Genomic DNA, 57,671 nt, shown 5'->3' with positions numbered 1-57,671 from the left:
GCTGATCACCCAACGACCACCGGGGAAGAAACATGCCGGTTATTGGGAGTTCCCCGGCGGTAAGCTGGAAAAAGATGAATCACCAGTTAACGCACTCGTACGAGAATTGTGTGAGGAGATTGATCTGGAAGTCACCCAATGCGAAATTTTCGATGTGGTCTATCACCGCTATGACGAGCAACCGGTTTTGCTGATGGTCTATCGCTGCCAGAGTGACACCAGTCGTGTGCGCCATCTTGAGGTCAGCGACCATGCCTGGATCGACGTGGAGGAACTACACAATTATTCCATGCTGCCCGCCGACGATGAACTCATCGAGCAGGTGATCAAAAAAAACGCGCCGCAATGATTTTACACTGCGGCGCACCTTTAACATCTGTTGTTCACACCAGCGTTTATTCCAAAAACTCTCCGCCCCATCCTGAAGGTGAAACCTGCTGTGTCTGTTGTGACGGTTGAGCGGCAATGCGTGGTGCGGCGGCGTGCCCTTTCAATTGGAAACGACTGAGAACGCCCTGTAACTGAACCGCTTGGCTGGCCAATTCCTCAGCACTTGCGGCACTCTCTTCAGCACTGGCGGTATTCTGTTGCGTTACATCATCAATCTGGGTGAGCCCCTGATTAATCTGGGTAATACCATCCGCCTGCTCATTACTGGCAACAGCAATTTCCGCAACCAGATCCGTGACTTTGCCGACGCCGGTGACAATATCTTCCAGAGCTTCAGCGGTTTGCGAGGCGATCTCGACCCCGTTTTGGGCACGCTGTACTGAGGTTTCAATCAAATCGGCGGTCTCACTGGCTGCCTTGGCGCTACGTGCCGCCAGGTTACGCACCTCTTCTGCAACCACGGCAAACCCCTTGCCATGCTGACCGGCCCGCGCCGCTTCAACGGCCGCATTAAGTGCCAGCAAATTGGTCTGGAAGGCAATTTCGTCTATGACTTTAATGATGTTGGAGATATTGCGCCCTGAAGCGTTGATCTCCTCCATGGCTGTCACCATCTGATCCATACATTGGTTGCCGCGCCCTGCAGCACTGCTGGCCTGACCGGAAAGATCACGTGCCTGACCGGCATTTTCAGCATTGAGAGTGGTCTGAGAGGCCAACTCACCCATGGACGCCGAGATTTCCTCCAAGGAACTGGCTGAGGTGGTTGCCCCATGAGACAAGGCCTGGCTGGCTTCTGAAACCTGATTGGCTCCGGAAGAGATCTGCTCACCGGCCTGCTTGACCTGAAGCATAATATCATTGAGATCCGTTTCCAACTGTTTGAGTGAGCCGCGAATAACGTCCTGGTCATCCACCGGCACTACGTCAAACGCCAGATTACCCTGCGCGAGCTTCTGCAACGCATCGATCATCTCATGTTGCAGACTGTCTGCCAGCATGTCCATGGTTTTAGCCATCCGGCCAATTTCATCATCACGATCCATATTGAGGCGCAGATCTAAATGGCCCTTGGAAATTTCTTCGATCATGGTCACAGTACGGCCGATCGGCCGTGACAAGCTCCGTGCAAACAACAAGACAGCAATGCCGCTGGCAATGATGGTAAAACCAACCACACCAATGGCTCCATAAAGCATGATTGAGGTCTGCTCCTTCACATCATCAAGATACAACCCACTGCCGACAATCCATCCCCATTGCGGGATACGTTTGACATATGAAACCTTATCAACCGGCTCTTCATGGCCAGGCTTTGCCCAGCGGTAATGAACAAACCCACCTTCTGCCGCAACGGTAACCTTGACCATTTCAACGAATAATTTTACTCCGTCAGGATCTGCAAACGAGGAAAGATCTTTACCATCCAAAGCCGGTTTGATGGGATGCATGACCATTTTCGGCACCACATCATTAATCCAGAAGTATTCCTGACCACTATAACGCAACGCCTTAACCGCTTGTTTGGCCATCATCTGCGCCTGAGCTTCGTCCATCTGGCCATTTTCAACCTCATCAACAAAATGGTTGATAAGTCCCCAGGCAGTATCCACCTGACCACGAACCTGGGCATAGCGTTCCTGGTAGAGGTTCTCACTTGTTTTCCAATACAGCATTCCAAAAACAAAACACATCACAGGAACCGCCAAGGCAAACAGGATGTAAATTTTGTTAGCAATTTTCAAATCTTTGAAGCGCATACCCCCTCCTTAAAACATCAAATCAATCACCATCACTCACCAACGAGCTGCAGGTAAATTATAAAACACCATTATATTAAAACAAGGATTAAATAGACAGTGGAAGAAAAAATTACACAGAGAGCAGAGAGAGCCTGTAGGGTTAATATATTAACGCTGTTCTTTGTGGCTCTTATTAACGCGATACACGTAGGCGAGAATTTCAGCGACAGCCTGATAAAGCTCAGAAGGGATTTCTGAGCCGACAGGGATCTTGGCCAGCAATTCGACAAGATCAGGATCATGCGAAATTTCCAGACCGGCCTTTTCGGCCGCCTGGATAATATTTTCAGCCAATTGCCCTTTGCCACTAGCGACAATCAGAGGGGCGTCAGCAACCTCCTTATCGTATTTGACAGCAACGGCTTTTTTAACAGGATCATCACTCATGATTCATCTACATAATCCACGATCTGGTTAAACCCGGGCATCAAAAACATTGTCATGATGGGGTTGCAAACGGTTGATTAATTCCACCGCCGGGTCTTCTACACCTTGGGCAACCTGTATTGAACGCACGGCAAAAGGTGCAAGAGCCTCTTCAAGTTCAGCTAAACTCTTTTCCAATGCCGCCTGGCTCTCATCATCTTCGCAGAGAATTCGAACAAACAGCGCCTGCTGCTCAAACAACAGGTTGGCCTGCACAGCCCCCAGCCCTTCGAGCGACATGTTCAGGGTCACAACATGGCTGACTTCTTCACCATCGGATCCGCCCTGGCGTTGTTCGACCAAGGCATAGCCCTGCTCCATAAATTCAAACGGCAGCGGTAGGAACAAAATGCCCTCCTGGGCAAACCGCACCCGCGTCAATTGCAGCACATCCAACTGTTGAACCATCTGCCGGCTGCTGTCACGCACGATATCGGGAAGATCATCATGCTCTGCCAATGTCATCAGCGCACCCTTAAGCGTCTGGGCCGCCTGATCCGATTTCTGTTGCGACAACAACTGTTCATAATCCAGCCCTAAATTGTGGGAGAGATTAAACAGAATCCTCGCTCCGGCGGACTTAAAGTCACTCCCGAGGTCTTTTGTCAGAGTCTCAAGATGAGTCCACTGCTCAGGCGTGAGAGCCCCTTCAACCGCTCTTTTTTGCTGAGCACTCAACGGGACCAGATTAATTGCGGTAAAAAGCGCATTCGCTACATTTGACGAACTGTCAAGACGATGAAGTAACGTTGTCATCCCGGCGACCTGTTGCGCACTCGGTGGGGCCAAAGCAGGAGCTAACGACTCATTAGCCGGTCGCATTTCCCCAGTTGTCGTAGCAGATGCGGGTGACGATTGGCTTGTGACGACACTGCGGACCGTGGCTTTTTCTCCAACGACGGGTTGCGGTATCTCAGCTTGAGGCGTTTGAGACGTTTTAGTTGCGGCACCAGTTTCAGACGACACCTGACTCTGACCAGCAGACGATGCTGTGGTTGACGACGGTGGCACAATCCCCTTAGCATCTGCTCCGGCACCGGGCAATTCACCACCGGCAGTGGGCAGAGTTTGTCCTGTCTGAGAAACTACGGGCTTGGTTGCCAACGGAGTTTGAACCGCTTCACTTCCAGCACCCGGATTTGGTATTGGCGATGCCGCCGATCCCGGTGGCGCAGCAGGAAGCTGTGTCGTTACCGGGCTGGGTGGTGGTGCATTCTGCGCAAGCACAGTTGTCCCGTTTGCCGCAGTCGCCACCGGGCCCTGTTGAGGCACGGGCGTTTGCCCTCCCCCTCGCTGAGCAACTGAAAATCGTTGCCCAAGGAGAGTTTTCAGTGTCGAGCCAATCTCTGTTTTATGGTCATAAAGATGAATCAGACGAAGTAATTGATTATCTGTGGATGGAGAAACGACTTGCAGCTTCAAGCGTGGTTCAGTGGCCACAACCTCAAGATTCAGCTTCTGGCCGTTGTGCATTTCCACATCGCTCTGCGCCTTAAGCTGTTGCTGTCCCATCTCAAGAAGAATCTGACGGCCTGAGCTTTCAACAACGGTCGCCTGAATCATCTGATGAAGGAGCAAATTATGCTGAACGGCATCCTGAACACCCTGGGTCGGGGTGGTCGGATGAACGTTATACAGTTGCACAGGTGTCGGTCCGATAATATCCATATGATTGTATCGGTCGGAAAAAGCGCTGAATTTAGAATTCTTTTAGAACACTGAAGAAAAGTGCGTTAGAAAAATGTGAAGAATAGAAGAAAAAGAAAGACCGTATGATTTTGATGTCGTTCTCAAACAGTCTGCAGTTGTCCGCCTTTGTCTGTGGCTGAAAAATCAGAACCCGACAATTTGGACTTTGGTCCGCAGCAGACGCCGCTGTTCTGCCAGGCAAAATGAGATGATCCGGTCACGGTCTTCCGGTTCAATACTGTGGTAGGTCATGGCAACTTCATAGCCGCCACGCAATTTTTCATCAACACGGACAACCAACCCTTTACAAAACAACAGACAATTGGCGTCAGGCAGGTGAAATTCCAGTTCATAGGTGTCACCAGCAGTAAACTGCTCTTCAGCCGAAATCAGCACACCATTACCACTGAGATTTACCGTTGCGGTAGGCACTTTAGGCGAAGGATTGGAAGAAAGGGTTTCCTTGCTGTACACCACCTTGATCGCCGTATTTACCCGAAAGTATTCACGCTGTTGTGAATAAGCAAAGGATTCCAGCCCCATCACACGCAACACGCGTGAGTTGACCACTTCATCAATGTGCGCATACATGGAGACAGTGCCAACACGTGTATCCAATGACAAAAGCAACTTGCCACCGATACGCACCTTGTCCATAGGCAATTCGTCTGGGCGGAATTTAATTTCGAGGTAGGGTTCAGCGATAATACGCGCAACCGCTTCAAGCCGAACTTTTACATCATCAGCAAGCAGGATATAAACGCGTAATAAACTAGGTTTTTCCAGATATTTAAATAGCGCAAAGTCCGCCACGAACATCTCCAGGCTTAGCGAACACAATCTGATTCACTTGAGTCTTACCAACCGGCTAGAAACCACTATACCGTGGAACGAACAATCCGTCCCTGATTGTGGGTGGTCTGCTTGTAACCTCCCAACACAGAACGTCCTTTTTTCAGTCCTGTTAACTCGTGGGAAATGAGCGCCATCATGCCATTAATTTTAGGTAAAAGCAAATGATTCAACGTCAGAACCTCGCCAATAAGATCAAGACGTTGTTTAAAAAGAGGATGTCCGGCAGCCACATGTCCGGCTTGACGCAAAGCATTGAGCAACTTGGCATCATGATCACGTGCCTGTTGCTGAAGAGTACCCAGTTTAAGCACTTCGTCTCTTAAATCAGCCTCCGATGATGAGATCGCCCGGGTAATCTGCTTCATAAGATCCAATATCATTTGATATTGCTCTATCGACCGTTGAAGCGACTCTTCAAGGTGAAGCGACAAGACGGATTCAGACATCATTAGCCCTTTTCATAAGCAACATTGCAGGAGCGAATTTATTCGCGAAACTCTTCTCATGCAAACCGCAAGACGTTACCTTCTTTCGCGGCTCAAGCCGCTCCTACAATTTACGAATTAGCCAGCAGCACTCAACGGCTTGTAATTTTCAGGCATCTCAGACTGCTGTGGTTGCTGGGCCGCAGCCGTGCGCCCAGCCGCTTCTTTGCGGGCGATAGAGATCGCCTCAGACCAGGTCTGACGCAGATCCGTCAACAGATGCTCAACGACTTTGAGCTTTTCAATATCTTCATCAAGGTTCGCCTCACTGAGCTGACGATTCATAAACGCGTAAAGCCCATCAAGGTTTTCGGCAATTTCGCCGCCAACACTGTGATCCAAGGTATTAGCAAACTCCGAAACAATCGCCATCGCTCGACTGATGCCTTCACGACGCTGCTGCTTGTTGCCAGCCTCAATTCCGGCCATGGCCTGGCGGGTAAAGCGAATCGCCCCATCATACAGCATAATCAGGATCTGCTCCGGTGACGCCGTAAGAATCTGATTCTGTTGATATTGCTGGGTATAGGTATTCATTTATTTATTCCCCGTCATCATTTTTGTTAACATATCCATCTGCTGGGTCAGAAAACTGCTTTGCGAATTCATATCGCTGACCAGGAGTTCTAATGCCGAAAATTTCGCACGCAGTGTCGCTTCCTTTTTGTCAATCAAAGGCTCGGTGCGGGCAATTTGGTTATCCAGACGCTTAATGGCGCTATCGTAACGCTCCTGCTTCTCCGCATACATGCCCGATGTCGCGCCGGTCATTTCCAACAACTTGGTGTTGAATTTTTTCATGACACCTTCGGTGTCGTTTTCACCGGCAAGCAGGCTGACCACACCGTCGAAATCTTTTTCCAGAGCCTCATTAAACGCTGAATCATTGAGATTGATCGAACCATCGCGCTGGGTGGAGATTCCCAACTGCGACAGCACACTCATGGAACCAGTGGTATCAATCTGTGACGACAGAATATTCTGCAACTGACGCTTAATACCGTTGACGGTACTGTCGCCGCGAACCACGTCACTGAGGATATCTTCTGCACCAGCTTCAATATCTTCAGCCGAAGGCGCGGCAGCACCGAACTCATCATAGCCCGCAGAGATCCAATCCATCACGGCATTGTAGCTGCTGACAAAAGTGCTAACCTTTTCCTTGAGCGCCTCAGTGTCCGGCTCAACCGTCATCAACGTTGAGTCATACTGGGGGGGATCGGCCCACTCCCAGGGATCAACGCCAGCTTCATAAGTCCCAGAATAGCTTGTATCGCTGACAGAGCTGAGATGCATGGTGACACCGGGAATAACACCGCTGACCGTATTGGTATCACTGACCACCTGGATACCATCAACATACGCAACCGCCTGTTGGGCACTGCGCGTTTCCGTCAAGTTAAAGGGGAGTACGGCGCCTTCGCTGTCAACCAGATTACTTGATGCGGTAAAACTGGTCTGCGCATCCTGCCCGGTCAGGACAAGATGATAAGCATTGGCACCACTGCCATCATTGATGATACTGGCTTCAACACCGGTTTTCTCAGACAGGGCGTTGATAGAATCCGCAAGGCCTTGCAGCGAATTATTGCTCTCATCAACGGTAATGGTCTTTCCCGCTACCGTGAACGTCCCGGTACCCAGACCGGCAACGGTGTCTGAACTTACCCCGACACTGACAGATTTCTGCATCTGGGCCAACTGAACCACGGTGATATCATAACTGCCACTGGCGGCACCATTACTACTGGCGGTCAAAGCATCTTCAGAACTTAAACTGATACGGCTGGTCCGCACTTCGCTGGTGATATTCAGATCACCAACAGCGGCACGCAGATCTTCCAGGCGGCTATCAAGCTGTTTAAATGCAGCAAGACGAGTTGCCTCAGCCTCTTTTTGGGCCTCAAGGCGGTCCAGTGGCGCACGCTCCAGAGTCATCAACTCCGTAATAATATCATCGGTTTCCAAGCCTGTTGCCAAACCGCTGAATGTGATGCCAGCCATAATAGCCTCCTGAATCCATAAGGGAGGACGCCGTTGTCATCCCGCTCGTCTTCTGCTGTTAAAGTCGTACCGGACCGTCCGAAACGCTTTCGTAAAAAGAGTGACTACCCTTCGGTATTAACAATATTACCGCGTAATTCTTCCAGTCGCACGGACAGGGATAAAACTTCCTCTGCCGGCACCTGGCGGATTACTTCATCCGTCTTTGAATCGACAACCTTGACCACCAGTTGATTGGCATCATCATCATTTTCAAAACGGACACTGTAAACGCCATCTTCTGTCAGAGATTTAATCTGATTCAGAAGCTCTTCAGGCTGAACCTTGTTTGCTTCAGCCGCCGAAGCCTGCTCAGAAGCGGCCTCATAATCTTTGGCCTTACGGCTCATTTCAATGTCTTCACTCGACTTATTCGGTACAGACTGCTGAGCAACACTGGTTAAACCAACTGCTTGAATTTCCATGATTTCCTCCGTATGCACATCTCACGAGTGAGAAAAAAAAGGGCCGGCCAGGGCCGGCCCTTTTTCAGTTGTGCATCCTTAGCAATTAACCCAGCAGACTCAGAGCCAACTGAGGTGCCTGGTTTGCCTGAGCAAGGATCGAAACACCAGCTTGTTGCAAGATGTTCTGCTTGGTCATATTAGACGTCTCTTCCGCGATATCCGCGTCGAGGATCCGTGAACGAGCAGCCGAGAGGTTCTCGGAAACGTTCTGCAGGTTAGCAATGGTGGATTCGAAACGGTTCTGAACCGCACCGAGGTCACCACGGATGGTGTCGATCTGTGCCAGAGCGGCGTCAACGGAACTGATGGCGGTTGTTGCACCTTCACGAGTCGAAATGTCAACCTGATCGATCGTGGTGGTTGCATTACCAGCAGTGTCCAGACCGGCTGAAGCCAAAGCGCCAGAGGTCACTTCTTCGACGGAAATGTCATTGGTACTGTCCAGGGAAACCTGACCATTGTAAGTCGTGCCACCATCGTCAATACCGTCAAGACCAACAGAAGCGGCATCGAGAGTGGTATCACCATCAATATCGACACTTTCAGCCAGCGTGAAGCTGCTGCCATCATCTTTAGTGATCTGCACTTGGCCATCATCATTAAGTGCAGCGGTGAAGCCCGTTGTATTGTCGTTGATTGCATCAACAACTTCTTGAGCTGTTACTTCACCACCCGCAGCGGCTGCGATATCAACAGAAGTACCATCTACGTCCATGGTGTAGGTACCGGAGACACTCGCGTCTTCCTGAACTAAGGCACCGGAAGTCGCATCACCAACAACCGTACCGGCTGCCAGCGTACCAGCAGTACCAGCAGTCGCCGAAGAAATGGTGATGGTACCATCGCCATTATCAGCAGCGCTGATCTCAGACAGACCATCCAACGCAGAGACCAAACCAGCGACATCAGAGATGCTGCTGTAATCGATGGAGCTGTCATCTACTGCAACACCTTCAACAGTCAGGTCGAGAGCTGTAACAGTCGCTGCACCAGCATCATCAATGGTGATATCCATAGTTGATGCAACAGCAGGTGTACCATTAGCGTCAGTCAAACCAGAGCCCGAAGCAACGGAGAAATCCTGACCTGTTACCGTAGCAGCGGAAGTCAAGGTAAGCGTATCACCAGCCCAGGATGCAGAAGCGATGTCAGAAGAATTCTGCAAAGCTGCAGCCAGAGTAGCACCATCAGTTACCGTACCAAAGTCAACACCTGTCAGGTCAATGGCGGCACCATTAAACTCCAGTGTAGTCCCGTCAACATTGGCAGCGTCAGCGTCAGTCACTGTGATAGTCGCTACTGAAGCTTGAGCAGCAGTACCGTCAGTAGCAGCTGCAATTGATTCACTACCATCAGTACCCGTCACAGATGCCAAAGAAACAGTCGAAGTCGCACCCGTTGTCGCGGATGTAATGGTAACATCTTGTCCAGAAACAGTTGCTGAGATTTCTGCCAAGCCATCCAACTCAGAAGCCAATGTAGCCGCTGTAGTAATACCGGCATAGTTGAGTCCAGTAGTATCAACTGCGCTACCATCAACGGTCAGGTCCATAGCTGTAATATTTGCGGCTTGCGCATCACTGATAGTAATAACTTGGCTACCAGAAGTTGCATCAGCTGCATTGGTATCAACAGAGAAAGCCGAACCTACAGCAGCAACAGCAGCATCAGTACCGTCAGTGTAGGCTTCACCGGCACCAACAGCAACATCAGTGCTGTCCAGATTTACAGTTGAGAAATCCAGAGTCTGAACGTTTGTAGCAGTCGCAATGGTTTCACCAGCAGCCGTATTGATTGCGTCTGCCAGACTGGAGTTGGTTCCGTCAGTCGCACCAACATCCGTACCGTTAACAACCAGGTCACCAGCGGCCAGAGCAGTACCGTCAACGTCGCTACCAACAACGGCATCGCCATTAGGAGCTTCGATCATAGTACCTACAGCACTCAGCTTGCTGGTTTCAGCACTATCAATGCTGAAGGAGATGGTTTGGCTGACACCGGCGTTGGCACCAACTTGGAAAGTAGCGTCAGTCATGGTGCCGTCGAGCAGATTCTTACCGTTGAACTGAGTCGTATCAGCGATACGGTCCAACTCTTCGATCAGCTGATCAACCTCAGCTTGCAGAGACTCGCGGTCAGAAGCGCTGTTGGTATCGTTGGCGGACTGAACAGCCAGCTCACGAATACGCTGCAGGATGTTCGTGCTCTCTTGCAGTGCACCTTCAGCAGTTTGCGACAGGGAGATACCGTCGTTGGCGTTACGTACCGCTTGGTTCAGACCAGTGATCTGAGCAGTCATACGGTCAGAGATCGCCAGACCGGCAGCATCATCTTTCGCGCTGTTGATACGCAGACCTGAAGACAGGCGCTGCATGGATTGGTTGAGATCGTTTTGAGATTTGCCCAGGTTACGTTGAGCGTTAAGGGATGCAACGTTAGTGTTAATTGTTAATGCCATGATTTTCCTCCATGAAGTTTGTGTGGTCGGGCTTCCGTGCCCTGGTTAAATTGTGTTGCTACAATTTTTTTACGTTTCTTCTGTTTGGGGGATGGTCTTGAAATAGGCTTCGTCTCACCTCCTTCTTCCGTAAATTCCCCGCATACAAACCTTCTTCGGCATCCTGCTTAAGAAAGTTTAGAAAAAAAATTACTTTTTTTACTTTTTTTTCAAAAATACGAGAACAAATTGTCTTCCCGACATTTTTCATCGTATTTGTCTAACAGACCCTATCTTTAGATAGTACCCCTGTTTCACCAGGTTTCAAGAAAAATCCACCTAGCCGAGCAGACTTAAAGCCAATTGCGGTGCCTGGTTGGCTTGAGCCAGAATCGAAACACCCGCCTGCTGCAGAATATTGCTTTTGGTCATGATCGAAGTTTCCTGAGCAATATCCGCATCCAAAATCCGCGAACGTGCCGCAGAAAGATTTTCGGTGACGTTCTGCAGGTTGGCAATCGAGCTTTCCAAACGATTCATCACCGCGCCCATATTGCCGCGCATCTGATCAATATATTCCAGAGCACTGTCAAAGCGGGAGATCGCCAGAGTGGCATCACTGCTGATATCGACATCATCGATATTCAGCACGGTTGAATCGGCACTGCCCAAAGTCACACTGATCATCTGACCGGCGTTGGCCCCAGCCTGGAACTGAAAAGCACGACTGGCAATCTCTTCGGTGCCCAGTTCGTCAGCACTCGGCCAGGTTTCAACAAAGCCCTCAAGCGGGTCATCATCATAAACCCACGGCTTGTCGGCAACCACGGAGGTATTGGTGAACACCTCACCACCATCGGCATCCAAGCCACCGATTGCGCCGACATCGTCGTTGGTCAAATCCATAGCGCTGATAAAGGTTGAAAAGTCGCCGCCCTGCGTGGTGATGGCGGTTTCAAAATCTGCCAGATTCGCATAGGCAAACGTATCATGACGACTGGCAAGATCCTGAATGGCATTATCCAGGGCGTTGCCACTGACACCATCTTCGGGATGATCCTGCAGATAGGTCATGACCTCATCAATTCCGCTTCCTCCGGCATCTTTGATCGCGTCATGCAGAAAGCGGGTCGCCGCATAACTGGCCGCATATTGTGACGAACTGTCGATATTATCCGGATCGAATGCGGCAATGAGGTTGTCAGCCGAGCCAGCGTTCCCCAGGTCGATGGCAAGACGTTCATCACCGCCCATCATGAATTCTGCCGTGCCTTCAACAAACCAGAAGCCCTCATTGCGAATGGAATCAAGGCTGGTGTTGGCACCCATGATGGCATGGGTCATTTCATGCACCACGACCCGGTCGTATTCCCACATACTGCTGGGATCTTCGGGGTCATACTTGGCCATATTGACAGTCAACGGAATCGCTGTGTAGCGGCCGTAGCTGTCAACTTCGGTTCCGCTACCGCCCACATAAGCCACCGCATCGCTGTCCGGATCATCAATGAACTGCACATTGAAATCGACATTTTCAGCGGTGAGGCCGTAATACTCTTCAACCCGATCTTCTGAATAACGCAACCAGGCCGACTTGAGGCTTTCAACGACTTCAGCCCGATCCGGGTCACCACCAATGGTGCCGCCTGGACCATGGGACAAAACTTTCGTCCCGTTAAAAGTGGTTGTTTGACCGATACGGTCAATTTCCAGTTTGATCTGTTCCACTTCAGCTTGCAATGAAGCTTTGTCGGAATCACTTAACGTCGCTTCGTTGGCAGCCTGAACCGCCAGCTCACGACCACGCTGGATGAGATTGGTCACCTCCTGCAACGCCCCCTCGGCCGTCTGCAAGAGGGAGATCCCATCATTGAGATTACGAACCGCCTGGTTCATCCCTTTGACTTGCGAGGTCATGCGATCACTGATCGCAAGACCGGCGGCGTCATCCTTGGCGCTATTGATCCGCAATCCTGACGATAGCCGTTGCATCGCCGTACCCAGGTCGGTCTGAGCCGATCCAAGATTACGCTGCGCATTGAGCGCTGCAACATTTGTGTTGATCGTCATTCCCATGACATGTTCCTCCATGAATTACGAGGTTCGGGCTTCCATGCCCTTCATTCTTCTTTTCTCTATGGGTGAAGCAGCCAGCGGCAAAAAGGCTTTGCAGCTAACCCAGCAAACTTAAGGCCAGTTGAGGGGCCTGGTTTGCTTGTGCCAGAATTGAAACTCCAGCTTGCTGCAAAATGTTTTGCTTGGTCATATTGGATGTCTCTTCCGCAACATCCGCGTCGAGAATCCGCGACCGCGCCGCTGAGAGGTTCTCAGCAACATTTTGCAAATTGGCAATGGTGGATTCAAAACGGTTCTGAACCGCACCGAGATCACCACGAATCGTGTCGATTTGAGCCAAAGCAGCATCAACGGAACTGATCGCTGTCGTAGCACCTTCACGCGTTGATACATCAACTTGATCAATGGTGGTCGTGGCGTTACCGGCACTGTCAAGGCCAGCAGCAGCCAAAGCGCCCGTGGTTCCTTCTTCAATGGAGATATCCGTTGTGCTGTCCAGAGAGATCTGACCATTGTACTCTGAGGCGGTCGTTCCAACTTCGGCAAGACCGGCAGAGGTTGCCAGTGGGGTTGAACCATCGGTATCAATGGTTTCCGCCAGAGTAAAGGCAGTGCCATCGGTCTTGGTGATTTCAACCTGACCACTATCTGTCAATGCCGCACTGTACGAAGCACCAACCGCCACATCGTCATTAATGGCATCAACAACATCCTGTGCCGTGATGTCATTGCTGGACACTGCTGCAACATCGAGAACAGTCCCCCCATCAAAATCGAGGGTGTAGGTTCCACTGACCGCACCTTGGGTGGTTGCAGAGATCGCACCGATGTTAGACTCATTACCGGCATCCTGAGTAAAGGTCAGAGTGCCACCACCTGCATCGCTCAAGGTGTAATTGGTCACAGACAGCGCAGTCGAGCCACTCGTTCCGTTAACAATTTCATCCACCAATGAGGCGGCAGTCAAGTCACCACCAGAGCTGTTGGTGAACGTGTAATCGGTACCATCAACGCTGAAGGTCATATCCTGACCGGCGTAAACGGTCACCGCACTTAAATTCAAGTTCTGGATTTCAGCCTGGGCGGGTGCGGCAGCAATTCCGGCAACCGTTTCCGAACCGGTGGGTCCGGCAGATGCGGCTTCGTCGAGAGCCGTGTCAATCGGATCAATATTGGATGCGGTTCCTGAATTCTGCGCAAACTGTAAAACAGCACTGCCCTCATCCGTGAGCGTGTAATTGGCAATGGACAGAACGGTTGAACCACCTGTGCCATTGACGATCTCATCCACTAGACCAGCACCCGTCAGATCTCCAGCAGTGCTGTTGGTAAAGGTATAATCCGAACCACCAACCGTAAATGTCAGTGAGTCGCCGGAACCAACTGTCACAGCACTCAAGTCGAGCTGTTGCACTTCTGGCGTATCAGGGCCATAGGATGTTGTTACGGTGGAGACTTGATCATCTGGAGGTGTTCCTGATGGTGCATTTATCGTCGCATTTCCACCAGTATCACGAAAGGTGCCGCCCGTCTGGGTCAACGTATAAGTCGTACCTGTGACGGAAAGAGTCCAGATCGTGCTACCTCCGCTATCGGGACCAGCACTGACACCATCCAATTCTCCTTCAATATCGCCATCATTGTTAATCGTAAGTCCGTTAAAATCAACGAAAGTACTATCTGCAAAATTGAAAGTTAAGGTGCCACCTGTAACCAATCCAGACAAATCACCGCTCTGAACCTCAGCGGTTGGAGACAAGCTACCTTCAGTAATGACATTGGGCACAACACTACCGGAGATATCCACCGCAGCCGGATCAACCGATGTCGTAATGTCAGCGATAGGCGCTTCATTTCCAGCAGTTTGCGTAATGGATACAACTCCGGCACCTTCATCAGCAACAGTATAGTTGGTCACAGACAAAGCCGTCGAGCCACTGGTGCCATTGACGATTTCATCGGCCAAAGCAGCACCCGTCAGAGAACCACCTGAACTGTTGGTAAAGGTAAAATCGGAACCATCGACCGTGAAGGTCATGGTATCGCCATCAGCAAGAGTCGTTGCGGTCAAATCGATGGTTTGAGATTCTGCCTGGGCCGGGATAGCCGCAGCTCCGGGGGTCGCTTCAGTCGCAGTCACATTGGTCGTTGAATTCGCCAGTGAAACGGCGGAGAAGTCAAAACTTTGAACGTTGACCGCTTCGGCAATATCTACTCCCGCAGCAGTGTTGATGGCCGCAGCCAGACTGGTATTTGTTCCATCTGTCGCACCAACATCCGTGCCGTTAACAACCAGATCACCTGCAGCCAGAGCGGAACCATCCATTTCTCCGCCGACAACAGCATCACCGTTCGGTGCTTCAATGGTCGCACCGACATAGCTGAGCTGACTGGTTTCAGCGCTGGCAATACTGAAAGAGATGGTTTGGCTGACACCAGCATTGGCGCCAACTTGGAAGGTGGCATCATTCATGGTGCCATCAAGCAGATTTTTACCGTTAAATTGAGTGGTGTCGGCAATACGATCCAGCTCTTCGATCAGCTGATCAACCTCAGCCTGCAAAGATTCACGATCGGATGCACTATTGGTGTCATTGGCAGACTGGACACCCAGCTCACGAATGCGCTGAAGAATATTGGTGCTTTCCTGCAGGGCACCTTCGGCAGTTTGGGAAAGAGATATACCATCGTTGGCATTCCGTGTCGCCTGGTTCAGACCGGTGATCTGAGCCGTCATGCGGTCGGAGATGGCCAAACCGGCAGCATCATCTTTAGCACTGTTGATACGGAGTCCTGAAGACAGCCGTTGCATGGACTGGTTCAGATCCGTTTGGGATCGGCCCAGATTACGCTGGGCGTTCAAAGACGCGACATTGGTATTGATCGTCAATGCCATAAAATCCTCCATGAGTTGGTAATAACGGGCTTCCGTGCCCTGAAATTAGTGATGTGGCTTTAAAACCACAGATAAATGACCAAGGGTTGATCGATGTCTAACCTCACCTCGCTTTCCGCCAAGTCCCTTTTAGTACGATACTTTTTTTACACTCTACAAACAAAAGTATACAAAAAAAATACTTTCATCTAGAGAAAAATTTTAATTTTCTTAAATCAGTGCATAAAAAAGCCCCGCAATGAGAGAAAAAAACCTCATTGCGGGGCATGGTATGCGTTGATTAACCTTGGAGCAAACTCAAGGCCAGCTGCGGTGCCTGATTCGCTTGGGCCAGAATCGAAACACCTGCTTGTTGCAGAATATTCTGCTTGGTCATATTGGATGTCTCTTCAGCGATATCCGCATCGAGTATCCGTGACCGTGCTGCCGAGAGGTTCTCGGAAACGTTCTGCAGGTTGGCAATCGTTGATTCGAAACGGTTTTGCACCGCACCAAGGTCACCACGGATGGTATCAATCTGCATCAGAGCCGCGTCAACGGAGCTGATGGCCATGGTGGCCCCTTCTTGTGTCGAAATATCCACCTGATCAATGGTGGTTGTCGGGTTACCAACCTCATCCAGACCGGCCAGAGCCAACGCACCAGCCGTGCCCTCTTCGAGGGTGATATCGGCATTGCTATCGAGTGAGATCTGGCCGCCATGAGTCACCGGCGCACCTGCGGTGGCTGCGGTGTCAGCAAAACCGACACCTGTATTCGTACCACCGAGGTCTTCCTGCAGGGTGATGTCAGCGCCATCACTGTTGGCCAGCGTGATGTTGTTATCAGCGTCAACAGACGCGGTATAACCTGCGGTGGTGAGTGCATCAACAACATCCTGCGCATTGATCACGCCGTCACCGCCATCGGCCACGCCAATGTCTGCACCATCGACAGTCAGAACATAGGTGCCGGTTACGGCATCATCGGTACCGGGTGTGGTTTCTGTCACACCCGGAGCCACATCGCCTGAAACAGAGATATTGGCAACATCACCGCTGGTTGCAGCAGAGGTATAAACCAGATCTGCGCCGGTCGCACCGGCTGCGGCAGTGAACAGGGAATCGTCATTACTCCCACCGAATGTCACCACACCACCACTGGCGCCGGTAACCGTCGGATTGGCGACAGGATCAGCAATATAGGCCGCGAAGCCAGCAGCAAGTTCATCTGCAGTGATCGCGTTGCCTGTACCATCACCGGTAGCAGTCACACCGTTGACAATGGCCGTGGCATCACCAACACCGGTATTGGCCAATGCACCAAAGGTGACGGTATTGACTTCCTGATCACCAGGTGTCACTTCCAGGGTAACATCTTCAAAGCCAAAAGTTAGTGAGTTGACCACAGTGGCAATATCTTCACCGGCAGCGGTATTGATCGCATCACCCAGGCTGGTTGCAGTGCCGTCGGTAGCTCCAATAGCCTGATCGTTGACAATGATATCGCCTTCGGCAAGAGCAGTTGTGGAAACGCTGGTTCCAGCAACAGGATCACCGTTGGGAGCTTCGACGAAGCTACCGACATAACCGAGCGTATCGGTTTCAGCACTGGCGATACTGAAGGATATGGTCTGATTGACACCGGCGTTAGGGCCGACCTGGAAGGTGGCATCGGTCATGCTACCGTCAAGCAGGTTCTTACCGTTGAACTGAGTGGTGTCGGCAATGCGGTCGAGTTCAGCAATCAACTGATCAACCTCCGCCTGCAAAGACTCACGGTCCGTTGCACTGTTGGTATCGTTGGCAGACTGAACACCCAGCTCACGAATACGCTGGAGAATATTGGTGCTCTCCTGCAGCGCCCCTTCAGCGGTTTGCGCCAGAGAGATACCATCATTGGCATTGCGTGCTGCCTGATTGAGACCGGTAATTTGAGCAGTCATACGGTCGGAGATGGCCAGACCGGCGGCATCATCCTTCGCACTGTTGATCCGCAGCCCCGAAGACAGGCGCTGCATGGACTGATTAAGGTCCGTTTGAGATTTACCGAGATTACGTTGGGCGTTCAGAGACGCAACATTAGTATTTATTGTCAGTGACATAACAATACTCCGTATAAATTGTTATTTTTAAAACTCGCGGAAAAGCGCGAAGCCCGTCTTAGCCGTGAGCACTTTCTTTTTGCGCTTCGTCCTGTTTCTTTTCAACAGCCTCAACAACCGGCAGCGGGGTCTGAATGTCATAGCCGCTCTTCTCAAGGATCACCTGAATCGCCCGGTTGGTCTGCGGGGCAAACAGGATTGGAGCCGCGAGGTTGAGGGTAATTTTTCTATCGGGCGGTACCGTAACCACAACCAATGCATAGCAGTTGTCACCCTCGTCAATACCGAGCTTTTCACACTCGTTCGTTTCGGGAACAACTTTATAGGTCAGGAAAAAGTTGGTCGGATCGGTGAGTACCAAAGCGATATCAGGATCTTCAATACTTTGAATCCAGAACAGCGGACCTTCCTTTTCATTGGGCATGACGACAAAGTCACGCAGGGATTCGAAACCGATCAGTCCTTCAGGAAACGTCAATACAGAAGCCGGATCGTACTCAATCTCACCAAAACGACTGTTTATCTTGTTCATTTTTCCTCCTTTGTCGGACGGTAGCCTGTTGCCAATGTGTCCAGGTCGTCCAATGTCCAACTTGTTGCGGCACGATTCTGCTCCAGAATCTTGTCGTACACTTCCTGACGATATATTTTTTTGTTGCGCGGTGCCTCAATACCCAGACGGATGGTTCCGCCTTTGATTTCGACAATCTGCAATTTTATGTCATCGCCGATGACAATTCCTTCACCGACTTTTCTGGTTAATACCAGCATAGCAAGCCTTTCAAAAATTCAATCCAAACTACAAATAATTAAGGATAGATAATTGCCCGACCCTTCCAGTCACACTGAGTGCAGCTTCAAGAGCGGTCTCGGTCTGGGTGATCTCGGTGATCACATCGATCAGATCCACATCTTCATAGCGCGAAAGAATCTGCTGCAGGTCTATCAGCACCCCTTCCATATGATCCTTGGAGGTTTCAATCCGTGCGGCGTTGTTGCCCATCAAACTGCGCGAGCTACGCACGCCGTCGGCGGAGGTCTCAAGACGCGCCAGAAGATCCTGGAGGTCCGGAACTTCACGCAGCTGCAACGGGGCACCGTCGGGCAACAGTGAAACCGAGGGATTGGCACCACCAATGGTGAAATCAGCGCCGCTGGTGATGGTGACTTCCCCGTAATAGGTGTCGCCGGAGCCGTCATTGCTGATATCGGTAAAACCAACGGCGGCTCCGCCGGCATCCTGGACGATGTCCAGATTATCCCCGTCAACACGTGAGAAAGCGAGGTCACCACCGGTAGCGGAACCGCTAACGGTCACACCGGCCGCAGCAAAAGCAGCGGCATTGGCGGCAACAGCGGCATCAACATCAGCGGCAGTAACCCCGTCGGCATCGGCCGCGAACAGACTGATGCCTTCAACGGTCAATGAATAGGGAGGATCCGTAGCCGTTACATCAGTCCAGGCAAACAAGTCGCTTCCACTGGTGCTGTCGGCGGCGGTGGCCGTGACGGTCAAGCCAGCCGCGGTTGCGGCGGTTTCAAGATTGGTTGCCAGATCAATGGCGCTGTTCGACGCGGCGACATCAATCTGAGTTGTGCCGTCACCGATGGTCAGGTCGCCACCACCCGTGGTCGGTCCGCTCATGGCCGTACCGTTCAGGGTGGTATAGCTCCCGGCCGTCAAACCGGAAACCGCAACGCCGACACCGACGTCGTAAAGCAGGACCGGCTGGCCCGCAGCATCAAAATCCACCGGGGTCGTGCCGTCGTTATACACATACATCGGCTGTTCCAAAGCAGTGGCCGATAGCGCGGCACCGCTGCTATCCGTGGTTACTCCGGGAGGAAACTGCGCATTGTAATCGGCAATACTCAGAGGCTCACCATCCACTCCCATCAGAGGCTGCAGGGCAATGGGTTCGCCACCAAACGTTAATGGAACCGCATTTCCTGAAGCGTCTAACACCGGGCTGGCCGGGTCGCCGCCGTCGAGAGCGATGGGGGTGAAGTCACCGTTGGCCGCATCGAGATAACCGATATCGGCAGTGGGCAGCGCAGTCGCGCCGTTGTAGACTTGACCGGCCTCACCGCGAATGGCGCGTTCAAGATCGGTCAACTGAGCAAAAAGATTGGTTCCGGTCTGTTCCAGGACACCGTCGCCATCCAGATCGGTCAAGCCCATGAACAGGCTGGCTCCGTCCAGGCTGGTCTCCACATATTCACCGGGAGCGGTTTCCAACTTTTTGATGTTGGAATCCCCATTATAGACCACCACACCATTTTCCTCGGTGAAAGGCGGCGTGTCTTCGAGATAGCCGGCAAAAATATACTGCCCACCCACTTGGGCGTTGGCGACACTCATCAGTGATGTTTTTACATAGTTGATTGAGTCAGCCAGCGTTTCCATGTCGGCATCGCTCATCGACGCATTGATGGCGTTGATGGTCGTTTCCTTGGCATTGACCAGAAGATTCTCCGCCTGATCCAGATAGCTGTCGAGGTTGTCGAGACGGTCAAGTGAGGTTTCCATGGAACTGATGAAACGCTCGGAAGCACGAATCTGGGTCCGAGCCGACAACACGGGGCGGATCGCAGCCGGATCATCGGACGGGCGGTTGAGTTTTTTGCCGGTCGCTTCCTGAGTGCGCAGATTTTCAAGCTGATTATTGATACTGTTCAGCTCTGAATTTAGCGTGCGAAAGGTTGTTGCCTGTGTTGATTTCATAACGTTACCCTCTACCGACTACGGCCAGGAGGCTGATCCCGGCACAAGCTCTCCAACGTTCACGGACAGCCCCTGCAATTTCGCCGTATTAATTCTTGATGTTGATTACCGTCACCATCAATTCGTCGACCGTCGACAGCAACTTGGCTGACGCTTCAAAGCCGCGCTGGAACTTAATCAGGCTGATCATCTCTTCTTCAATAGAGACCCCAACGGAACCATCACGAAGATTTTTCAATTGGGTCAGAGAATCCTCAGCACCACTTTGCGCCAAACGGTTCTGTCCGGCTTCAATACCGACACTGGCAGCCATTTTGCCGTAAAAGCTGACAAAGGTATCTTCACCGTTAATGGTGTCTTCGTCTTTAAGGGCGGAAATGGCCAGGGCATTGGTGTTATCGCCGGGGGCACTGCTGTTACCGGCCGCTACCTTACTGGTATCGCGAATGGACACAGCAATCAGGTCACTGATATTCGGCATACTGAACTCCGGGGCTTCATAGCTGCCCCCCACCGCCGACGTATCGAGTTGGACGCTGTCACCGGCGTTGTCCGGTCTCAACACCATGACAAAGGTGCCGTCATCCTGTTCATTGACGGTTGCCGTCACGCCGAGAGCGGCGGTGTTGATGGTGTCCGCCAAATCGTTCAATGAACCACCGGCAAACGCCACGGTATTGGCAACGCCATCCACTTCGATCGAAAGATCACCCGCCGAAAAGGCTGTGGCCTGGTCTGGATCGACATAACTCTGGGTCGTATGGTTCCCGGGATTATTAAAGAATGCCACGCCCGTCGAACCGTCGAGCCCGACCCCCTGAGCATGAAGACTGTTGACCGTTTGCACCATTTCATAGGCCGTCAGGTCGAGATTTTGCTTCAGCTCGGGGATAAATTCATCGCGCAATTCAAACAAGCCATTAAACTTGCCACCCAGATTGTCGCCTTTGACTTCAAAGGAACTCTCGCCAATATTCAGCGTCAGGGTCAGGTCTTCACCTCTGGGGGTAGCTTCAAGCTGAAGCGCCGTACCGTTCTGAACCAAAGGCAAACCACCGGGCAATTGGATATTGATGGCGCCGTTCGGCTCCTCGTAAGACTGCACGCCTAACGTGTAGGTCAGCTCCTGTAACAACAGGTCACGCTGATCGCGAAACGAGTTGGCTGATTTGCCGTTGGCTTCGATATTTTGAATTTGAGTATTAAGTTCAGCGATCTGATTCAACTTAAGATTGACATCATCGATTTCAGACGCCACGGTATCGTTGATATTGCTGCGTACGTTATCGAGATCGCGAGCAAGGCTGTTGAACGATGACGCTAACAGTTCACCACGCTGAATAACGATGTCGCGCTCAACTTCACCACTGGGATTCGTGGACAGCTCCTGCCAGGCATCAAAGAAGCGGTCGATCTCCGTCGCCAGATTCTCGTCACCAACACTAAAGACGCGCTCTAACTCAGCCAGCGGAGTTGATTTGGCATCCTCGGTACCGAGTTCCTGGCTTTTATCCAGTAACTGTTGGTTGATAAAAACATCGTACTCACGTTCGATATTGTTAACCCGAACACCGGTTCCGACAAAAAAACCGCCAAACTCAAGCGACGGGATATCGCCAAGAACAACGTTTTGCCGTGAATACCCCTCGGTGTTGACGTTGGCAATATTATTGCCTGCAACCTCGATGGATTTCTGACTGGCAAAAAGGCTGGTTTTTCCTGTATTGAGTGCAGCAGCTAAACCCATTACACCCTCCCGGACAGAAGTCGGCCCCCCATCCCTTTACTCACCATGCCACCGGCCGGGGTATAGGCATCGGGTACCGTTTTGCGTCCAAAAAACTCCATCGATTCACGAATCCAGTTGAGCGCGGACCACAGCAGATAGGCATTGCGACGATTTTCAAAACGGATCGTGTCAGCCAACTGGCGATCTTCCGGGGACAAGTCCCCTTCAAGTTCGAGCTGCGCAAGTAACGCATCTTTACGTTGCGTTACGGCCTGCAGAGCGACGACATCCAAAGCTTTGGCGCACTCACGCTCTTCGATGATCACATCGTGTAAGGCTTGCAGCTGTTCGTGAATCGTGCGTGTCATACCTGACGTCCTTCAGCAATAAACTTAAGCAGACTTCCGGCCACTTTTTTCAAATCCGGCTGGTAGGAACCATCCGCAATCTGAGCTTTGAGCTCTTCAACTTTAGCTGCCCGTGCTGTTTCCTGGGTTTCATTGACATCCTGGACATACGCCGGGGCATTGAGAAGCGGTGCATTCAGCCCTTCGAGAGGCTGCGCTTTCAACGGAGCTGCGGTTTCCTGGGTCTGCCCTGCCTGTTGCAAGACAGAGGAGAAGCTCACCTTGTCACTGGCCGCACCTTTCTCCGCGTCTTTGGCTCCCTGCTGCTGTTGGGTTTTTTTCACCGAATTTTGCGGGATCAACCCTTTGTCGCCATCAATTCTCATCGTCATAACATCACCTGTTTTCTGCTGTAATTATCCGTTTTGAGGTAACTCAATCCATCGCTGGGTTATTTTTTCATAAATCCGTTGAAACGTTTCTTCACTGAGTCGGGAAAGCTCATGACCATTGCCGTATTGAAAACGGCGGCAGCAGTCGATCACTTCGTTGGCGATCAGGGAAGAGAACTCCAGGTCGCGTTGCATCAGTTGTGTCAACTGCTCAACCATACGCTGGGCACAGGATTCCGGGCCGAAATAGCCCTCTTCGCCGACCAGTGTTTCAATGGTCTCTTCAGAGATTTCACCATGACCACACAACATGTTCAACACTGAACGTTGCTGTTGAACAATCCCAACGACGGCATTTTTAATCATGCCTCGCTCGGAACGGCTCAATCCGTGCCGTCCTGAAGCTGTCGGCCTCGGCGACGCGGACAACAGCGGCACGGTCGTAAACTCTGATGTAAACTGGATCGGCAGTGCTGTTGTCATGATGAACCCCTTTGTAACATAGTGGAAAAAAGAACTATCTTCTTTTTTACTTGGCTATTTTATCGTCGGGTTTGGCGCAGAACTTTAGCGAAAACAATCGCTTTTATAAAAAACATGCGCTTTTTCAGCCCACAGGTGCAGCAACAGCACCAACCGCAGAATCACCACACATAATCGCATTAACAAAGAGAGCCGAAGTGCTCAGGAAGAACACCTTTTAAATCATATTTTTGCGCGGAAATCGAAATTTTGACATCGCAACAGAAACGTCACACTACTCTTTTGAAAGCTGCTCATAAAGCTTGCTGCCAATTCCCATGCTCTGGTTGTGAGCCATCTCCCGAGCAACTTCACCATCGAAAAGATCCTGATAGATCTCGCTGGCGTTATCTTTTTCGACCAGACCGCCCTCGGGCTGGGCGCCACGCATAGCTTTGAACATCATCTGAACCATCACGGCTTCAAACTCCTCACAGGTTTTTTCCAACTGATGGCCCTGCTGGGAGGAAGAGGTATTGGTCAGGTTGTTGGTTTGATCGGTGTACATGCGTGGGTCGACATGGAGATTCATAATAGCCTCTCGTGTGAAATCGTTTACTGTCATTGCTCTTATCGGGTGTGACAGCCAAGTCTTTAGAAAAAAAGACCATTTCAACCGTCCAAAACACCTCCAGAGTTACGACGATGAGTATTCCCATCGCTCGAAAAACCAATATTCACGCTGATTTTATCAGGCGAAAAAATCAGAGTATGCTAACCTCTACAAAAAAATAACACCCTAGCAGGCTGTTGAAAAACAGCCTATGGAGCCCATGGACGGGCGACCAAAATCAAGGACATGTTTTCAAGTGCTTGATTTTGTAAGCAAGACGGAAATCGCATTTTCGACTTGCGTCGCTGAAAAGGCCCCGGATGGGACTTTTTCAACACCCTGCTAGGCAATGCACCCCTTTGAGCAAGGACGATAAAGGACCTTTTTATGATTATCCCCGTACTTCTGTCGGGCGGCTCCGGAACCCGGTTGTGGCCCCTGTCCCGCTCCGTTCACCCCAAACAGCTGTTACCGTTAACGGACCAGAAAACCATGTTGCAACAGACCGCTCTACGCTTATCAGGTCTTGATGGGGTTGCGGCGCCCATTGTCGTCTGCAATGAAGAGCATCGCTTCATGGTCGCTGAACAACTGCGCCAGATCGATCAACAACCGTCGGCAATTCTGCTGGAGCCTGTTGGCAGAAACACAGCACCGGCAGTGGCTCTGGCAGCCCTGCAGGCTTTGAAGGTGGACACAAAGGCGACGCTGCTGGTCTTGCCGGCCGATCACAGCATTGCCCATCCCGAAGCACTGTGCGATGCAATCAAAGCCCTGAGTGATCATGTTGAGCAAGGGATGCTGGCCACATTCGGCATTGTTCCGACCTGCCCGGAGACCGGCTATGGCTACATCCAAAAGGGCACATCGATCCAAACATCCCCGCTGCCTGTTTTCACCATCAACTCTTTTGTTGAAAAACCCGACTTGCCCACGGCCCAAGACTACGTGGATAGCGGCGATTACTATTGGAACAGTGGCATGTTTATGTTTCAAGCAGCCCGCTATCTTGAAGAACTTGAGCGTTTCGAGCCAGAGATTGTGACCTGCTGCCACAAGGCGCTGCGCGCGGCACAGAAAGATTTGGACTTCGTCCGTGTTGGCGCGGAAGCCTTTGCTGATTGCACCAGTATCTCCATTGACTATGCGGTGATGGAAAAGGTCTCGGATGCCATTGTCGTGCCGTTGGATGCCGGATGGAACGACGTCGGCTCCTGGTCCAGCTTGTGGGAGATCGGTGACAAAGATCACCACAACAATGTCATTCGAGGTGATGTGCTGACCCACGATGTCAGCAACAGCTACCTGCACGGCACCAGCCGCCTGCTCAGTGCTGTGGGCGTGGATAACCTGATCATCGTCGAAACCTCGGATGCCATCCTGGTCGCCCATCGCGACAGAGCACAGGAGATCAAGCAGATCGTCCAGCAACTGACCAGCCTGGGCCGCGCGGAAGCCGACACACCGCAAAAAGTGGCCAGACCGTGGGGGTGGTACGAAAGTATCGACCATGCTGACAGGTTTCAGGTCAAGCACATTACGGTGAAGCCCGGCGCCAGTCTGTCATTGCAAATGCACCATCATCGTGCCGAACACTGGGTGATCGTCAAGGGCACGGCAAAAATCACCCGCGGCGATGAGGTTCTGACTTTGACGGAAAACCAGTCAACCTACATCCCTCTGGGAACCAGGCACCGCCTGGAAAATCCCGGCAAAATTCCTCTGGAATTGATCGAAATTCAATCGGGAAGTTACTTGGGGGAAGATGACATCGTTCGTTTCGAAGACAATTACGGCCGATAACAACAAAGGGAGCTTGTCTGCAACAGACAAGCCCCCCTCTTTTCGTTTAGTCCACCGTGGTGAGAACCGTTTAAAGAATCTCCAACTCGGCATGCAAGGCCCCGGCAGCTTTGATCGCCTGGAAAATTGCAATCAGGTCACGAGGTGTCGCGCCAATGGCATTGAGGGCACGGGCCACATCGCCGATACTAACCCCCATCGGCAAGACGACTAGGTTGCCGCGATCTTCGGACACGCTGATATCGGTTTGCGGCACTTCAACAGTGTTCCCAGTTTCAGAAAGAGGCGACGGTTGGGAAACCAGTGCCGAGTCATTGATGACCAAGTTGAGGTTACCGTGGGACACGGCAACCGTCGACAGACGGACATGTTCCCCCATAACAATGGTGCCACTGCGTTCATTAACAATGATCTTGGCAATCATATCCGGCTGAACTTCCAGATGCTCGACCCGGGCAATAAATTCAACCAGTGAGTCGGCATACTCATCGGCCACGATCACCTGCAGAGAACCACTATCAAGGGCATGTGCCAGAGGTTGGCCGAAATAGCCATTCACAACATCGGCCATACGGCTCACTGTGGTAAAATCAGCGGTGCGCAGGCGGTAATTAAGGGCACGATTTTCAGGTAACCGGAAAGGAACTTCCCGTTCTACGATCGCACCGGAAGGGATACGCCCCACCGTCGGATGATTCTTCTGCACCTTGGCGGCTTTACCGCCAAAAGAGAGTGCACCAACAGCAAGAGCCCCCTGAGCAACCGCATAGACATTACCGTCCGGAGCTTTGAGCGGCGTCATCAATAACGTGCCGCCCACCAGGCTGTCAGCATCACCGATGGAGGAGACCAGCACATCAATGGCACTACCGGCTTTGGCAAATGCCGGCAGTTCGGCGGTCACCATGACAGCGGCAACGTTATCAACTTTGACCTTATCGCGTTCTACACGCATGCCAAGCCGTTCCATCATATTGACGAGAGATTGGATGGTAAATTCGGTACTGGAACTGTCACCGGTACCATTCAGACCCACGACCAAACCATAACCAACCAGTTGATTGGTCCGCACCCCTTCAATATCGGCCAGATCCTTAATGCGACTGGCCAGCCCTGTCGAGCAGGACAGGCTGAAGAGGACCAGAGCTATAATCACGATGTGAACACGTTTTGTCATTCTCAACTCCTGCGGGCTATCAACCCGAGGCAACACACTTAAAATGGTGTTACCGTATCCAGTAACCGCAGCAACCAACCCGGCTTCTGTTTATCGTCAATCACACCTTTACCGGTATAGACAATATTGGCATCAAGAACATACTTTGAGTCAATAAGGTTTTCCGGGGTGATATCTTCCTGGCGGACAATACCGGACAGGTGAATCAACTGTCGTTCATGGTTGACGGTAACACTTTTACTCCCGGAAATACGCAGAGTGCCGTTCGGCAACACTTCAACCACTCGGGTTGTCAATGTCGCGACCAGATCTTCTTTCCGGGTGGTACTGCCACTACCCTGAAAATCGTTGGTATATCCGGCACTGACCAGATTGGCCGGATCAATGTTACTGTTCAAGTTGGCGAGATTGGATTCCAGGCCAAACAAGCTGGTAATATCGGCACTGGCGGAGGTAGTTCGGCCCGTGGATGTGGTCGCTTGCTTGCTGGCTTCGGCCTGCTCGTAGATGGCCACGGTGAGAATATCGCCGACACGACTGGCCCGGTTATCAACAAACAGACTGCCGTTACCCGTCGTCCACAAGGAGCCGGGTGTCTTGGGCTGCGGTGCCTCAATCTCGGGAGTTTCCATGGTGACCGGCTTGGAGATTTCAGCATCTCTCGGTTGCACCGGTGCACAGGCGACAACACCCGCTACAAGCATCAAAAGGTATGGAATCCGTTGCCACATCTGTTTCATGTTAAAACTCCACTTCGACCAGATCCGGCCCAACGACCTGAGCCATAACCACTTTTTTCGATCTGTTGTTTTGCACCCGAATCACTTCGCCCTTGCTGCCGTCTTCCAGGGCAATGCCGATCGCCGTCAACATCATGCCGCTGCGGCGGGCGACCAATTTGACAAAGCTGCCTTTGTGGACCAGTGGCGGTGTTTCCACACTCTTGAACTCCACCGGCTGACCGGCACGTACATTGCGGGCAACGAGTTTTCCCACCACATTTTTCAGGTCAAAAATAGGTTCACGGATCCGCGAAACATCCAGGTGAACCAAACTGACATCTTCGGCGGAAATAATCGTCCCACGTTTAAGCGACTGTTGCGCCACCACCACATCGGCCTTGACGAGCAACTTGCCGCGAACCGTGACCGATTTGACAGTGCGCCCATCGACCCGATAGACCACGGTGAAATGGCGGCTGCCAATGATCTTTTTAACGGCTGGCAACACATCTATTCGCAATTTACCTGCCGGAAGAGTAAAAGAATCCTCCTTGGAATACGGCTCAAACGTGTAATCAACATGGTTAATGCGCTGTTGGGCCTTGTTCAGATAAGTCTTGATGGTGCGCTGGATATCCTGATTGGTAATTGTGGTTCCACCGGCAACCGCCAGGGAGCTCCACAGCAAGCCAATCACCATGCTGACTAGGAGCAGCCAGAAAAATCTGTTTTTGTCCGAGAGAATCCGCACCATGCAACCTTAGATCAGATTATTGGTCATTTGCAGCATTTCATCGGCAGTCTGAATGGCCTTGGAATTGACCTCATAAGCCCGTTGACCGGCGATCATATTAACCATCTCTTCCATGACGCTGACGTTGGACCCTTCAAGATAGCCCTGCGATAATGTCCCAAGACCATTTTCGCCGGGGATTCCGGTGTTCGCAACACCCGAGGAGAGCGTTTCAGCAAACAGGTTGCGACCAAGACTACGCAAACCCGATTCATTACTGAAAATCGCCATCTCAATCACACCGATTTCCGTGGAGGTGGACTCACCATCGAGGAAAACATCCACGGTACCATCCTGACCGATGGAGATGCTGGTGGTATTTTCAGGAATGACAATCTGCGGTGTCAACAGGTACCCTTCCGAGGTGGTCAGACGTCCGTCGCCATCTTTTTTCAGCGCACCGGAACGGGTATAAGCGGTGGTTCCGTCAGGCATTTCGACCTGAAAGAAACCACGACCTTCAATGGCCAGATCCAGCTCATTTTCCGTCTGCATCATATCGCCGGTGCTAAACACTTTTTGCACGGCAGCGGTTCGCGAACCAAGACCAACCTGAATACCGGTCGGCGACACGGTATCGGCCGAGGTGGAACTGCCGGGAGTTTTGCTGACCTGATAGAGCAACTCCTGAAAATCCGCACGGCTTTTTTTGAAACCGCTGGTGTTGACGTTGGCCAGGTTGTTGGCAATCACATCAATATTCGTCTGTTGCGAATCCATGCCGGTGGCGGCGGTCCATAATGCTCTGATCATACCCCTGTCTCCTGTTGCTGAATAAACTCTTTATTGTGAAACTGAATAACTCTGATAATTAAAGAGAGCCGATTTCGTTCACTTTGCTCTCGAGAGTGAAATAGTTTTTCATCGCTTTCTGATAATTTTCAAAGGCGCGCAGGCTGGTCATCATCAAAGTCGTTTCCTCAATCGCCTTGACATTGGACTGTTCAAGATGGCCCTGCATCACCTGGCTGTCGGTACTGTTGGGAACGACCCGCATATCGCCATCATAGCTGTAGCGGCCATTACCTTGTTTAATCAACAAGTCCGGATCCGGATCAACCAACGCCAGCTCATCCACCACACCCTCGTTGCCGAGAATACGGCCACGCTCATCAATGACAAAGTCCCCTTCAGGGAGCACAATGGTTTCATTGGCCGGGCTCAACACAAATTCGCCGGTACGGGTGATCAACGTACCGTCCGGTTCCCGATCAAGGGCTCCGAGGCGGGTAAAATAGATCTCACCGTCATCAGGATTGCGAACTTTGAAAAAGCCATTGCCGTTAATGGCCACATCATACTCATTGCGGGTATCGATCAACACGCCTTGCGAATAATCCGTTTTAGCTACTTCGACGTATGAATAGTTCACGCCACCGGCCTGCTGGTTCTGCTTGGCGCTGTCCAAAACCGCACTGAATTGAACTCGGTCTTTTTTATAGCCGAGCGTGTTGGCATTGGAGAGGTTGTTGGTCACGACATCGACAGTCTGCATTCTGGCAACGGCACCACTGAGGGTCGCGTAAATCCCGGAACTCATAAGTTACTCCTGGTTGATTGATCGTTAACTGACATGTCGACCTGTTGGCAGGAAAACTTTAGGGGAGGCATCAATTTAGCGGATGAATATGGGGCGAAATTGTGTCGACTCTTATTCTCAAGGCCGCAAACGTCTCGACGGAGCCAAATCAGCCGTCGCAATTATGCGTGGCAACCAGGGAACAATCAGATAAATTTCTTCAGGCCACAGACGAAATAGATCCCGTGCTGGTCGGAGAGAGACCCAGGGGAAAGACCTTGGAAACGACATGTTCGGGCAGGATTATTCGCTGCAGGCAATGCGTGAGAGGGAGATGAGTTGCGAAGCTTCCGCAATGGAGATGTGCAACACGTCGGCTATCTGCTTTTCGTCCATCCCCTGCTCAGCCAACGCTGCAACATGACGGTATTTATTCGGTGGATTACCCGATGTTGCCGGAGGGGTCTGCAAACGGTTTTTCAGCTCGGCATGATCGAGACTGCGTTCAAAATTGCGTTCTTTGCCGGAGCCACCTTGTTCGATCTGATCTTCGAGCCGGGTCAGACGTTGCAGGGCGTTGAGCAACTGGCGATCGGCTTCTTCACGACGACGGGTTTCATCATGGACCCGCCGTTGCAGACGCCATACTGCCAGGCCAAACACCAACATCATAAAGCTGACGAAGATCAATTGCAGGTGGGGCAGGTTAAACAGCATATCAATGATGTTATGGAGAGTCTGTTGCACCGTAATCACCTCGGCCGTGACAGTTTGACTTTGAGTTTAACCAACGCCTGACTGTGCAATTGGGAAATCCGCCCTTCGGTCAGGTCGAGAACTTCAGCGATCTCCTTTTGCGTCAGTTCTTCATAGTAATACAACGAAATGACCAATCGCTCTTTTTCTGAGAGTTTATCCAGTTGCCCGGCCAGTTCGGAAGCGAGTTCACTCTCCTCTATCCGTTGCTGTACCGACGGTGAATCATCGGTAAGCAGATCGAGAAAATTGCGGCCATCGTCGCGGTCGTCCAAGGTTTCGTTGAGGCTGACACAACCGAGATGACACACCTGGCCAAGCATGTGGCGGTATTCATCCAGGGTCATGTCCATGGCTTCGGCGACTTCTTCCTCTTCGGGAGTGCGGCCGAGACGATGCTCCATCTGGGTAATGGTCTTGCCGATCCGCCCCTGCTTTTCGCGCAATGAACGGGAGAACCAGTCCATCTTGCGGATCTCATCGTAGATGGCTCCACGAATACGCCGCTCGGCAAAGGTTTTGAACATGATCCCCCGCGACGGATCAAAACGGGTGGCGGCATCCATCAACCCCATCATCGCCGCACTGGTCATATCGTCTTTGGTCACGAACCCAGGCACCTGAGCGCGCATGCGATCAACCACCAGATGCACCAGCGACATATGAGACTTGACCAGCTCGTTTTTATCCTGACCGGAAGACGGTCCATAGCCGTAAGGCGAACTCATCACTAAGTGCCACTCCCCAATGACAACAATCGTTTCCAGAAAAATTGCAACGACCCTTTAGGTTCATTGCGGTGCTGATCCGCAATCAGCGTCGTCGCCAGCTTTTCAAATGCCACGCTGACTTTGTGTCCCGGATACATCTCCACCATCACTTTCTGGCGTCGGACCGACTCGTACATTTTACGGTCGAACGGAATGCCGCCCATGAAATCAATGGAGATATCCAGATAACGATTGGACACCATGGTCAGTTTACGATACACATCCAGCGCTTCATCCGAATGGCGCACCGAGTTGACAATCAGGTTGAAGCGCTTTTCGTGATACTGCGACGACAACAATTTCATCAGCGCGTAGGCATCGGTGATCGCGGTCGGCTCCGGCGTGGTCACCACCAAGATATCCTGCGCGGCCTGGTTGAAATAAGTGACATTTTCGGAAATACCGGCCTCGGTATCAATCAATACCACATCGTAATCGCCAGGCAAGTTTTCCAGGTCATCGAGAAAGCGCATCTTATGGCTGGCTTCGAGGCGGGTAAACTGCTGGACCCCGGATCCGGCCGGAAGAATCTGTACCCCGGGGGGGCCATCAACAAGGATCGACTCCAGGCTCTGCTGGCCGGAAAAGAAATGGTTAAGGTTATAACGTGGGGCCAGACCGAAGACCACATCGATATTGGCCAGACCGAGGTCGGCATCGATAATCAAAACCCTCTTCCCCATTCGGCCCAGAGCAACGGCAACATTGGAGACAACTGCAGTTTTACCAACGCCCCCCTTACCACTGGTGACCGACAGAACGCGTGCCGTCTTATTGTTGCCGGCATTCATCTGGGGTGCCTCTCCCATTCGGTCACTCAACGAGCGTAATGTATCCGCCTGATCGGCGTGTTCTTGATGTCCATCCATCGATTTATCCTTCACTGCTTTCCAGAATCATTGAGCTAACCAACTCAGAGGTAGCTTGAACAAGGTCTTCCGGAACTTTCTGACCGTTGGCCAGATATGATATGGGACAGTTGTTGCGCAAATGAATATTCAACAAAACCCCGAGGCTGTTGCATTCGTCGAGCTTGGTCAACAACATGCTTTGCGGGGACAGGGCACTGAACCGCCCATAAATCTCGTAGAGGTCGCGCTCGCGCGTGGTTGCCGACATAACCAGATGCGCCTCAATGTTCGGATCAACATGGAGAAACTCTTCAAGTTCCTGCAGGCTCACCGAATCTTTTGGGCTGCGTCCGGCCGTATCGATCAACACCAGATCTTTATCGCTGTGGCGCTCCAACACTTCATGCAACTGATCAGCGTTCATCACCACCTCAACCGGCAGGTTCATGATCTCGCCGTACACCTTGAGTTGCTCAACAGCGGCAATGCGGTAGGTGTCAATCGTGACCAGAGCCACCCGCTTGCCACCGGCGAGCAGATGGGACGCCGCCAACTTGGCAATGGTGGTGGTCTTGCCGACGCCGGTCGGACCAATCAGGGCAATCCGTTTCGATTCGCCGGGCTGGGGCAAAATACTGCCGGTGGTCTGTACCAGTTCGGCAATGGTTTTGGCAAAGAACGCATTAAGAACAGCCGGATCAGCAATCTGTTTGGTCGTCAGCTGACTCGATGCGTAATGGGCAATCGTGGACGCGGCTTCCGCTTCGATTCCAAGACGCGTCAAACCATCATGGATCTGCTGATCGGCCGTTGACATGGTGGAAAAGCGCTGAACTGCGGGAGCGATAACAGGCTGGGGTTTCTGACGACTAAGCTTATCCAGTTGCTCAGGCAGGTCTTTAACCAGTGAGCTGACCAGATTTTTTAACTCGCCGACCTCATTGCGCAACCCATCCAGAGAACGGGGCGAGGTCTCGGCAGAGGCCGAAGAGGTGATGTGCCGATACGGATTGGGCAACGCCTCTTCAAAACGATGTGGCGTGACCTTTTTTGGTTTTTTTTCAATCTCTCTGGACGCCCACAAGTCCTGATAGTTCAGATCATCACCATCGCCACTACGCACATCGAGTATGGCTTGATCAGCCTCCGGCGTAGCAGCATCATCGGCATTCGCATCAACAGCGGCGGTCACTTCGAGCATTGGTTTTCCGAACAAACCCATGCCGCCCTTGCGTACTGTCCGTGATGACAGAATCAAGGCATCCGGTCCCAGCGCTTCCTTAATCATGCGCAACGCCGAATCCATATCCTCTGATTCGAAAACCCTAACCTGCATTGATTTTCACCATTCCGATAGAGCGTACTTTTAAATGCGAAGCAATCTCGTTGTGGGAGATCACCACCAGGCTGGGAAGGTATCGTTCAGTCGTTTTTTTGACATGAGGACGAATCGTTGGCGAACAAAGCAGCACCGGAGTCATCCCGCCACTGAACTGTTGAAGCTGCTCAGCCAGTGCATCCAGGACCGCTTGAGCCTGTCTTGGCTCCATGGCCAGATAACCGATTCCGCTGTCTGTCTTCTGCAACGATTGCTGAATCCCTTCCTCGATCTTGCGATCCAGAGTCATCACCGCCAGAACATCGTCTGCCTGGGCATACTTACCACTGATAGAACGGGCCAGCGCGCTGCGCACGTGCTCGGTCAGATAGTCAGGATCCGATCCCGGAGCGGCATAATCAGCCAGAGTTTCGAGAATGGTGCGCAAATCGCGAATCGACACATCTTCACGCAGCAGATTCTGCAGAACCCGCATGATCAGACCAAGGTTCAACGGCTCGGGAACCAACTCCTCCACCAGCTTGGGATAACTCTTCTTAAGATTATCAAGCAAGTTCTGTACCTCTTGGCGGCCTAAAAGTTCATAGGCATAGCGTTTGATAATCTCGCTGATGTGTGTCGCCATCACAGTGGTACAGTCGACCACCGTATAACCGGCAATCTGGGCTCGCTCTTTTTTATCTTCCGAGATCCAGGTGGCAGGGAGACCAAATGCAGGCTCTTCAGTGGCAACCCCTTTGATGGTCTCAGTAGCCATGCCCGGATTCATAGCCATGAAATGGCCGGGGAGCATCTCGGCTCCGGCAACCTTGACCCCTTTGAGCATAAAGTTATATTCGTTGGGTTTGAGCTGCAGGTTATCTTTGATATGCACCGGCGGCACGATAAAACCGGAATCCAAAGCAAACTGTTTGCGAATCGAACGAATCCGTTCGAGCAACTCGCCATCCTGGGCGGCATCAACAAACGGGATCAACCCATAGCCGACCTCGAGTTCGAGCAGGTCGACATTGAGCATCTCATCGTAATCATCTTCTTTTTCCCGCGCTTCAGGACGGGCCTGTTCCATCGAAATAGCTTCAGCAGCCTCCTGCTCCTGGGCCTGGGTCTTCTGCAACTGAAACGCGATAAACGCCAGCAATGCCGACAGGATGAGAAAGGGAGCAAACGGCAAACCGGGAATCAGGGCAAAGGCCAGCAGGATCACTGAGACCACCCAAACCGCCTGGGGATGAACACTGAACTGCGCTTTGAGGTCGGTACCAAAATCGCCGGTACCCGCAGTCCGGGTAACGAGAATACCTGCAGCAGTGGAGATGATCAGTGCCGGGACTTGGCCGACCAGACCATCACCAACCGTGAGAATCGTGTAGTTTTGTGCCGCCTCAATGGCTGGCATCCCCTTCTGGACAACGCCGATGATAAAACCTGCGCCGATATTGATCAGGGTGATAATAATCCCGGCAATGGCATCGCCGCGCACGAACTTACTGGCACCATCCATGGCCCCGTAGAAGTCGGCTTCGTTGGCGATTTCGGCCCGTCGCACCTTGGCCTCCTGATCATTGATCAGGCCGGCGTTCAAATCGGCATCAATGGCCATCTGTTTACCGGGCATGGCATCCAGGGTAAAACGGGCGGCAACTTCGGCAACACGCCCGGCACCCTTGGTAATAACCATAAAGTTGATCAACACCAGGATAACGAAAATAACCAGGCCAACCACGTAGTTACCACCAACCACAAACTGGCCGAACGACATGATCACCGAACCGGCGGCACTGGGCCCCTCTTCGCCATGCAGCAAAATCAGGCGGGTTGACGCCACATTGAGAGACAATCGGAACAACGTGGTGGCCAGCAGAACCGCAGGGAACACGGCAAACTCAACGGATTTCGCCGTGTACAGGCTAATGATCAGGATCAGCAGAGCCAGGGTGATGTTGAGCGACAGGAAAATATCAAGCAAAACCGGCGGCAGCGGAATGATCATCAGCATCAGCACCATCACCAGGCCGAGCGAGACCATGATGTCACTACGGACAATCAGACGAACCCATTTATTTTCCGCTAACGCTTCAAGCATGAATTACACAATCACAAATTATTTCACTAAACAGCCTAAGACTGGCCGCCAAAATGATGGGGTATTTTTACCCCGACGAATCTGTCACGATTTGCGTTTGAGGCTGTAGACATAAGCTAAAATTTCGGCCACGGCCTGGAACATTTGCTCGGGAACAACTTCCCCAACTTCAACTTTATACAAAGCTCGTGCCACATCGACATTTTCTACAAGCGGAACAGAATTTTCCCGTGCGATCTCACGAATTTTCATGGCGAGATTATCCGCACCTTTGGCAATAATCACCGGAGCATCCATTTCACCCTGCTCATATTTTATCGCAACGGAAAGGTGGGTCGGGTTGGTGATAACCACATCGGCTTTGGGGACTTCAGCCATCATACGTCGTCGAGCCATCTGCTGTTGGATAGAACGAACTTTGGCCTTAAGGTGCGGATCCCCTTCGCTCTCCTTGAACTCCTCTTTCTGTTCCTGTTTGGTCATTTTCATCTTCTCTTCCATCTCCCAGCGCACAAACATAAAATCCAGCAGGGCGAGAAGAATCATGATGCCGCAGCTTTTCATCAGAACAGCCATGGCCACGCGTCCGACATAATAGAGCGTTTCAATGACATCCATATCGACCAGATACAGCGCATTGTCAAATTCACTGTACACGGTCTTGTAGGCGACATAACCGACCAGGGCAACCTTGGCCAGGGATTTAACCAATTCGACAAGGGAGCGCTTGGAGACAAACCGACCCGCCCCTTTGATGGGGTCGAGCTTGGTGAGATCCGGCATCAACGGCTTGCCGGTAAACAGCCAGCCAATCTGGAGAAAGCTGGCAAAAAAGCCGACCACCAGCACCATGAGAAACAACGGAGACAACAACACGGCGGTTTTCTGCAGGACAAACAGCAGAATCTGCACGACGGACTGAGGCGTTACGGCCAGTGAGCCGGACTGCTCCCAAAAATGGGACACCAGCCACGACAACTGACTCCAGAATGATCCGCCGTAGAAGTACCACAGCAGCAGAGACAGGCTCAGCAATGCGGCCGTGTTGACCTCTTTACTCTGGGCCACCTGACCTTTTTTGCGAAAATCCTCTCGCCGCTTACTGGTGGCTTCTTCAGTCCGTTCCTGTCCAGACTCCTCAGCCATCCAAGCTCCTGCAATCGATGATCATACGACCATCCTTTGCTTTAATTCTTCAGGTAATACAACAATTGAGCGAATGTTTCCGGAAGCGCAAAGAACTCCCGGTTCAGCATAGCCACGACCATGTTCATGGTCAGACCGATAATAATAAACGCCATGCCGATATTGATGGGGAACGACAACAAAAAGACATTCAGCTGCGGAAACACCCGCGCCAGAATGCCCAGCACCAGCCCTGACAACAACAGCACAGCAAGGATCGGGGCGCTGAAGCGGATAGCCAGGACAAACATGTGCCCGGTCAACTCCATAATAAACGGCACCGCCTCGGAAGAGAAATCAAGCAAACCGGGCGGCAACTGGCGATAGGAATCGACCATGGCTTCGATGAACAGATGATGCACATCCAGAGCCAGAAACACCAGGATGGCAAAAACATTCTGAAACTGCGAGATCAGTGAGACCTGACGCTGGTTTTGCGGGTCATAGACATTGGCGGCTGCAAACCCCATCTGATAGCCGACAATGGTGCCGCCAAATTCGACTGCGGTAAAAATCAGTCGGGCAATAAAACCCATCATAATACCCAGCAACGCTTCATTGGCGATCAGCAGCATCAACGGCAGCGGTTCAAAGGAGTACGAGGGCAGCAGGGGTTCGACACCGGGAAAGATCAGAAACGTCATGAACAGAGCCAGAATGACCTTGGCCCGCGCCGGCACCTGACCGCTGCCAAAAACCGGCATACTGCCAAGAATCGCCGCAACACGCGCCAGGCAGATCAACGCCAGCTGCAATTTATCAACGGGGAATAACAGCAGCTCCACTGCGTTCTATCCCCCGAGCAAAGTGATGCCGTTAAAAACGTTTTCGGTAAAGGATAACATCAGCCGGATAATCCACGGCGCAAACAGAATCAACGACACCAGGACGGCGACAATTTTCGGAATAAAGGTCATGGTCTGTTCATTGATCTGGGTGGCGGCCTGAAAAATACTTACCAGCAGACCGATGATCAAACCGGACAACAGCATCGGAGACGAAATCAACAACACGGTTTTTACCGCATTGCGGCCCAAATCAATGACGAATTCAGGTGTCATGTCGACCTCCTTTGCTCAAAGACAACTCACAGCCGGGTACGACCAATCAGGAAAAACTTTTGACCAACGAGCCAACAACCAGCCCCCAGCCGTCAACAAGAACAAACAGCAACAGCTTGAACGGCAACGAAATGATCGGCGGCGGCAACATCATCATGCCCATGGACATCAACACCGAAGCAACCACCATATCGATGACCAGAAACGGCACATAAACCATAAAACCGATCTGAAAGGCCCGATTGAGCTCCGACAGCATAAATGCCGGAATCAGAGTTGTCGTCGGCACATCATCGATGGTGTCCGGTCGATCGTTGCCGGCAATATCCACCAGTAGGGCCAGATCTTTTTCGCGTGTCTGTGAATACATAAAATCACGCACCGGATTGACGGCCTCCGTCAACGCCTGGGCCTGATCAATCTCCCCGGACAGATAGGGCTGCACGGCCCGTTCATTGACCACGCTATAGACCGGAGCCATGATAAAAAAGGTCAAAAACAGCGACAAGCCAACAATGACCTGATTGGGAGGCATCTGCTGGGTGCCCATGGCCTGACGGATAAACGACAGTACCACGACCACGCGGACAAACGCCGTGGTCATCAGCAAAATCGCCGGTGCCACCGACAGAATGGTCAGAACCAAAAGAATCTGCACCGCCATCGACACTTCGTTGGGCGTCGCGGCATTTTCCACACCGAGGGTGATGGTCGGCAGGTCAATTGCCCAGCCGGTGGCTGGCAAAAGAATCAGGCCGAGGGCAAACAGCAGACGCAGCATCTTCATACGTCTTCTCCGGCCTTATCCTGTTCTGTTTCGGCGAGCACTTCAGCGAAATCTTCAGCGGGTTGCGATGGCCATTGTGCCAGTGTTTCCATATGCTCTGTCGTCGTTCCAATCAACAGGGTACGGTCTTTGACCGTAACCAGGTAGAGCGTTTTCTTCGGGGCCAGATGACGAATCTCAACCACCTTGATCTCGCCGCCTTTGGCTCCGGGAACCAAGTTGCCCCGCTTCAGAACCGCGTATAGAAACAGGACCAACCCCAAAACAATTGCCAGTGAAGCCAAGACCTTAAGTCCCATCGGTACAAGTTCCAGATCCTGGCCGGTAGCAGCCCAGACGGGGACAGCCCAGGCAACAGTCAGTAACGTGGCAACAAACGCTCTCACAATCATCAAGCCAGTTTTTCGATCCGCTCAGCCGGACTGATCACATCGGTCAGCCGCAGTCCCAGCTTATCATCGACCAGCACCACTTCGCCGCGGGCAATAAGGCGAGAATTAACATACACATCAAGGGGTTCATTGGCATTTTTACCCAGCTCAATGACATAGCCCTCATCCATCTGCAGCAATTCGCGGACCAGAATTTTAGTCCGCCCAACTTCGACCGACACATCCAGAGGGATATCCAGCAACAGTTCCAGGTTTTTCAAATCTTCGTCGTGACTCTCTGCCGCGTCCGGAGCCGGAGCAGGTGTCGCTTCGGTTTCTTCCATCAGATTATCTCCTCCTATGTAAACGTTCTAAAACGCGTACTGCTTTCTTACCATCACGAAGTCCCGCCAAGCCGGAAAACTTCCCTTTCCCTTCAACCATCACCGACACAGGCTGATCCACGGAACAGTCAAGTTGCAGAATATCACCAACACGTAAATCAAGAATTTCGCGCACATTCAGGGTGATTTGCGCCAACTGAGCAGACACGGCAACGTCCATGTCCTCAACCTCATGTGCCAGATGACTGCGCCACTGCCCTCCCGGACCACTGGCACCCAATTCACTCTTGAGTTTCTCGCGAATTGGATCAAGGGAGGAATAGGGGATCACCAGCCGCAACAGGCCGCTGATCTCGTTAATCTTGACCCGAAATGCCGCCACCATCATTTCAGTGTCAGCCGGGACAATCGTGACCAGACGCGGATTGCTCTCCACCCGCACGAGATCAGATTCAAGGCCTTCAATGGGAGAAAATGCCTTATTAAGTTCCAGACAACTTTCGCGAATAACCTCTTTGAGAATGTTGGTCTCGATCGTCGTCATACCCCGTTGCGGCAAATCGCCGGAATGCTCGGCAACACCGCCAAGCATAATTTCAACCTGGGCAAACGAAATACTGGAATCAAAAATCAGAAGACCGTTTTTCTTCAACGGATCAAGGCTGAGAATGCCGTAAAGCTCATGATTACTGCATTCATGGATCAGGGTCTCATACTCCATCGAGGAGATACTCTCCCTGAGAACACTGACGGCACGCTGCAGGCGATTGGACAGAGAAAAGGATAGATTGCGGGCAAAACCATCCAGCAAAATATCGAAGTTGGCCAGACGCATGGTCGCCTGGCCCTTGCTCTGCACCAGGCTGAAACTGGAAACGGCGCGCGGTTCCGGAGAATAATCCTCGTCACTGCTCTCCAGCTCCGCATCAAGCGTCCCGTCCTTAACCGCCGATAACAGCTCGGCAATTTCATCTTTGGAGAGAATCCGCTCCAAGCACGCCCCCTATTGGACAACAAATTCAGTGAAATAGATCCCTTTGACTTTCCCTTTTTTCAACAATTTATTCAGGCGAACGATAATCTCCGCCCGTAATTGCAGTTTCCCCTGCAAATCATTGAGTTCCGCAAAGGTTTTGTTACCGATCAACAGCAGGATGGAATCACGAATCTGCGGCATGCGCTCATTGACCTCGACAACCGTTTCTTCGTTTTCCAGCTCCAGGGTAATGGCTGCCTTGAGGTAACGGGTCTCGTTTTTATCCAGAATATTGATGATGAAATCGGTAATATCCACCATCGGGCCAACGCCTTCAGCCTTTGAAGTATCTTCCACCTCGGCGGATTCACCGGCCGGAGCCTGCTGCGCAGAACGTGAGCCAAGCAGATAAGCGGCAATCCCCACAGCAATCAGCAAAAACCACGACGCCGATGCCGACGAATAACATCATCTTGCTTTTACCGCCTTTTTCCTGCTTCTCTTCATCAGCCATAATCTATTTTGCCTTTCTTTGGTGCTCGAAGGTGTCGGTCTTAACAGGGTGCTTCATTCTCAAAACGTGTCTCGCTTTTGTCGCAACAGAGCTGTTTGCAGTTAAAAGGGCAACTGTTCATTGGCATCAATCAGGTAGGGCAATTCTTCACGATAGTCCCCCAAACTCTCCAGCACAAACTCAACCCGCCGGTTTTTCGCCCGGTTTTCCGGCGAGTCGTTGGGCACCAGAGGCTTCTCCGCACCATAACCGACAGCGGACATGCGATTAAGCGGCAGCAAATCGTTTTTCTGAAAATACTTCAACACCGAAACGGAACGGGCCACGGACAGATCCCAATTACTCATATCCGCACGGCCAAACGGGATATCGTCGGTATGCCCTTCAATGCGTGCCGACAACGGCAGCGGTCGAATCAGCTCAGCAACCTTGGCAAGAACCGGGAATGCCGCCGGTTTCAAGGTCGATGATCCCGGTGCAAACAAAATGGAATCATTGATCTGCAGAATGACCGCGCCACGATCTTTGACCACCTTGATCGACGGATCCATGCGCAAGCGATTCATCTGGGTCATGATCCGGGTATAGAGTCGTTGGACCAGATCATCATGGACCGGTGCGATTTCGACCAGCGATGGTGGCGAGATTTCTTTGCGGTCTTTACCGCCAAAAACACCAAACGCCCCCTTAAGCGAACCGGCAGCCTGACTGAATTTGATCTGATCCATATTGGCCATAGACAATAACAGAACGAAAAAAGTCAGCAGTAAGGTGACCATATCGCTGTAGGTGACCATCCATTCCGGGGCACCACCTGATTGTTTTTTTGGTTTCTTGGCCAACAGAAGTCTCCGTTTACGGCATTCGCTCCCACTAAGTGGTACAGCTTTATTTGTGCCAAAAACTTATTTCTTAAAATTACTCTCGCGCAGATTCGGTGCCACAAATGCGTGCAGGCGCTGCTCCATCACTCGAGGGTTTTCACCGGCAAGAATGGAGTTCATGCCCTCTGAAATCAGCGTTTTGCATAACATCTCAGACGATGAGCGATGCTTCAATTTTCCCGACATCGGAGTAAAAATAACATTGGCGGCTACCGCACCATAGAACGTGGTCAGCAAGGCGACAGCCATAGCCGGCCCAATGGAGGAGGGATCATCCATGGTCTGCAGCATCTGCACCAGACCGATCAGTGTACCGATCATCCCCATGGCCGGGGCATAGGCAGCCATGGTGGTAAAAATATCCGCGCCGGTTTCGTGGCGTTCCTGGACATATTCCAGCTCGCGCTCCATCATGTCGCGCAAAGCTTCCGGCTCCTGACCGTCAACCGCCATCTGCAACCCTTTGAGAAAGAACGGGTCCTCAACTTGGGACATCACCGACTGCAGAGAGAGAATCCCCTCTTTACGTGCTTTCCCGGCATATTCAATCAGCTGGGAGATAATTTCTCCCGGAGCCTGGTCTTTATGAAACAAGGTCTTCTTTGCCACGGAAACGGCTCGAAAGACTTCTTTAAACGGATAATGGATCAGAGTTGATCCAAGGGTTCCCCCGGCAACGATCATAATTGACGCCGGATCGACAAACAGCAGAATGGAACCGCCGTTCATCATCGCCGCAATCATCAGGCCGAAAGCGGCCACAGCACCTATAATTGTTGAAATATCCATAAAACGTTCAACCCTCGTGTGGTCTACACTTTAATGGCAAGTGGGACGTCCCTGTCCAATCTTCGACTCTCTTGCTTATTAAACGATCATTTTACACCGTTATGAAAGGATATGAAATAGATAAGTTCCTTTTTATTCTTGACAATACAGGAAGTTCCCACAAAGAGCTGTCTGCAACTTTTTACACCGACACGGTTATAAATCGTGACTCGTCGACGCGCCAGACGGCCTGCCTCAGGCTCGTCAATCCTTTCCCCTCCTGCTCTGGCAGCTCCAACAGAAAAAGCCGAAAGAACACAGTGCGTGTTTTTCGGCTTTTTCACATCAAACGATACGACGAGAACCGGAAGATTACCGCTTCAAGTTAATCAACTCACCGAGCAACTCGTCCGTCGTCGTAATAATTTTGGAATTGGCCTGAAAACCACGCTGAGTGGTAATCATTTTAACAAATTCCTGCGCCAAGTCGACATTGGACATCTCAAGCGAGTTGGTAAAAATTTTACCGACACCTGAACCGACTGTACCGACGATGGCCGTTCCGGAATCGTCCGTCGCTTCATAAAGATTATTGCCGGCCTTGGCCAGTCCGACCGGATTGGAGAACTTTGCCAGAGCAATCCGCGCCAGCTTGCGCGGCTCACCGTTGGAATAGTTACCCAGGATGTTGCCGTCATTATCAACCGTCAGACTGACCAGGGTTCCAGTCGCATAACCGTCCTGTGTCTGGGAAATAACATCGGACTCACTGGAGTACTGGGTGGCGTCAAAGATAATATCTACGGCCTGGGTGTCTTCAGCCTCATTGATCCAGCTCAACGCACCGCTAACAGTTGACGCGGTCGGCTGCGGCACTTTGAGATCAACATCGGTCGTCAAAGGGTAGTAATTTCCATCAGGATCTGTGGTGTTACTGGTGACGTACAGGTTACCATCAGGATCATAAACACGTTCGCTGTCAGGCAACGGCCCATCGCTGATCGTATCGGAGACATCCAGCACATTAACCAGACGACCGCCAGTGTCAAAAGACAGGATGCTCCGGCCAACCTCAACCCAGTCCGCCGCGTCAATTTCAGCGGTTTGCAATGCCGCATTAGCCGCATCATAAGCCGTTTGAGCCGCATCTCGGGCCGCAATCAAAGCCGCGTTTGTGGGATCGGCATCAAGTGCAGTCTGAGCGGCCGTGAGATCGGCAAGAGCTGTTACTTCCGTGGCCTTGGCCAATTCAAGAGCGGCGTCATCCGCAGCGATCTTAGCGGGACTTTCAACTTCCGACTCACTGACGACGGTATGAGACTCCCATTGCATAACGCCATCAGGATTGTTTTCCGGGTCGAGCTTATTGAAATAGGTTGTCACCAGATGCTCACGCCCCAGAGAATCAAAAATTCGAACAGATGAAGCATAGTTACTGGTATCGGCAGGATCGTTCACATCAAAAGGTGAAACCGCATCACCCTGAGTTCCCAAATAAGGGTCATTGGCGTTAAGGTTTGTGGCCAGAGAGATCTTCGTGGTCGGATTCGCCGGAGAAAATGAGCGCGTTTCGATGGTCAGATCCGTCAAATCGCCAACGGTCTCGCCGGCATCATTCAAATAATAGCCCTGAACCGCATAACCTTCAGGATTGACGAGAGTCCCGGTTTCGTCAAAATTAAAGGCACCCGCCCGAGTATAATAAATACTGGCCTCACCGGGGTCACTCACCATAAAAAATCCGGGACCTTCAATAGCAAGGTCAGTATTTGACTCAGTCGTCTCAAAGGTACCCTGACTGAAGATATTGTCTACCGTGGACAGACCGGCACCACGCCCGACCTGCGAAGCTCCACCGGAACCAGCGATCTCTGCAGAGAGCAGATCAGAAAAAATGGTCCGACTGGATTTAAAACCGATGGTGTTGCTGTTGGCAATATTGTTGCCCAACACGGTAAGAGCATTACCGTTTGCATTAAGACCACTGACACCACTGAACAAAGAACTCTGGATTCCCATATTTTCCTCCCTTGACTCGCCACAGACGGTGGCTTGTCTCGGGCCCCCTACACGAGGACCGGCCCGGTTATTATGTTGTTATCAAGACTTAAATTCGTTTAAAAACCGCGGACACTTTCAACTTCCGCCAGACTGAAATTTCCGGAATCAGTGACCAGCACATCTGCACCATCGACCAGATCCACCCCAACAACCCGGCTGCGGATCATCGACGTTGCAGCCACGGCATCATCGCCATTAAAGGCTGAGACACCGAGAGTATAGGTCCCATCCGGCAAAGCCTTGCCGTTATTGTCGGTACCATCCCAAGCCAGAAAATGGCGGCCGCTGCCCGTCTCAGTCAGCTCATAGGTTGCCACGGTGTCGCCGGCAGCATTACGAATATAGAGGCTACCCTCCGATGCGGGCCCGTCCAGATCGTAACCAAACTGAACTGCGCCTCCGGAAAACTCAAATTCTGACGAAGCAGTCACAACATCGGTACCAATCAGAGCCAGAGCAGACAGGCGCTGCACCTCAGCGGAGGTATTGCCCATACTTTCGAGATTATCATTAACGTTGAACAACTGCTCCAGAGAGCTGAACTGAGCCAACTGAGCAGTAAACTCTGTAGCATCCGACGGATTCATCGGGTCCTGATTTTTCAGTTGCTCCACCATCAGGGTCAAAAAGTCTTGTTTGCCCAGGGCATTGGCCCCTGACGACAATGCCGAGCTGAGCTGGGCATTGGATGATGCTGCATTTGTACTACCAACTTCTGCCATCATTCACCTCCTGCGGATCAGATCCGCACACTAATTCCCGAGCTGGAGTCGATGGCCGCTCCGGGCACGACTTCGGCAACCTGAGCCATCATATCCGCATCCATGGTGACGGCAACGGAGCCCTGACCACGGTTGTGGCCTTGCTGACTGAACGATTGTTGCTGCTGGGCATCCCCAGAATCGACACTGACCTGAAAGTCTTCAACGGTCATCCCCTGGTCCTGCAGAGCGTCGCGAAGCCGCGGAAAGTTGCGTTCAAGAACATCCTGAACCTGCTGACTTTGGGCATGGAGATGTACTTTAAGCTGATCGCCTTCCATAACCATGCGCAACTGCAGCTCACCGAGTTCTTCAGGGTGCAGTCTCACCGTAACGCTGCTGCTTTCACCGCGAGCATGAATCGACAAGTGCTCAACGGTCTGATTCACAATATGACTGTCCGGCACATTCACTGCCGGGCGCTGCCCTGGAGCAAAGGTGGACGAGGTTGCTGAAGGCGCTTGTTGGTGCGCAGTATGCACCACCGCCTGATGAGAATCTGCCTGTGGGGTCGTGTCACCGGCAGCACGCTGCAACAACGCGTCCACGGCGGCATTCGCCTTGGCAGGCGCCATATCCACAGTGGCCTCTTTATTACCCGTTGTTGCATTGAGCATGGTCTCAGCGACTTTTTCAGCGCCGTTCGCGGACAGGCCGCTTGAATTGGCCGCGACCTGAGCCGGAGTTTGGCGCTGGCGAAGCACCGTCTCGACATCTTGCCGGTTAAGCAGGCTGGCAAAGCGGGGATCGGTAATTTTACCGGAATCCTCTTCACCCTCAGGATTGAGTCCGGCAACACCGTCAACCACTTCTACCTGAACCTGGTTGGAATTTTTCAGCTGATCCATGGTTTGAGCTGCAACCTGGACGGATTCGGCCTTGATGGAGGCCGGTTGAACCAACTGCTCTTTGATTTTTTGAGCCAGCTGGGCCTCATCGAGAGGCTCGCCGTCTGCAACTCCTGGATCTGACACTCCTTGCGCCGTCTGAGCCGCTTTAGCCTCAGCCGCACGGTTCAACCCCGCAGTCTGCTGCTGGCGTTCCTCATGAACACGCGGTCCCACCAGTTCGTCAGCAAGTTCGTCGCCCAAGGTCTCTGCAGCCACGTCTGTTCCGGCAACAACGCCTTCCTCCTGATCGCCCTCTGCAGCCACGATCTCTTCGGCGGGCAACGCCTCAGGATCAGAAGTGGCGACAATCGCATTCAGGGTGCCATCAACGACATCTTTATCCGCACGCTCTTCTGACCCTGTTTCCTGCTCATTTGCAGCTTGGGCTGTCTCCTGCGGCACATCAACCTCAGAAGCAGCATCTTGTGAAACCGGAGTATCGACATCCTGATCTTGCTCAGCCTGACGCGTTTCTTGGTCTTGGCCACGGCGTTGTGATTTGATTTCTTGTCGTGAAGCGGTTTCCGGCGCAGAACGGCGGGACCCACCCGGCTCTGTGCGAGTGGCGTTTTTTGCTTCAGCTTTGTTCAGGGTGGGCAGAAAGTCACGGGTGTCGGAACCGGAGTTACCGGTTCGCGTCGAGGTCGACTTTGAGGCCACCGCCTGGGTCGCAATCGGTAGAGTTTGCATTCAACTCCTCCTGAAAGTTATCTGGGCGTCAAACACGGCTCATCCGGAGCTGCATTTAACAGTGCAGGATCACGTTGTCATCCTGCTGTCAAAATCAAGGGAAAGCATCATGCACCTTGATTTTGGCGACCCGTCCCTGGGTGCCTCAGGCTGATGTCAGCCAATCAATCTTCTTTTAGCGTGGCATAGGCAGCGCTTAACCGGGCTGCTCTTTCACCGCCGATATTTGCCAGGACTTTTCCGGCACTTTTTGCCTTCATGCCGCCGAGAATGCCAATGGCCAATTCCCGATCAAGCTCCTGGATAATCCGCGCGGCCTGTGCCGAATCCATCTTGTTGTACATTTGGCTGAGTTCGGCAATCTTTGCCAACTCACGAGCATCTTTTTCAGCCAGAAGTTGCTCAACCTGGCGACGAAGGACATTCAAATCGTCGAGTTTCTTATCGACTTCGCTACGCAACAGGTTTAGTTCTATTTTTTTTTGTTCAATTTCCTTGAGTTGCTCTTCGTTCCGCTTGCGCTGTTCATTGAGCTGGACAATCAGACGACGCTCTTCCACAGAACCGATTTCAGTGTCCAGATCCTGAAAATCTTCGACCGCAGAACTGAATCGAACACCGGAAACCAGCACCAGCAGCACCAGCACAACGAAAAAACTTTTTTTCATGACTCATCCTCATCTCGAAACAGGATGGCGATTTCATCAATCTCCGCCATCTCACGACGTTGCTGTTCTTTCATTTCGGCTTGTTGTTGCTTTTCCTTGACCTTTTCGAGCAATTTTTTTTCACGCCCCGCCTCTTCAAGGCCTTTGCGACACGACAGCGTATGCTGTCGGGCCATGACCACTTGCTCCTCCAGCCTTTCCAAGCGCTCGCGCTGGTGATTAAGCTGGTTTTCGTAGAGCATAAATTCATGAGCCAACATGCCCTGCTGCTGACGTTGTTCATAGTCCTGTACAACCTGATCAAGTTGTTGACGGCACGCTGTCACGGCCTCGACTAACTTCTTTTCCTCTTGAAGCGCTTTTGCCAGGTGTTGTCGGGCCTGATCAACGAGGCGCTGACGATGTTCCAGGACAACCTGAAGCTTGAAGGGTTTCATGTCATCTTCCAGTTAAGGGGTCGCGGCTGAACAGACCGAAAAAACAAGCACTGATGTTTCTCTTCGGTTGCAAAATCAGGAATAATAAGCAGAATTTGGTGAGGTCAGAGCGTTCGCGTGTTTTCCGGGATTGTTTGTCGTCGCATTGTGAAAAATAGGCCGCAGCAACAAACACGCTACATCACCATGCGGTACAAACGCTTGTCAGGCGACTACTCCTCGCGATGCGTAGCCCGCCGATCAAGAACCAGTTTAGTCATCGCCTCGACCGTGCCGACCAGATCATCGCGTTCATCCATCCCCTGACGCAAGAAATCGTTAACGGCGTCAATGCGGGAAATGGCGTAATCAATCTTCGGATTACTGCCGGCAACATAGGCACCGATATTGATCAGATCTTCTGCTTCTTTGTGTGTCGCCAGAATCTCGCGAATCTGAGCGGCACTTTGCACGTGTTCAGGATCAACAATGTCGCGCATGACACGACTGGCGGAATGGAGAATATCGATGCAGGGGTAGTGATTTTTCGCCGCAAGGTCACGCGACAGGACGATATGGCCATCAAGGATAGAACGCACGGAGTCGGCAATGGGCTCATTCATGTCATCACCTTCAACCAAAACCGTGTAGAGGCCGGTGATACTACCCTGTTCCTTAAAACTTCCGGCACGTTCCAGCAGTTTCGGCAACGTCGCAAACACCGACGGAGTATACCCTTTGGTGGTTGGAGGTTCGCCAATCGCCAACCCCACTTCACGCATGGCCATGGCAAAACGGGTCACCGAGTCCATCATCAACAGCACATTGTGCCCCTGCTGACAAAAGTATTCGGCCAGGGTGGTGGCGACAAATGCGCCACGCATCCGCAGCAGGGGCGATTGATCGGAGGTTGCGACAAGCACGACGGAACGCGCCAGACCCTCTTCACCGAGATCGCGCTCGATAAACTCACGCACCTCACGCCCACGCTCACCAATCAGCGCAATGACGTTGATATCTGACTGAGAGTGTTTAGCCATGGTACCAAGAAGCACACTCTTACCCACACCGGAACCGGCCATGATCCCCATCCGTTGACCACGCCCGCAGGTGAGCAGACCGTTAATGGCTCGTACTCCGAGATCAAGAGGGTCGGAGATCTTTTTACGTTGCATCGGCCCCGGCGGCAGCGAATAAACCGGCATCTCCTGATCAAGTACCGGACTTGGCAAGCCGTCGATGGCGTGGCCCATGGCATCAAGCACCCGCCCAAGCATAGCATCGCCCACCGGCATGGTGGCACTGGTGCGCAGCACGCGGATCAGACTCCCCGGTCCAAGGCCACGCAATTCACCCAGCGGCATCAGCAACGCCAGACCATCACGAAAACCCACCACCTCAGCGGCGATAGGCTCACCACCCGACAGCGGTATCACTTCGCACAGCGTTCCCACTGAAGCTGAAGGACAATAGCCTTCGATCACCAAACCAACAATCTTGGTGACCTTGCCCCAAACCCGCAGGGTTTTACAGGCTCTGATCCGTGCTTCAACGTCGGACATTTACTCTCCGCTGATAGAGTCACGCAGGGTTTGCACAATTTCCTCCATCTGAGCCTCAATGGTGGCATCGACCCGACCAACCGGAGACTCCAGTATACAACCACCAGCGGTCACAGAAGGATCGGCGACAAATTCAATATTGGTTAAACCGGTCAGGCTGGCAATAAACAGCGGCTTATGCCCCTGAACAACATCCATATCCGCCGGATTGATCTTGATGTGAAACTCTTCAGCACTCACCGCCGCCTGAATCGCCTGTTGAATCGTACGGTTAATGGCCTCACGGTGAACCGACAACTCTGTCAGCACAACCCGTTCAGCAATGGCCAGGACAATTCGCAGCATATCTTCACGACTGCCATCAAGCATTTTCTGGCGTTGCCCGCTGAGCTGACGACACGCCTCAGCCAGGGCTTTGGTCGTTTTAGAGAGCTGGGCGTTGGCTTCATCAAGACCGGCCTGCTTCCCCTCATCATAGCCTTCCTGACGAATCGCTTCGACATCGACAGCAAGGGCTGCTTCAACCGGCGCTGTCGGCTGTCCGGAAGCGGGGGCTTGCGTCTCGACCTGCACGGCTTCCTGAGGGCACTCGGTCACGGTAAAGCTGCCTTTGTTTGCCTGAGTCACCTCACTGAGGTCAGCCATGGCAACACATTGGCACTTCACCTGGGTATCTCGGATAATTTTAGACCAGGACATCGCCGGCTCCACGTCCTGGGATCACGATCTGCCCCTCTTCTTCGAGTTTCAGCGCCAGTTTGACAATGGTCTGCTGCATCGCTTCGACATCGGAGAGGCGAACCGGCCCCATGGCTTCAAGGTCTTCCTGAATCATCTCCGCCGCTCGGTTGGAAATGTTGGAGAAAATCTTATTCTTAAGATCATCGGTGGCGGTTTTCAACGCCAGCGTCAGGGTATCGTTGTTGATCTCTCGCAGAATCATCTGCATCGCGCGGTTATCGATATTGACCAGATCGCTGAAGGTAAACATTTTCTTGCGGATCGACTCAGCCAGCTCCGGATCGGTCATTTCAATACTGTCAACAATTTTGCGGTCAGAGCCTTTTTCCATGCGGCCAAGGATATCCACCACCTTGTCGACACCGCCGACCTCTTGCTGCTCTTTCTTGCTGACACCACCAATTTCACGCCGCAGCGCCTCTTCGATCTGCGCAAGAACTTCTGGCATAACTTTTTCAATTTTGGCAATGCGATACATCACATCACCGGCGAGTTCTTCGGGGAGAAAACTCAGCACTTTTCCGGTATGATCGGAACGCTGGGTGGAGAGAATCAGCGCTACGGTCTGAGGATGTTCATTTTCGAGCAGACTGGCCACCATACGAGGCTGCATGGTGGCAATGGTTTCCAATGGGCGCGATTCAACACCACTGAGGATCTCACTAACCAACTGATCGCCATGCTCATCACCACTGCCGGCAATGGCATTGCGAACAAATTCTTCACTCTTGATATACATGCCGGGATTGCGCTTCTGGGCCTGATGAAATTCAGCCATGACATCATTGGCCAAGTCCGCAGGGATATGATCAATGTTAATCATCACCCGGGTCAACGTACGAATTTCGTTCTCTTCCAGTTCGGAAAAAACTTTTGCCGTTGCCGATTCTCCCAGACACATCAGCAGCACCGCCGCTTTTTCCACGCCGGTCATGCGGTTAAATTGCAGTTCTTCCATACTCATGATTGTTACTCTTCGTCTGTCATCCAGGTTCTAATCACCTGAGAGGGAGAATGTTCCGCCTTAAGAATATTCTGACGCATCTGCTCCGTAGCATCGAGCTCCACCGTTGCACTTCGTCCGGCAGCCATCTCCTCTTCCAACTCCTTAACCGTTTTAAAATGCTGCACTGTCGCTTCTGATTTCAGGGTTTTCAGTGCCGGACGCACCAGCATCAAATACATGACCAACGCCCCCAAACCAGCGAGGACATATTTCAACAACGGCATATACACGTACAGTTGATCGGTCACGCTGGGTTCGGGCAACTGCGGTTGCTCATAAAACTCATCAGCAAACGGCATCGACACCACGTTGAGCTGATCACCGCGTGTTTTATCAATTCCCAACGCGCTTTGCACCATCTTTTCGATAGTACGCAGTTCCTGTTCCGAACGCGGAGTCAAGGCCGGCTCGGCACCGTCCTCTTCGCCATCCGTCATCTTATCGGCGACCAGAACCGATACGGACAGATGTTTAATGGTGCCGACCGGAGCAACGGTCCGATTGACCACCTTGCTGATCTCATAATTGGTTGTTTCGGCACTGCTGGTACTATTGGAACCTCCGCCACCGGCGCTATTGACGCCAGGACCAAGGTTGGCCTGCACACCGGGAACCCCGCCGCCGACCGTCGAGCTGCCCTCTTTTTGCTCCTGCAATTGTTCACTGCGCGGCACGGCACTCTTGGGATCGTACAGCTCCTCAAGTTTTTCCACCTGGGCAAAATCAAGAACCGCTGTCACCTTGACCAGTGAGTTTGCCATCCCCAGAGCACGATCAAGCATAGCCTGAGCGCGACTTTCCATCTGCCGTTCAACGGCGCGTTGATATTCGAGCATCCCCGGAGTCATCGGACCGCTCAACCCTTCGTCCGGTTTCTTCGACAACACCTTTCCGGCCGCGTCCACCACGGTGACATAGTCCGAGTCAAGCCCTTCGACACTGCCGGCAACCAGATTGACGATGCCCTGCACTTGTGCCTCTTTGAGGGTTCGGCCGGGGGCCAATTTAACGATAATGGATGCGGTAACCCGCTGCTGTTCACTTTTAAACAGACGCTTCTGCGGCAATGCCAGATGAACCCGAGCCGCCGATACCGGCGATAACGAGGCCACGGTTCGCGACAACTCCCCCTGCATGGCACGCAGATAATTAACTTTCTGAACAAAATCGGTAATCCCGAGACTCTGCTTATCGAAGATCTCAAACCCTACGCCACCGCCCTGTGGCAAACCGGCACCGGCAAGGTCCAGACGGGTTTCGTAAACCCGATCAGCCGGGACATAAACCGACTGTCCACCGCTACGCAATTCGTACGGAACCTTTTGCTCTTTGAGCCAGGTCACGATGGATGAGGCATCATTCTCTGACAAATTAGCAAAGAGCAGCTGGTAGTCGGTATGGCGCGCCTGCATGATAATCAGCGCAAACAGCGTCAGCGAAAACAGCGTCACGGCAATCAGGCTGATCTTGCGTGACAGGGGCCAGCCCTTGATTGTCGCGAACATATTTCCTTTGGTCTCATCCGCCATGATTTATGAATACTCCATTCCAGAATCGGCTAAAAACAGCATTCCCAGCAGGTTCACACTTGCATCTGGATGATCTCTTTGTAAGCATCCACCACTTTATTTCTTATCTGTACCAGCATCCGCATCGACACATCGGCCTCTTCCATCGACAACATCACTTCATGCAGGTTATCGGCCTTGCCGGTGACCAGGTCGGTCACTGCTGAGTCCGCATCCAGCTGAGCTTTATTGGTCTGATCAATGGCTTCGGTCAACATATCGGCGAAACCGCTTTGCGGGGTCTCTTTGTCGAAGCTGAGCTTCGGCATCATCGATTTGAGATGGGTATCAATGGAGATATCGTTCATTGTTGCACCTCGCTATCCGTTATAAGCAGGCTGTTCTTCAAAACCACGGCTTATTTGCCAATTTCCAACGCTTTTAGCGCCATACGTTTCGCCGACTTGATGGTTGTAATATTCGCCTCATAAGCGCGAGTCGCCAGCATCATGTCGGTTGTCTCTTTAAGCAGGTCGATATTGGGCAGCGCCACATACCCCTGATCATTGGCATCAGGGTGGCTGGGATCGAAGATCAGCCGGGGCTCGGAATCCTCTGTGACAATTTGACTGACCTGCACCCCGTTGAGTGCTTTTTTCTCTTTAGCCGACAAGTGATCAGCAAAGCTCACCTGCGCTGGCTCAAACACCACCATTTTACGCCGATACGGCCCCCCTTCGGGAGTCCGTGTTGTTTCAGCGTTGGCCATATTGGAACTGATCGTGTCCAAGCGGATACGCTGTGCCTTAAGCGCAGACGAACTGATGTTCAGTGACGTAAAAATATCCATGGACTACCTCCTACGTTCCCTGTACCACGTATTTGACAATACTAAGTTTTTTGTTGAGCAATTGCGTGGTCGCTTCATACATGATCTGGTTTTCGGCCAGATTGACCATCTCCTGATCGACCTCGACCGTATTCCGATCTCCCATGCCGGACGTATCACGAATCTCGCCAACGGTACCGGTAACATTGTTGATCGAACCACCATGCGTCGAGATATGCTGGGGATGCGTGACAGCCATATCCGTTCCCTTACCGGTTGCCGCTTGGCGAAGCGCATCTTCAAAGGTAAACGTCTTCGCCTGATACCCCGGGGTCTGGGCGTTGGCCACATTAGCTGCGATGATCTGCTGATTGCGCAAACGCAGATCCATCGATTTTTTCATCAACAGAGCTGTTTGATCCATCATTCCTGAAGTCATCATCGTTCTACCCTTTTTTTAACCAGCTGTTGAAAAGTTCCCGGATGGGACTTTTTTAACAGCCTGTCAAATCCCACCAAATCAACGATCAAAACGCTCAATCGCCAACGTTTCTTCGGCCAAAGAGCGCCATTCACTACTTTGTGCTTCTTCGACCAGTTGGCGCAAAAGTTTTAATCCATCCTGACGTTGTCCCTGACGCAACAGGATCTGCGCTTCTCGATACACCGCCTGATCACGATAGTCTCCCTGTTGTAAATAACGAAACAACTTCAACGCCTGAGCGTTATTCTTCTTGTCGCGATACGCCTCCGCCAACACAAGCAGGTCCGCAGGATCTTCTTGAGACAAATCGTTGCCAATCAGGCCCACCAGAGTGTTCATCACCAGGTCTATGTCACCCCTCTTCCAAGCCAGATGCGCCAACAGTTTATCCAATGCTTCGGTCTTGGGCCGATCTTTCTGCTTGAGAGCGCTGAACACGGCATCTTCCTGTCCCAAAGCCAACATCGCCTCAAGCTTCAGTTGGAAGATTTTCGGCCATTGGCTCCCCTGGGGATATTTCTGCGCATAGCGATTAGCATAATCAATCACCCGGTCATAAGCTTGCTGCTGCATCAAAGCCTCAAGCAGTGGAATGTAAACCTGACGAGTCTGTTGCTCTTCTGCTGCGTGATCGAGCAGGTACAGATACAAGCGAACCGCACGATCAGACAGCTCCAGCTGAGAAAAAACCTCTCCCAGTCCGATCAGAAAATCAAAATCCCGTTGGCTGGCCACCAGCAGATCACGATTCTGCTCCACCAGCACCAACGCACTGAAGTATTTCTTATCTTCGATCATTCCCCGGATCAGATCCGGCAGAATATCAGCCAGCAACGCCTGAGCATGTCCAGCCAGATTCGTCATCCGATCAGATCTGAGCAGGTAGCGCAATTCATCGACGGCCTCGAGCCGCTGTCCCAACAGATAGGAGCCCAGTGCCTGCTTAAACTGCATCTCAGCACGACGATCACGATCAACCATCAGGCCCGCCAACTCGGCATAGTCGTTACGTGCCCGCCGCCGACTATGGAAATCATCCACCACCATACTTAAATCGGCAATTTTCGCTTTGGCCAGCAAAGCCCCCTGGGTTCCGGGAATGATCTGATGTAACAGATCGTAGCCAGCATCCTTATCGCCACGATGGATCATCGACATGGCGAGCAGATAACGCGCCATATCGCGCGATTCCGGATCATCCACACCTTCAAGAAAACGCTTAAGCTGAACAATCGCCCCATCATAATCTTTCTGGCGATACAAGCTCATGGCAAAGTTGGCCAGAGACGATGGGAAATCCGCCAACTGATTGGCCAACGACTGGTAACGTTCAACGGCGGCAGCGTAATCCCCCTGGTCGAACCAGACATCGGCCTGACGCTGTTGATAACGACTCTCCAGACCGGCCTTACCTTGCTTCATTTGTGCATCAAGCACAATTTGTGCGGAGCGCATATCATTCGTCGCCAGGGCCACTTCGGCATGCAACAATTCCGAGTAGACCGAGAACTGAGCTTCTTCCTGCCGTTGAGCATCAAGCTCCAACGCCGCCATAAGCTGATAGGGGTCCGCGAATTGACGCGCCGCGATATACATATGGAGCAAACGAGCATATTCGGTCAGCACCGCATCATCTTCAGGCAGTGCAGCCTGAGCCGCTGCCACACGTTTTTCAGCCAGTTTATAATTCCCACCACGCAACGCCAATTCAGACATCAACAACAAAAAGCGCACCCGCTCCAAACCTGTCGTCGATTCAAAGCCGATATTGCGCAAAGCCGCAATCGCTGCATCCCACTCATCAGCAGCTGCCAGCTCTTCCACTTCAACCGGCAGCACATCATCCACCGGGCCCAACAAGGCTAATGCCGGAAACGGTGGCGTCGTGTAATGGATCTGTGCAGGGATCGTCACCGGCAGCTCATAGTCGTCAAAAAAGCGCAGCCAGTCGCCACGGTATTCTGAGTTAATGCCCCGTCGTCCAACACCACCTAGCTGAGAGACCTGCCCAGGGAGCTTGCGGGCAATTGCCGGACGCATGGCATTTTGTGCATCACGCCAATGCACATCAATCATCACCAGCCCGGTCCGCAACTCTTTCGACGTATTGACGAAATAAGGTGGCCGTCGCATTAAAAAAGACACCATCAACTTATCCTTAGCCTGGCCTATTAGTGTGCGAACTAACCGTTCATCTTCCGTTGGATAGACCATTTCCGAGCCAGGCAAGGTTGATTTCAACTCAATTTCCAGCTTTTGCCCCGACGTATTGACCTTAATTTCAGGAACTTTGTTGAATTTAAGAGTGAGCCGGGTAACATTGACTTCATCCTGCTTATCGATTTTCTGCAGCACAAAACGTTGCGGAGCCGCAAAGCTGGAAACACTCCCCGCCACGATCAGAAAAAAAAGGCAACAGACAGAAAATAAACGTCTCAATGGTCACACCCGGTCAACACGTGGTTTAGCCGATTTATTTTCGGCACGTAAACTTTTAGATTTTTCATAAAATGCAAAAAACGCGCCACAAGACCAGATCGCGCAGAAGAGGGGCTACAGCCGGCGAAAATATGGATTTGAAATTCATTTTGCCGACAGATTGCACACAAAAGTCATTTTTTTGACAGAGAAGCAGGAAAAAGCAGTTCAGTAATTCTGCCTTTTACACTATAATTACTAACTGTTGTTTAATATGAACGGCAAACCAATACAATTTGATATCTTAATGAATTGTTCGGTTGACAGCACTACGTTCAACAGCCACACTTTGACAGTGAAACAATTTTGATCCACGTGAGTGCAGCCACCTTAAAAAACGGAGAACCAATAAAGCCATGACCGACGAGCTGAGCAGTGATCAAATAGAAATCATCCAGGAATTTGTTCAGGAAAGCCAGGACATGATCGAGCAGCTGGAGCCGACGATCATTGAGCTGGGACAAACGACTGACAACGAAACAATCAATGCCGTCTTCCGCCTGTTCCATTCCATGAAAGGCAGTGCCGGCTTTCTTGAATTCAACCACATCACCAGCGTTGCCCATGCCGCAGAAAGCCTGCTCGACTTGGTGCGCTCCGGCAAAATGTCCTTACAGCCGGAGCATGTCACCCTGTTGTGTGAGTGCTGTGACTTCACCAAGGAAGCCCTGGAAACGGTTGATGAGCATTTTACCGACGAAGCTATGGCCAAACAGGGCGAAGCCATGGCGACACGTTTCCATGAAGCGATGGACAGCGACTCTGCAGCACCAGCCGACGAAGAGCCTGTGACGCAAGAGCCGCAAACCGTTCCGGAACCTGAAGCGCAAGCCGAAACAGTGCCGCAGCCACAACCCGAAAGTGCCTCAGAAGCAGACGCTGAAGAGATCGACCCCAGCAAAATTGAAGCAACGGATGACCTGACTCTGGAAATCACCCCGGAGATGGTCGAAC

56 protein-coding genes and 4 pseudogenes (2 of these 60 running past the window's edge) are annotated in these 57,671 nt (G+C 51.9%); 3 read left to right on the top strand and 57 right to left on the bottom strand.

Going from position 1 to position 57,671, the window contains the following annotated elements; genetic code table 11:
• A protein-coding gene (locus tag DACE_RS08660) for a (deoxy)nucleoside triphosphate pyrophosphohydrolase (protein WP_006000373.1) crosses the window boundary here: on the top strand, positions 1-349 show its 3' portion. Its footprint begins 50 nt before the window's first position; 349 of the gene's 399 nt are visible here — the last part of the coding sequence; the start codon falls outside the window, past its left edge; the stop codon is at positions 347-349.
• 46 nt (positions 350-395) lie between these two features.
• Here the strand turns inward: DACE_RS08660 and DACE_RS08655 are convergent, their stop codons facing one another.
• The 23 genes and pseudogenes from DACE_RS08655 to DACE_RS08555 form a co-directional block, all read right to left on the bottom strand.
• On the bottom strand, positions 396-2,150 hold the full coding sequence (locus DACE_RS08655) for a methyl-accepting chemotaxis protein (protein WP_006000371.1): 1,755 nt from the start codon (positions 2,148-2,150) through the stop codon (positions 396-398).
• Between the two features lie 150 nt (positions 2,151-2,300).
• A complete protein-coding gene (locus tag DACE_RS08650; RefSeq protein WP_006000370.1) occupies positions 2,301-2,579 on the bottom strand; it encodes an EscU/YscU/HrcU family type III secretion system export apparatus switch protein in 279 nt (92 codons plus the stop codon).
• A 27-nt stretch (positions 2,580-2,606) separates the two neighbouring features.
• Positions 2,607-4,286, bottom strand: coding sequence for a flagellar hook-length control protein FliK (gene fliK, locus DACE_RS08645; protein WP_040366640.1), 1,680 nt, complete (start codon positions 4,284-4,286; stop codon positions 2,607-2,609).
• A 165-nt stretch (positions 4,287-4,451) separates the two neighbouring features.
• Positions 4,452-5,120 carry a PilZ domain-containing protein gene (locus tag DACE_RS08640; RefSeq protein WP_006000366.1) on the bottom strand — a complete coding sequence of 223 codons (669 nt, stop codon included), beginning with the start codon at positions 5,118-5,120 and terminating at the stop codon, positions 4,452-4,454.
• A 65-nt stretch (positions 5,121-5,185) separates the two neighbouring features.
• Positions 5,186-5,611 carry a hypothetical protein gene (locus DACE_RS08635; protein ID WP_155809049.1) on the bottom strand — a complete coding sequence of 142 codons (426 nt, stop codon included), beginning with the start codon at positions 5,609-5,611 and terminating at the stop codon, positions 5,186-5,188.
• 114 nt (positions 5,612-5,725) lie between these two features.
• The gene (gene fliS / locus DACE_RS08630; RefSeq protein ID WP_006000362.1) at positions 5,726-6,184 is read right to left on the bottom strand and encodes a flagellar export chaperone FliS; all 459 of its coding nucleotides are present in this window, start codon (positions 6,182-6,184) and stop codon (positions 5,726-5,728) included.
• Entirely contained in the window at positions 6,185-7,651 is a 1,467-nt protein-coding gene (gene fliD / locus DACE_RS08625) for a flagellar filament capping protein FliD (protein ID WP_006000360.1), read from the bottom strand. It abuts the gene before it with no gap.
• Positions 7,652-7,755: 104 nt separating this feature from the next.
• On the bottom strand, positions 7,756-8,115 hold the full coding sequence (locus tag DACE_RS08620) for a flagellar protein FlaG (protein WP_006000358.1): 360 nt from the start codon (positions 8,113-8,115) through the stop codon (positions 7,756-7,758).
• An 85-nt stretch (positions 8,116-8,200) separates the two neighbouring features.
• Entirely contained in the window at positions 8,201-8,872 is a 672-nt protein-coding gene (locus DACE_RS19005) for a flagellin (RefSeq protein ID WP_194201715.1), read from the bottom strand.
• Positions 8,873-10,246: 1,374 nt separating this feature from the next.
• Positions 10,247-10,615: pseudogene (locus DACE_RS19000) on the bottom strand (flagellin N-terminal helical domain-containing protein); the annotation flags it as partial.
• A gap of 318 nt (positions 10,616-10,933) precedes the next feature.
• Complete coding sequence (locus DACE_RS08610) at positions 10,934-12,670, bottom strand: flagellinolysin (protein WP_006000355.1); 1,737 nt, start codon at positions 12,668-12,670, stop codon at positions 10,934-10,936.
• A gap of 97 nt (positions 12,671-12,767) precedes the next feature.
• Positions 12,768-13,694 (bottom strand): flagellin, encoded by a 927-nt coding sequence (locus tag DACE_RS18995; protein WP_155809060.1) that lies wholly within the window; start codon positions 13,692-13,694, stop codon positions 12,768-12,770.
• Positions 13,695-15,203: 1,509 nt separating this feature from the next.
• Positions 15,204-15,566, bottom strand: a pseudogene (locus DACE_RS18990) (flagellin N-terminal helical domain-containing protein); the annotation flags it as partial.
• Positions 15,567-15,846: 280 nt separating this feature from the next.
• Positions 15,847-17,226: a flagellin gene (locus tag DACE_RS18830; protein WP_420196334.1), complete on the bottom strand. Its 1,380-nt coding sequence runs from the start codon at positions 17,224-17,226 to the stop codon at positions 15,847-15,849.
• Positions 17,227-17,232: 6 nt separating this feature from the next.
• Positions 17,233-17,649: pseudogene (locus tag DACE_RS18985) on the bottom strand (flagellin N-terminal helical domain-containing protein); the annotation flags it as partial.
• 58 nt (positions 17,650-17,707) lie between these two features.
• Complete coding sequence (locus tag DACE_RS08590) at positions 17,708-18,181, bottom strand: flagellar assembly protein FliW (RefSeq protein ID WP_006000349.1); 474 nt, start codon at positions 18,179-18,181, stop codon at positions 17,708-17,710.
• Positions 18,178-18,420 (bottom strand): carbon storage regulator CsrA, encoded by a 243-nt coding sequence (gene csrA, locus DACE_RS08585; protein ID WP_006000347.1) that lies wholly within the window; start codon positions 18,418-18,420, stop codon positions 18,178-18,180. Before csrA ends, DACE_RS08590 begins: the two co-directional genes overlap by 4 nt.
• A gap of 28 nt (positions 18,421-18,448) precedes the next feature.
• A complete protein-coding gene (flgL, locus tag DACE_RS08580; RefSeq protein WP_006000345.1) occupies positions 18,449-20,374 on the bottom strand; it encodes a flagellar hook-associated protein FlgL in 1,926 nt (641 codons plus the stop codon).
• A gap of 88 nt (positions 20,375-20,462) precedes the next feature.
• The gene (flgK, locus tag DACE_RS08575) at positions 20,463-22,121 is read right to left on the bottom strand and encodes a flagellar hook-associated protein FlgK (protein WP_006000343.1); all 1,659 of its coding nucleotides are present in this window, start codon (positions 22,119-22,121) and stop codon (positions 20,463-20,465) included.
• Positions 22,121-22,471: a flagellar protein FlgN gene (locus DACE_RS08570; protein ID WP_006000342.1), complete on the bottom strand. Its 351-nt coding sequence runs from the start codon at positions 22,469-22,471 to the stop codon at positions 22,121-22,123. Before DACE_RS08570 ends, flgK begins: the two co-directional genes overlap by 1 nt.
• On the bottom strand, positions 22,468-22,842 hold the full coding sequence (gene flgM / locus DACE_RS08565; protein WP_006000339.1) for a flagellar biosynthesis anti-sigma factor FlgM: 375 nt from the start codon (positions 22,840-22,842) through the stop codon (positions 22,468-22,470). The genes DACE_RS08570 and flgM overlap by 4 nt, the downstream gene beginning before the upstream one ends.
• A 24-nt stretch (positions 22,843-22,866) precedes the next feature.
• Positions 22,867-23,325 carry a hypothetical protein gene (locus tag DACE_RS08560; RefSeq protein ID WP_006000336.1) on the bottom strand — a complete coding sequence of 153 codons (459 nt, stop codon included), beginning with the start codon at positions 23,323-23,325 and terminating at the stop codon, positions 22,867-22,869.
• A 274-nt stretch (positions 23,326-23,599) separates the two neighbouring features.
• Positions 23,600-23,896 (bottom strand): rod-binding protein, encoded by a 297-nt coding sequence (locus tag DACE_RS08555; RefSeq protein WP_006000333.1) that lies wholly within the window; start codon positions 23,894-23,896, stop codon positions 23,600-23,602.
• A 408-nt stretch (positions 23,897-24,304) separates the two neighbouring features.
• On the opposite strand from DACE_RS08555, the gene DACE_RS08550 reads away from it, so the two are divergent.
• The gene (locus DACE_RS08550; RefSeq protein WP_006000332.1) at positions 24,305-25,720 is read left to right on the top strand and encodes a mannose-1-phosphate guanylyltransferase/mannose-6-phosphate isomerase; all 1,416 of its coding nucleotides are present in this window, start codon (positions 24,305-24,307) and stop codon (positions 25,718-25,720) included.
• On the opposite strand, the pseudogene DACE_RS18980 reads toward DACE_RS08550, so the two are convergent.
• The 34 genes and pseudogenes from DACE_RS18980 to DACE_RS08385 all read right to left on the bottom strand — a co-directional run.
• A pseudogene (locus tag DACE_RS18980) lies at positions 25,679-25,813 on the bottom strand (hypothetical protein); the annotation flags it as partial. The gene DACE_RS08550 and the pseudogene DACE_RS18980 sit on opposite strands and share 42 nt — an antisense overlap.
• Entirely contained in the window at positions 25,791-26,897 is a 1,107-nt protein-coding gene (locus DACE_RS08545; RefSeq protein ID WP_006000329.1) for a flagellar basal body P-ring protein FlgI, read from the bottom strand. The gene DACE_RS08545 and the pseudogene DACE_RS18980, both read right to left, overlap by 23 nt.
• 38 nt (positions 26,898-26,935) lie before the next feature.
• Positions 26,936-27,637, bottom strand: coding sequence for a flagellar basal body L-ring protein FlgH (locus tag DACE_RS08540; RefSeq protein ID WP_006000327.1), 702 nt, complete (start codon positions 27,635-27,637; stop codon positions 26,936-26,938).
• A gap of 1 nt (position 27,638) precedes the next feature.
• Complete coding sequence (flgA, locus tag DACE_RS17235; RefSeq protein WP_050769988.1) at positions 27,639-28,373, bottom strand: flagellar basal body P-ring formation chaperone FlgA; 735 nt, start codon at positions 28,371-28,373, stop codon at positions 27,639-27,641.
• Between the two features lie 6 nt (positions 28,374-28,379).
• Entirely contained in the window at positions 28,380-29,165 is a 786-nt protein-coding gene (flgG, locus tag DACE_RS08530) for a flagellar basal-body rod protein FlgG (RefSeq protein WP_006000323.1), read from the bottom strand.
• Between the two features lie 58 nt (positions 29,166-29,223).
• Complete coding sequence (locus DACE_RS08525) at positions 29,224-29,952, bottom strand: flagellar hook-basal body protein (protein ID WP_006000320.1); 729 nt, start codon at positions 29,950-29,952, stop codon at positions 29,224-29,226.
• Between the two features lie 282 nt (positions 29,953-30,234).
• Positions 30,235-30,678 (bottom strand): hypothetical protein, encoded by a 444-nt coding sequence (locus tag DACE_RS08520; protein ID WP_006000318.1) that lies wholly within the window; start codon positions 30,676-30,678, stop codon positions 30,235-30,237.
• 5 nt (positions 30,679-30,683) lie between these two features.
• The gene (locus DACE_RS08515) at positions 30,684-31,415 is read right to left on the bottom strand and encodes a FliA/WhiG family RNA polymerase sigma factor (RefSeq protein ID WP_006000316.1); all 732 of its coding nucleotides are present in this window, start codon (positions 31,413-31,415) and stop codon (positions 30,684-30,686) included.
• A gap of 2 nt (positions 31,416-31,417) precedes the next feature.
• The gene (locus DACE_RS08510; protein WP_006000313.1) at positions 31,418-32,326 is read right to left on the bottom strand and encodes a MinD/ParA family protein; all 909 of its coding nucleotides are present in this window, start codon (positions 32,324-32,326) and stop codon (positions 31,418-31,420) included.
• A gap of 4 nt (positions 32,327-32,330) precedes the next feature.
• Positions 32,331-33,644 (bottom strand): flagellar biosynthesis GTPase FlhF, encoded by a 1,314-nt coding sequence (flhF, locus tag DACE_RS08505; RefSeq protein WP_006000310.1) that lies wholly within the window; start codon positions 33,642-33,644, stop codon positions 32,331-32,333.
• Entirely contained in the window at positions 33,634-35,733 is a 2,100-nt protein-coding gene (flhA, locus tag DACE_RS08500) for a flagellar biosynthesis protein FlhA (RefSeq protein ID WP_006000308.1), read from the bottom strand. Before flhA ends, flhF begins: the two co-directional genes overlap by 11 nt.
• An 84-nt stretch (positions 35,734-35,817) precedes the next feature.
• Positions 35,818-36,879, bottom strand: a complete 1,062-nt coding sequence (gene flhB, locus DACE_RS08495) for a flagellar biosynthesis protein FlhB (RefSeq protein WP_006000306.1) — start codon at positions 36,877-36,879, stop codon at positions 35,818-35,820.
• Between the two features lie 41 nt (positions 36,880-36,920).
• Positions 36,921-37,703, bottom strand: coding sequence for a flagellar biosynthetic protein FliR (gene fliR, locus DACE_RS08490; RefSeq protein ID WP_006000304.1), 783 nt, complete (start codon positions 37,701-37,703; stop codon positions 36,921-36,923).
• A gap of 6 nt (positions 37,704-37,709) precedes the next feature.
• Positions 37,710-37,979: a flagellar biosynthesis protein FliQ gene (gene fliQ / locus DACE_RS08485; protein WP_006000302.1), complete on the bottom strand. Its 270-nt coding sequence runs from the start codon at positions 37,977-37,979 to the stop codon at positions 37,710-37,712.
• A gap of 46 nt (positions 37,980-38,025) precedes the next feature.
• Positions 38,026-38,766 carry a flagellar type III secretion system pore protein FliP gene (gene fliP, locus DACE_RS08480; RefSeq protein WP_006000301.1) on the bottom strand — a complete coding sequence of 247 codons (741 nt, stop codon included), beginning with the start codon at positions 38,764-38,766 and terminating at the stop codon, positions 38,026-38,028.
• Positions 38,763-39,158 (bottom strand): flagellar biosynthetic protein FliO, encoded by a 396-nt coding sequence (fliO, locus tag DACE_RS17230; protein WP_006000299.1) that lies wholly within the window; start codon positions 39,156-39,158, stop codon positions 38,763-38,765. Before fliO ends, fliP begins: the two co-directional genes overlap by 4 nt.
• Positions 39,158-39,481 (bottom strand): flagellar motor switch protein FliN, encoded by a 324-nt coding sequence (gene fliN, locus DACE_RS08470; RefSeq protein ID WP_006000296.1) that lies wholly within the window; start codon positions 39,479-39,481, stop codon positions 39,158-39,160. Before fliN ends, fliO begins: the two co-directional genes overlap by 1 nt.
• Positions 39,482-39,485: 4 nt before the next feature.
• The gene (fliM, locus tag DACE_RS08465; RefSeq protein ID WP_006000294.1) at positions 39,486-40,475 is read right to left on the bottom strand and encodes a flagellar motor switch protein FliM; all 990 of its coding nucleotides are present in this window, start codon (positions 40,473-40,475) and stop codon (positions 39,486-39,488) included.
• A 9-nt stretch (positions 40,476-40,484) separates the two neighbouring features.
• Complete coding sequence (locus DACE_RS08460; RefSeq protein ID WP_006000292.1) at positions 40,485-40,895, bottom strand: flagellar basal body-associated FliL family protein; 411 nt, start codon at positions 40,893-40,895, stop codon at positions 40,485-40,487.
• Between the two features lie 177 nt (positions 40,896-41,072).
• Positions 41,073-41,813, bottom strand: a complete 741-nt coding sequence (locus DACE_RS08455; RefSeq protein ID WP_006000290.1) for an OmpA/MotB family protein — start codon at positions 41,811-41,813, stop codon at positions 41,073-41,075.
• Positions 41,814-41,876: 63 nt separating this feature from the next.
• Positions 41,877-42,644, bottom strand: coding sequence for a motility protein A (locus DACE_RS08450; RefSeq protein WP_006000287.1), 768 nt, complete (start codon positions 42,642-42,644; stop codon positions 41,877-41,879).
• 351 nt (positions 42,645-42,995) lie between these two features.
• Complete coding sequence (locus tag DACE_RS08445; protein ID WP_006000286.1) at positions 42,996-44,642, bottom strand: flagellar hook protein FlgE; 1,647 nt, start codon at positions 44,640-44,642, stop codon at positions 42,996-42,998.
• Between the two features lie 98 nt (positions 44,643-44,740).
• Positions 44,741-45,409: a flagellar hook assembly protein FlgD gene (locus DACE_RS08440; protein WP_006000283.1), complete on the bottom strand. Its 669-nt coding sequence runs from the start codon at positions 45,407-45,409 to the stop codon at positions 44,741-44,743.
• Between the two features lie 14 nt (positions 45,410-45,423).
• Positions 45,424-47,025, bottom strand: coding sequence for a flagellar hook-length control protein FliK (locus tag DACE_RS08435; RefSeq protein ID WP_006000280.1), 1,602 nt, complete (start codon positions 47,023-47,025; stop codon positions 45,424-45,426).
• A 164-nt stretch (positions 47,026-47,189) separates the two neighbouring features.
• Positions 47,190-47,693, bottom strand: a complete 504-nt coding sequence (locus DACE_RS08430; RefSeq protein WP_006000278.1) for a MotE family protein — start codon at positions 47,691-47,693, stop codon at positions 47,190-47,192.
• Positions 47,690-48,130 carry a flagellar export protein FliJ gene (gene fliJ, locus DACE_RS08425; RefSeq protein ID WP_006000276.1) on the bottom strand — a complete coding sequence of 147 codons (441 nt, stop codon included), beginning with the start codon at positions 48,128-48,130 and terminating at the stop codon, positions 47,690-47,692. The genes DACE_RS08430 and fliJ overlap by 4 nt, the downstream gene beginning before the upstream one ends.
• A 212-nt stretch (positions 48,131-48,342) precedes the next feature.
• Positions 48,343-49,671, bottom strand: a complete 1,329-nt coding sequence (locus tag DACE_RS08420; protein WP_006000274.1) for a FliI/YscN family ATPase — start codon at positions 49,669-49,671, stop codon at positions 48,343-48,345.
• Positions 49,672-50,370, bottom strand: coding sequence for a FliH/SctL family protein (locus tag DACE_RS08415; RefSeq protein WP_006000271.1), 699 nt, complete (start codon positions 50,368-50,370; stop codon positions 49,672-49,674). It lies immediately after the preceding gene.
• A complete protein-coding gene (gene fliG / locus DACE_RS08410) occupies positions 50,357-51,376 on the bottom strand; it encodes a flagellar motor switch protein FliG (RefSeq protein ID WP_006000270.1) in 1,020 nt (339 codons plus the stop codon). The genes DACE_RS08415 and fliG overlap by 14 nt, the downstream gene beginning before the upstream one ends.
• A gap of 5 nt (positions 51,377-51,381) precedes the next feature.
• A complete protein-coding gene (gene fliF / locus DACE_RS08405; RefSeq protein WP_006000268.1) occupies positions 51,382-52,947 on the bottom strand; it encodes a flagellar basal-body MS-ring/collar protein FliF in 1,566 nt (521 codons plus the stop codon).
• A 53-nt stretch (positions 52,948-53,000) separates the two neighbouring features.
• Positions 53,001-53,294 carry a flagellar hook-basal body complex protein FliE gene (fliE, locus tag DACE_RS08400; RefSeq protein WP_006000266.1) on the bottom strand — a complete coding sequence of 98 codons (294 nt, stop codon included), beginning with the start codon at positions 53,292-53,294 and terminating at the stop codon, positions 53,001-53,003.
• 50 nt (positions 53,295-53,344) lie between these two features.
• Positions 53,345-53,776 (bottom strand): flagellar basal body rod protein FlgC, encoded by a 432-nt coding sequence (gene flgC, locus DACE_RS08395; protein ID WP_006000264.1) that lies wholly within the window; start codon positions 53,774-53,776, stop codon positions 53,345-53,347.
• A gap of 10 nt (positions 53,777-53,786) precedes the next feature.
• Positions 53,787-54,197: a flagellar basal body rod protein FlgB gene (gene flgB / locus DACE_RS08390; RefSeq protein WP_006000263.1), complete on the bottom strand. Its 411-nt coding sequence runs from the start codon at positions 54,195-54,197 to the stop codon at positions 53,787-53,789.
• Between the two features lie 78 nt (positions 54,198-54,275).
• Positions 54,276-56,678 carry a tetratricopeptide repeat protein gene (locus DACE_RS08385; RefSeq protein WP_040366635.1) on the bottom strand — a complete coding sequence of 801 codons (2,403 nt, stop codon included), beginning with the start codon at positions 56,676-56,678 and terminating at the stop codon, positions 54,276-54,278.
• 395 nt (positions 56,679-57,073) lie between these two features.
• Here DACE_RS08385 and DACE_RS08380 point away from each other — a divergent pair, with 395 nt between their 5' ends.
• Positions 57,074-57,671: the 5' end (the start) of a chemotaxis protein CheA gene (locus DACE_RS08380; RefSeq protein ID WP_006000259.1), read on the top strand. Its footprint extends 1,727 nt past the window's final position; 598 of the gene's 2,325 nt are visible here — the first part of the coding sequence; it begins with the start codon at positions 57,074-57,076; the stop codon falls past the right edge of the window.

Origin of the sequence: Desulfuromonas acetoxidans DSM 684 (assembly GCF_000167355.1) — a bacterium.
In the GTDB taxonomy this organism is placed as follows: Bacteria; Desulfobacterota; Desulfuromonadia; order Desulfuromonadales; family Desulfuromonadaceae; genus Desulfuromonas; species Desulfuromonas acetoxidans.
The sequence above is the reverse complement of the archived record's forward strand: the minus strand, read 5'-3'. Positions and strand labels throughout refer to the sequence as shown.

What these genes read in the sequence shown, in the direction of transcription:
- flhF (WP_006000310.1), bottom strand. Translation starts at nt 33,644, where the DNA reads ATGCAGGTTAGGGTTTTCGAATCAGAGGATATGGATTCGGCGTTGCGC.
- DACE_RS08555 (WP_006000333.1), bottom strand. Translation starts at nt 23,896, where the DNA reads ATGAATCTCCATGTCGACCCACGCATGTACACCGATCAAACCAACAAC.
- fliE (WP_006000266.1), bottom strand. Translation starts at nt 53,294, where the DNA reads ATGAACGATATCTCCATTGATACCCATCTCAAATCGATGATGCCGAAG.
- DACE_RS08540 (WP_006000327.1), bottom strand. Translation starts at nt 27,637, where the DNA reads ATGAAACAGATGTGGCAACGGATTCCATACCTTTTGATGCTTGTAGCG.
- fliF (WP_006000268.1), bottom strand. Translation starts at nt 52,947, where the DNA reads ATGGCGGATGAGACCAAAGGAAATATGTTCGCGACAATCAAGGGCTGG.
- DACE_RS19005 (WP_194201715.1), bottom strand. Translation starts at nt 8,872, where the DNA reads ATGGACGTAGATGGTACTTCTGTTGATATCGCAGCCGCTGCGGGTGGT.
- DACE_RS08560 (WP_006000336.1), bottom strand. Translation starts at nt 23,325, where the DNA reads ATGACAACAGCACTGCCGATCCAGTTTACATCAGAGTTTACGACCGTG.
- flgK (WP_006000343.1), bottom strand. Translation starts at nt 22,121, where the DNA reads ATGGGTTTAGCTGCTGCACTCAATACAGGAAAAACCAGCCTTTTTGCC.
- DACE_RS08415 (WP_006000271.1), bottom strand. Translation starts at nt 50,370, where the DNA reads ATGTCCTGGTCTAAAATTATCCGAGATACCCAGGTGAAGTGCCAATGT.
- csrA (WP_006000347.1), bottom strand. Translation starts at nt 18,420, where the DNA reads ATGCTGGTATTAACCAGAAAAGTCGGTGAAGGAATTGTCATCGGCGAT.
- DACE_RS08420 (WP_006000274.1), bottom strand. Translation starts at nt 49,671, where the DNA reads ATGTCCGACGTTGAAGCACGGATCAGAGCCTGTAAAACCCTGCGGGTT.
- fliS (WP_006000362.1), bottom strand. Translation starts at nt 6,184, where the DNA reads ATGAATACCTATACCCAGCAATATCAACAGAATCAGATTCTTACGGCG.
- fliJ (WP_006000276.1), bottom strand. Translation starts at nt 48,130, where the DNA reads ATGAAACCCTTCAAGCTTCAGGTTGTCCTGGAACATCGTCAGCGCCTC.
- DACE_RS08545 (WP_006000329.1), bottom strand. Translation starts at nt 26,897, where the DNA reads ATGACAAAACGTGTTCACATCGTGATTATAGCTCTGGTCCTCTTCAGC.
- DACE_RS08430 (WP_006000278.1), bottom strand. Translation starts at nt 47,693, where the DNA reads ATGAAAAAAAGTTTTTTCGTTGTGCTGGTGCTGCTGGTGCTGGTTTCC.
- fliD (WP_006000360.1), bottom strand. Translation starts at nt 7,651, where the DNA reads ATGGCTGGCATCACATTCAGCGGTTTGGCAACAGGCTTGGAAACCGAT.
- DACE_RS08440 (WP_006000283.1), bottom strand. Translation starts at nt 45,409, where the DNA reads ATGATGGCAGAAGTTGGTAGTACAAATGCAGCATCATCCAATGCCCAG.
- flgA (WP_050769988.1), bottom strand. Translation starts at nt 28,373, where the DNA reads ATGGTGCGGATTCTCTCGGACAAAAACAGATTTTTCTGGCTGCTCCTA.
- DACE_RS08510 (WP_006000313.1), bottom strand. Translation starts at nt 32,326, where the DNA reads ATGGATGGACATCAAGAACACGCCGATCAGGCGGATACATTACGCTCG.
- DACE_RS08550 (WP_006000332.1), top strand. Translation starts at nt 24,305, where the DNA reads ATGATTATCCCCGTACTTCTGTCGGGCGGCTCCGGAACCCGGTTGTGG.
- DACE_RS08650 (WP_006000370.1), bottom strand. Translation starts at nt 2,579, where the DNA reads ATGAGTGATGATCCTGTTAAAAAAGCCGTTGCTGTCAAATACGATAAG.
- flhA (WP_006000308.1), bottom strand. Translation starts at nt 35,733, where the DNA reads ATGCTTGAAGCGTTAGCGGAAAATAAATGGGTTCGTCTGATTGTCCGT.
- fliO (WP_006000299.1), bottom strand. Translation starts at nt 39,158, where the DNA reads ATGATTGTGAGAGCGTTTGTTGCCACGTTACTGACTGTTGCCTGGGCT.
- flgC (WP_006000264.1), bottom strand. Translation starts at nt 53,776, where the DNA reads ATGGATATTTTTACGTCACTGAACATCAGTTCGTCTGCGCTTAAGGCA.
- DACE_RS08435 (WP_006000280.1), bottom strand. Translation starts at nt 47,025, where the DNA reads ATGCAAACTCTACCGATTGCGACCCAGGCGGTGGCCTCAAAGTCGACC.
- flhB (WP_006000306.1), bottom strand. Translation starts at nt 36,879, where the DNA reads ATGGCTGAGGAGTCTGGACAGGAACGGACTGAAGAAGCCACCAGTAAG.
- fliN (WP_006000296.1), bottom strand. Translation starts at nt 39,481, where the DNA reads ATGGAAGAAACCGAAGCGACACCTGCTCCGGCTCCGGACGCGGCAGAG.
- fliG (WP_006000270.1), bottom strand. Translation starts at nt 51,376, where the DNA reads ATGAGTATGGAAGAACTGCAATTTAACCGCATGACCGGCGTGGAAAAA.
- DACE_RS08610 (WP_006000355.1), bottom strand. Translation starts at nt 12,670, where the DNA reads ATGGGAATGACGATCAACACAAATGTTGCAGCGCTCAATGCGCAGCGT.
- flgB (WP_006000263.1), bottom strand. Translation starts at nt 54,197, where the DNA reads ATGATGACTTCAGGAATGATGGATCAAACAGCTCTGTTGATGAAAAAA.
- DACE_RS08620 (WP_006000358.1), bottom strand. Translation starts at nt 8,115, where the DNA reads ATGGAAATTCAAGCAGTTGGTTTAACCAGTGTTGCTCAGCAGTCTGTA.
- DACE_RS08570 (WP_006000342.1), bottom strand. Translation starts at nt 22,471, where the DNA reads ATGACACGCACGATTCACGAACAGCTGCAAGCCTTACACGATGTGATC.
- flgL (WP_006000345.1), bottom strand. Translation starts at nt 20,374, where the DNA reads ATGAAATCAACACAGGCAACAACCTTTCGCACGCTAAATTCAGAGCTG.
- flgG (WP_006000323.1), bottom strand. Translation starts at nt 29,165, where the DNA reads ATGATCAGAGCATTATGGACCGCCGCCACCGGCATGGATTCGCAACAG.
- fliQ (WP_006000302.1), bottom strand. Translation starts at nt 37,979, where the DNA reads ATGACACCTGAATTCGTCATTGATTTGGGCCGCAATGCGGTAAAAACC.
- DACE_RS08445 (WP_006000286.1), bottom strand. Translation starts at nt 44,642, where the DNA reads ATGGGAATCCAGAGTTCTTTGTTCAGTGGTGTCAGTGGTCTTAATGCA.
- flgM (WP_006000339.1), bottom strand. Translation starts at nt 22,842, where the DNA reads ATGACGATGAGAATTGATGGCGACAAAGGGTTGATCCCGCAAAATTCG.
- DACE_RS08450 (WP_006000287.1), bottom strand. Translation starts at nt 42,644, where the DNA reads ATGGATATTTCAACAATTATAGGTGCTGTGGCCGCTTTCGGCCTGATG.
- DACE_RS18830 (WP_420196334.1), bottom strand. Translation starts at nt 17,226, where the DNA reads ATGACCGATGCCACCTTCCAGGTCGGCCCTAACGCCGGTGTCAATCAG.
- DACE_RS08590 (WP_006000349.1), bottom strand. Translation starts at nt 18,181, where the DNA reads ATGAACAAGATAAACAGTCGTTTTGGTGAGATTGAGTACGATCCGGCT.
- DACE_RS08635 (WP_155809049.1), bottom strand. Translation starts at nt 5,611, where the DNA reads ATGATGTCTGAATCCGTCTTGTCGCTTCACCTTGAAGAGTCGCTTCAA.
- DACE_RS18995 (WP_155809060.1), bottom strand. Translation starts at nt 13,694, where the DNA reads ATGACCTTCAGCGTTGATGGTACCGATTACACGTTCACCAACAGCTCT.
- fliP (WP_006000301.1), bottom strand. Translation starts at nt 38,766, where the DNA reads ATGAAGATGCTGCGTCTGCTGTTTGCCCTCGGCCTGATTCTTTTGCCA.
- DACE_RS08655 (WP_006000371.1), bottom strand. Translation starts at nt 2,150, where the DNA reads ATGCGCTTCAAAGATTTGAAAATTGCTAACAAAATTTACATCCTGTTT.
- DACE_RS08525 (WP_006000320.1), bottom strand. Translation starts at nt 29,952, where the DNA reads ATGAGTTCCGGGATTTACGCGACCCTCAGTGGTGCCGTTGCCAGAATG.
- fliK (WP_040366640.1), bottom strand. Translation starts at nt 4,286, where the DNA reads ATGGATATTATCGGACCGACACCTGTGCAACTGTATAACGTTCATCCG.
- DACE_RS08515 (WP_006000316.1), bottom strand. Translation starts at nt 31,415, where the DNA reads ATGAGTTCGCCTTACGGCTATGGACCGTCTTCCGGTCAGGATAAAAAC.